Origin of the sequence: Pseudoalteromonas luteoviolacea, from assembly GCF_001750165.1 — a bacterium.
Classification (GTDB): domain Bacteria; phylum Pseudomonadota; class Gammaproteobacteria; order Enterobacterales; family Alteromonadaceae; genus Pseudoalteromonas; species Pseudoalteromonas luteoviolacea_G.
In genome coordinates this window covers 173015-230685 of sequence record NZ_CP015411.1, presented here as the reverse complement: position 1 = coordinate 230685, position 57671 = coordinate 173015, and the positions used below count along the sequence as shown (strand labels likewise).

Sequence of the window (57671 nt, the reverse complement as noted above, 5' to 3'; positions counted from 1 at the left end):
AAGCCAATGATTTCACCACCAACACCAGCGGTACGCGCAGCGCGGTCTGTCATCAGGCCTTTAGAAGTTGATACGATAGCGATACCTAGACCACCCATTACCTTAGGTAATTCGTCACGTTTCTTATAGATACGTAGACCAGGGCGGCTAACACGCTGGATGCTTTCGATAACAGCTTTGCCTTCGAAGTACTTAAGTTCGATAGTCAATTCTGCTTTTACGTCGCCTGATACTGAATAACCAGTGATGAAACCTTCGTTTTTCAGTACGTCAGCAACAGCTACTTTCAGCTTTGAAGTTGGCATTGTTACTTCTACCTTCTTCGCAGACTGACCGTTACGGATGCGTGTAAACAAATCCGCGATTGGATCTTGCAAGCTCATGTCTTACTCCCGTGATTCTATTACCAAGAAGCCTTTTTAAGGCCAGGAATTTCACCGCGCATAGCTGCTTCGCGAACTTTGATACGGCTTAAGCCGAACTTGCGAAGGTAACCATGTGGGCGGCCCGTAATGTTACAACGATTACGTTGACGTGAAGGGCTAGAATCACGCGGTAAAGACTGAAGCTTTAATACCGCGTCCCAACGCTCATCATCAGATGTTTTAACATCGCTGATGATAGCTTTAAGTGCAGCACGCTTTTCTGCGTACTGTGCAACTAATTTAGCACGTTTTACGTCACGCGCTTTCATTGAATTCTTTGCCATAACCCTACCCTTACTTTTTGAATGGGAAGTTGAACGCTTCTAATAACGCACGGCCTTCATCATCTGTTTTCGCAGAAGTAGTGATTGTGATATCCATACCGCGAACACGGTCTACTTTATCATAATCAATTTCTGGGAAGATGATTTGCTCACGTACGCCCATAGAGTAGTTACCGCGACCGTCAAAAGACTTTGCGCTAACACCGCGGAAGTCACGAATACGTGGCATCGCGATTGAGACTAAACGCTCAAGGAAATCCCACATACGCTCGCCGCGTAGGGTTACTTTACAGCCAATTGGGTAACCTTCACGGATCTTAAAGCCAGCAACTGATTTGCGTGCTTTAGTCACTAGAGGTTTCTGACCAGAAATTGCTTCTAGGTCTGCAACAGCATTTTCTAGAATTTTCTTGTCAGCTAGGGCTTCGCCCACACCCATGTTAAGTGTGATCTTCTCGATCTGAGGGACTTGCATGACAGAGCTGTAACCGAACTTTTCAAAAAGTTCTTTTACTACTTTGTCTTTGTACACTTCATGCAGTTTCGCCATCGTCTACTCCAACTATTAAATAGTTTTGCCAGTAGACTTGAAGAAACGGACTTTTTTACCGTCTTCAAATCTAAAACCAACACGATCTGCTTTGCCAGTTTCGGCATTGAAAATCGCTACATTTGATACGTCGACAGACGCTTCTTTCTCAACAATACCGCCAGCTTGCTGTAGTTGTGGTACAGGCTTCTGGTGTTTCTTGATGATATTTACGCCTTCAACAAATACACGACCAGTCTCAGTTACAACTGAAAGCACTTTACCGCGCTTACCTTTGTCTTTACCGGCTAGTACGATTACTTCGTCATCACGACGGATTTTTGCTGCCATGATCGACTCCTTATAGTACTTCTGGTGCTAGTGAAACGATTTTCATGAACTTTTCGTTACGTAGTTCACGCGTCACAGGGCCGAAGATACGAGTACCAATTGGCTGATGGCTATCATTTAAGATAACAGCCGCATTGCTATCGAAACGGATTAAAGAGCCGTCTGGACGACGAACGCCTTTCTTAGTACGCACTACTACAGCGTTTTTAACATCACCTTTCTTCACTTTGCCGCGAGGAATTGCTTCTTTAACAGAAACTTTAATGATGTCACCAACACGCGCGTAGCGACGGTGCGAACCACCAAGGACTTTAATACACTGCACTTTGCGAGCGCCGCTGTTATCAGCAACGTCCAGCTGAGTTTGCATTTGGATCATTGTCTATGCTCCGGTGTAGTTAACATTTACTTAGATTTTGTATAAAAGCTAAGCATTTAGATTAATTTCCACTCAAAAAACGAAGCTTTCGTCTTTCAAGGGCGGGGAATTGTAACAGCAAAGTTCAGCCAAAGATAGTTCAATTTTTAATTAATTTATCAAATTGCTGCATCTGCTTTCACCACCTTCTCTCATATGAGGTCGATGCCGCAAAAAACAAGTCTACTGCACGAATTTTAAACCTTTGTTGCAGTTCAAAAAACAGTCAAAGATTATCTTGTCTGTGTTTTTCAATGTAGGTTGCAACCTCATCTACTGTCGCAAGCCAATACCCATTTGTAGGGTCTTTTAAATACACAATAAGTGCTTCTAACGCATCTTTATCGGTGGTATACATACTTTTTTCACCGACATCATGCCCAGCTAAAATAACCCATTTATTATTTTCTTTGAGCAAATCAAGTTGCGTTTTTATTTCTTCAAAACTCATACCGTCCATGCGATTACCCGCCAGTTGCGCAAAGTCTGTATAAGTAGGGTTATTCGCGGTTTCATCTAACCAAGTACGCCCCGTTTTAAATAGCTCGGCAATCAATGGTACATAACTTCTCACTGCCTTACCTCTACCCACAAACGTGTTACCGCACGGATAAGCAAATGATCGGGGGTCAACATTCAGGTTTTTTTTCATATATTCTGTGGTTGCTTCAATATCCTCTCTCAGCCACTGCAAATCGACTTGCTCTAACCCTAAATTATCTTTACGTAACCAGGCAAAATTGCCGGTGCAGAGATGTGAACTTGTATGATTACCCAATTCATGTCCATTCTTCACTGCTTGCTGCCATCCAGATAGTCTTTGCTGCACAAATTGTGGGTTGACATAAAACGTCCCCTTGACACCATGCTTATCGAGTATTGGTATACCTACATCTACTTGACTGTTTCGCGCATCGTCGAAACTTAAAGATATGGCGTATTTCGCTCCATTCGGATAAGTGAACTCCACTTTATCTGACCCAACGTCTTTAGTCCCAGCACAACTACTTACCGACATTGTGATTAAAGTTGCCGCCATTAGTTTACTAATCGTATTTGTTGAGTACATATTCTCTCCATTTCTCTTGATTCGATTCACTCGGTGGATAGTGTGCTTAGTACGCACACTATCCACCATGAAGAAACAATGAAGGTATTCTTATTTTCTATTTAACAAGCATAAACTACTGATAAAAATACTATTATAGAACCCCTTCCTAAGCAGCTGAGCACATAAACGTTCAAGTATCTGCTTTTTATACACACTTAGCTGATTTGCAATTAAATGACATCGTGATTGCAGCTTAAATAATTTACGGATGCACACACAATCAACCTCAAAGCTGTCTAAAATCGTGCGTTCCCCGTTAAATCAGCCAGTTCAATTCGGCCCGGCCGACGCCTATCAGGGGATAATGCTCGCAGTTCAATATCTCCTCCTGGTGATAATCGCACTGGTTCAACGTATTCTTGCCACTCACCAAGATTGATTCGGTATTGGATCGGCAGCCCCGGAATAATCGTCGATGCATGTAGTTTGTTATCAATGACTTTACTCACCACATTAGGGATCCGATAAAATACCCCGAGGCGGTCAAACTTTTCGAGCTCTTTGTATCCCACTGCATGAATAAAATCTTGCCATTGTTGATCGCGGTGTTGGCGCATCTGCGCGGTAAAGAAACCAGTGGTATGATCATACTTTTCACCTGCGTAATTGTAAGGTACTTCCCACTGTGCGCGGTGCCACGCTTTTTCCGCCAATGCCAACAAACGAGGAAATAGCATGTACTCAGCTAAATGGTCTTTGCGCACTACCTCAGACCAAAGATGACCTTGGATCCCTGTTACACGAAACCCCTCTGGAAGTGGTTGATGTGTGAACTTACCATTTTCATCCACTTGAGTGCGATCATCTGCAATATAGTTTCTACCTATGGTGTCTTTTTTAATCTCTGCGTTGGCTGGTAAGTTGTCAGGCATGAACTCAAAAATAGTTTTACTATTTGTTCTTCTCGCGCCCCATTTATAACCACTCTCTTTCGGATCTAACTCGTAGGGAAAGTCTAAATAAGTCACATCTGGGGTAGACAAGATAATATCCCACCCTTTTCTAGCATGCGCACTCACAACCTTATGCGCATTTTGAGGTAAAGTTGCCCATACATAAGACGCAACTTTACGGGGCATTTTGTCCTGCCTCGTTTCTGAAAGGCCATCATTCCAACCAGCAACTTCAATGCCTTTTGCAGCAATCATAGTTGCAACACGCTCGATAAAATAGCCTGTTAACTCCTCAACTTCATGTACGTCATTCGATTTATCGGCAATAAACTGTTTACAGGCCGGAGATTCAACCCATGCACCCGCGGTTTCATCTGCACCGATATGATAAATATTCAGCGGTGAACCCGCTTTTTTATGCTGCGCAGCTACCTCGGAAATCACCTTATCAACAAACGCGTACGTTGACTCCATGCACACATTTAATGTGTTGTCATTATAATGCTGAATTGAGCGATATTCTGTGGCGTCTAACGGATCACTAACAAGGTACTGTCGCGCTGCATCATGCTTGCCCTGCTGAGTCAGTGTATAAAAACGTTTTTCCATGGCTTTTACCGCAGCACGGGAGTGACCAGGCATATCTAATGAAGGAATAATTTCGATATGATGTTGCTTTGCAAAATTCAAGATCTCTTGATAGTCCTCAATGGAGTAATAACCGTCTCTGTCTGCATTAATTGCCGAGCCCAATTGAGGCTGTAAACAATGTTTATCATCCAAATCTATGCATCGATGCGATGATAATGTTGTCAATTCAGGCAAGCCAGGAATCTCAATACGCCACCCTTCGTCATCCGCTAAATGAAAGTGCAATTTGTTGAGCTTATAAGCAGACATTTTACTGAGTAACCGTAATACAAACTCTTTAGAACGGAAGTTACGTGCCACATCCAAATGCAAGCCTCGATAATCATACCGTGGTTTATCAACTACAGATACCGCTGGTACTTGCATTGTATCTAACGATAAAAGACTCGCCACAGACTGCAACCCATAGTACGCACCTGCATTATCTTGCGCATGAATTTGAATTTTACCTTGGCGGGTGCTCAGTTGGTAAGCGCCAGCATGGCTCTCTCGCTTACCATTTACCGTAATATGCACTGCAACCCCATTATGTGTTTGCTTAACACCTAATGCATCTAAACGCTGTAATGCAGCAGCAACATCGCCATACTCAAGCCCAGAAAGCTGCAACTTAATTCCTTGACGTAAGCCCAGCGGGCTATCTTGACTAAATACTTCCATCGAATCCGGCGTTGGTACAATGGCATGTGTCACTGAATCTAGTTCATAATTTGGTACGGCATATTTATCAAACAAAGCCGCTGAGGTATATTTGGCATAGTGGTCGTCAGGGTGAGATTGCATCACACTGTTTTTCCCGCTCACTGCTGCATAGGGTTTTATTTCTAGTCGTGTGTCTGGTTCAATATAAGACTGAGTACTTTTAATGACCTTTGGTTCTAGCCCTTGTGCGGTAAGTATATAATTTGGCATTAACTCACCTTCATTGAGCAATGAGCTCGCGACCCAGAATTCAATCACTTGGCTCTTCCCAGCTTCAAAACCTGTGAATGAGCTACTTGGCGCAATATGATTCAGGTCACCATTAAAATGACGAAGTGTCAGTTGTTCACTTTTACTTTCCGTTGCTGGGTACACTTGGCTATATAAGATCTTCCAGCCATCGACATTGGCAGTAAATGGGCTCGTGATTTCAATCTGTGCGTGATAGCAAAACTCAGCCGTTGAACCAGGGCACTGTTCTGGCATATTACTTAGTAATCGATATTTTACATCTAGCGTATCGGCGAGCTGATTAAGTTGTTGCTGATTAATTGTATCTAGTGCCCAAACAGGGCTTGTCATGGCCATCGTCGGCAATAGCAAAGCCAAAATACGTTCCGTTAATGCTTTTTTATTTACATGCATATATCCATTCCTGCTTTTTCATTTTTAATTAAAACATTAAATTGGTTAAAAATTAGCTAAAACATCTCAATCTAGAGCTTTTATACACTCGTTTCAATTTCGAAACATTCATAATGCATGGATTAATTTAGTAAATAACAATAGCGAAATTAGTGAGCGTTTTAGGTAATTAATGATCAACGTAGTGACTCAGTAATGATATACATAGCCTGTGACATGGGGTTCGATAGTTATTTAACGCTTCAAATCTATGTAGGCGGCATCGCCTACTCACCTAATTGATGACTAAGATGTAAATCAGAGAGCAGATTGGACATCATTAATGAAAAATTAAAAACACTGTGGCTGTTTGTACACAATCTTAGTTTCAATGATAATTTGATTGCAGAACCACGCTATTAGGGGGGGTGAGGGTAAATTTCAGTAGCTTTATAGAAAAGTCAGAAACAGATACTACGAGTACATCAATGTATAAAGCCCGACTATGAACATGACTTTTTTTCATGATTCATCCTAATACTACGTCGCTTAATTCATTTATATCGCTGCTGCAAGCTCTCCTAAAGCTTGTCTTGCCAATTCAATGTCGTCATCACATATCAAACGCCCGCTTTTGATCACTAACACTCTCTCACATAACGTTGCAATATCATCCACAGTATCACTTGATACTAAAACCGTCAGTTGGTCATCTTTGGCTAATGATTTTAAGCATCGCATCACCGCTCGCTGTGATAAAAAATCCAGCCCCAGAGTCGGCTCATCTAAAAAAAGTAACTCTGGATCATGCAATAAAGCCGCGATTAGCTCCATTTTAATGCGCTCGACACCTGACAAGCGCCGTACTTGGATGTCCAATAAATGTGATACATGCAAAAGCTCTGACAAATAACTCAACCTTTGACGATATATGGGCAATGGGATTTCGTATATACATTGGCATAGATTGAAACTGTCAATTGCAGGAAGATCTGGCCAAAGTTGATTATCCTCACCGGTCAAAAAAGCACACCGCTTTTTAAATGCAGTAGCCTGCGCACAAGGTGTATCACCGAATACCTTGATGGCGCCTTGAGTAGGTAGTTCAGTACCAGATAACATCTTCATTGTCGTCGTCTTCCCAGCTCCTGCTTCACCAACTACGGCAACAACTTGACCACGCTCGATATCGAAAGAAATGTCTTTAATGGCTTCTGTATACAATATTTCCCGCTGAAAGAGGTTTTTTAAAGAGGCTGAAAACCCTTGCGGCTTTTTATAGTACTGATAAGTTTTGCTAACACACTCAACTTGTATAACTTTCACAGCTCGCTCTCCACAATCGTATTCTGGGCTTCACTTCGTATGGCTTTGTGCTTAGCTTGCAGATCAAAAATGTCAAAAAAGTCATGAGCTATGAGCATGGCTAAAAATTATCTATATTGGGAATATAGCTAATAGAATTAAACGACCTGTGTACATTTTTCAATCAAAAATATCGCATGTACACGACTCTATTTACAATAACGAAATGCTTTTTGATTTTTAATATTTAAAAACCGGTACTTAATCCCATTATCGAACAAAACATATGCAAAATAAGAAATAATAAATTTATACTAAAGGAGGGTTTACAATCTAACGCCTAAGGTACTCACAGAAGACAAGGACTGAGCGCACGACAAGTTCGTTCTCTAAAACACATATAATTAGCAACTTCCTATTTAACAAAGAACAGCGGAAAAAGGGTACATATTATGCTGGTTCGTTAACATGCACCCTATACAGTCTATCCGCCAAATAAGCCTTTAAACTTGTCTTTAAGTTTATCTTTAATTGCGTCTTTGGCTTTGTCTTTAGCCGCACTGCTTAAATCTAAGTGCGTTTCCACTTTATGAAATGGACCCTTGATCCTCACCGGTACTTTAAAACCCGTACTGTTATCACGACTACTTTGCCCTTCAATGGTATCAACGATGCCGGTTACCAAACGATAATCGACAAACGTCTTAGGCAAATCAACATCCCCAGAGCCGGTCACACGAATAAGTGGGCTTGCCAGTAATAAATCAGTATTCGTCCCAACGCCTTTATTAAACTTAAAGCTCCCCGTGAGTGCTGAAAAATCTGTTTTCTGTTGAGGGTCAAAATCTGCATTAATACCTTCAGACAGCCCAGAGAAATTACCCTTGAGCATTTCTTGGCCTTTTCTTACCATCTCAGCCAAATTAGCCCCTTTTACGCCCCCATCCTTAAACTCAAATGCCAATTGTCCACCAAGCAGCGAGACAAACTGCTTTTGGCTCACCCCTTGAGTAGTTAACTGCCAATTAATACTGCCTTTGCCAAGTACCTTGTCAAAGTCGATAGCATCGGAGAGTAATGGCTCGGCATTAATGCTATTGAGCGCAAAATTAGTTTTGATCTGATACGGCTTTTTGGCCCCATTGATTTCTATCTTCCCTTTACCTGTTCCTTCATAGGCATTAAAGCTATCCAATGATACGACGGCTTTGCCTCCATTTAACTTCACTGACAATTGGTTTTTGCCTAGCGTAATTTTACGCGCTTGTAATCCAGTTGAGCGCACCACGATATTCGCATCTAATGTATTCAAAGCGGACAAGTCAATTTCAGTATCATCCCATACGATAGGCTGTACAGGCGTATCTTCTTTTGGCTCTGGCGTTTGCTCAGGCACAGCAGCAGACTCAGGTAAATAAGGGTTTAAATCAAGCATACCCAAATCAATATCTGCATTGACCGATAATCTCTGGACCAAGTTCACTTGTGCACGACCCTTTATGGCCAACTCATCTAGCGCAGCGGTAAACTGCTTGAGACGAAACACATTGTCCGAAAATGACATGTCTCCTGTGACTTCAAACTGATTAAAGGCTTTATCTTTGGCATTCAAGTCTACCTTTTGCCATGCTGCCAAAGATTTCACAGAACTGCCCGATAGCGAAAGCGCGCCTTCGAACAACTGACCTTGATTAAGTACACTGCCATTAAAATCAATATTCACCAACTCATTGCTAAGCTTTTTAGTGAATTTGAAATCTTCACTTTGAATCGCTTTTGCTGGCGTATCTACGCTTAATTCAAGGTCAAAGCGCTGTCCTTGAAAAGTAACTTGGCCTTGCACTGAAAGAGATTGATATAATGAAGGAAGCGCTACGCTCAATGATAAATCACTCAGTTCTTCTTTCGTGCCGCCCTGATTATCTACATAAGTGAGTGATCCGCCATAAATTGCTACTTCCCCCAAGGCAATATCAAATCCATCTGGTAAGGTGACTGGACCTGAACTTACTTCACTCGTTGATGTGCTTGATGATGTCGATGTTGCACCAAATAACTGCCAATTTGGCTTGCCTGTTGAATCTACTTCCAACAAAATTTGGGGATTTTGAATGACGAATCGCTCTAGCTTAAAGTCACCTGACAGCAAAGACCCCCATGGAATATGTATAGCTAACTGCTCCATTTCAAGCATATGTGGTGCATTGCCCGTTGGCATGTTATCAAAGGTCACTTGGTTAAGCTTAATATTCAGCTCTGGCAAAATCGATAATTCACTATCACCTGCGATCGTCAGCTTTCGGCCTGTGGTCTTCTCAACTTGAGTCGTGAGCTGTGACACTATCGTTTCAGTTGGGATCAACATAGGTGCCACAACTATCAACACCACTATGAATATCAGTAAACCTACTACACCTTTTAATATTGCCTTCATCATCCATCCTTCCAGAGAAATAATTATCTATGCATTATGATAGCGAGGCCGATAAAAAACCACAAAGCTGCACAGAGGCTAAATGATATTTAGACTAAATAAATATCAACTTAACGTTTTATAGAATCATTTCATAGCTTACCAGAAAAACCTTAAACATCTGTTTTATATAATTAAAAAAAACATTAAATGGCCAATTACCGTAAATTACATCCAAGCCTAGGGGCGACTATAAACAGGAAAGACCAAGGCACTAATCTCGCTTTTTCTCGTAAGATACGCACAAGAAAAAAAACATCTTAAACCAAAGAATAAAAAAGACGCAAAAACCACATTGCAACTGAGCTAGAACTCGGTATGATCCTCGCCCTTGCAAGTTTAACGATACGTTCGCTAAACTGAATAGTCTAGATTTCAACCTAACCTTGGAGTACTCACGCAGCATGAAAAAGTTGCTCATTTCACCGTCAAATATGGCTTTGGGCGAACAAGAAAGTCAGATTTACCAAAACATCTTAAAACAATCTACTGAGATCAGCCTGAACCTGATGGCAGTTAAAGTAGAGAATCACCCAGAGGACTTCCTGGGTTGGTGTTATGAGTTACTCGATGTGGCTAAAAACCGAATCAATTTTGACCTACTGGATGACCACCAGCTACCAACCGTTAAAAAACTCCAAGACATGCTAATTTCAGCTATCAGCTTTTTACAAGTTAAAACGCTCAGAATTGCACCTTGGCCTGTGGTCAGTGAGTTCATCGCTCAGCGCAGTGACGTGTTAGTGCTGGATGAGCAATTAAAACTATTGGATTACATTGCTACACTGCGTAATAGCAAACTGCAAGATATGATTGTAGAGGATCGCCTAGCCTTTGCTGGTAAACATACAGCAAAACATGATACCAGCGTTTATCAGTTTGATGTCGAATGGTTTGCTTCTACAAAAAGTGCAAAAGGGTTCCATCAACAATTTGCTGATCTGCCAAGTGCTTTTGATGATGCATTAGCCCATATTCCACTCGAAGGTCCAGTCACATTAGAGCACTATCAAGGGTTTACCATTGCATTTCTCAGCGCTTTCAATGGCAGCGAAGAAAAGCCGACGCTTGCACCCGCAACGCGCCTACTAGCTATGCGCCGCCCTGATGTGTTTACACCTATCAGCAACAATCGCCTAGATGCCCTTTGTCAAGCTTTGGGGATCACTCGCTTAAACAACCGTGATTTTGAACGCTACTGGCAAGACATAGTACAAACAATTGCTAAAATGTCATGGTTTGCAATGGCAAGTGGCAGCAATGAACTTGAGGCAAAGTTGGCTGGCATCAAAGCGCTCTTACCTGTGCTATTTTATTATGCCGATGAAGATATGGCCACGTCATCAAATTACTATAAACTGCTGCACAAGCCAAAACGTACATCTAGCGGCTCTGGTACTAAATCTGTGCGCCGAAGCAAAGAGTCTGCCGAAACGCTAGTTGATAGAGCGCTCAATGATGAATCTATGCCTGAACATATTCGCGCCAAACGTGACTCAATCATTGCTGAAGTCGAAAAAGGCAGAAGCGTTGATGAAACCATTCAGTTAATGCGTACCATATTTGGCTAATGGTATAACGCACAGCCTGCATACTATCGGTGCAGGCTGATATAATCCGCACCATAGATGTGCACACCTCGAAAATCCTCCCCTTAATAACTTTATTATCAATAAAATTTATTACATTTCATTTCAATCACCTAAACTAAATTCCAGTCAATGCGCCTAAATTGGCGCGCAGTTTGCGATTGCTTAAACACCTCTGAGACTTGGTCTATCGCTGACTGTGTCCAGCGGACATTCGTTTTAAAAATACGATTTATTCTGTGCCATATAGGAACCATTATGACAAACAAAGCAACTTTCTTATTGTGTACGTATGCAGCGCTCCTTTCTACCCACGCTATGTCAGCCAGTGAACACTCTGTCTCCGCCAATGCCGCTGCCAGTTCAAATTACTTTTGGCGTGGTATTACCCAATCTGATGATGCCGCAGCCGTATCAGGCGGTATTGACTATAGCCACGATTCTGGATTTTATATGGGCACTTGGGCCTCCAATGTCGATTTTGGTGACGCATCCAGCACCAGTTACGAATTAGATTTTTACCTCGGTTTTAGTGGCGAGGTAAAGGCACTGAGCTATGATATTGGCTATATTCACTACGCTTATCCAGATGCAGCAGGTGATATAGATTTTGGTGAAGTCTATGGCGCACTCGGGTGGCGCAATGTCAGTTTAAAAGTGAGTTATATGACACATGCGCAATCAGATAGCAGCACCGAAGAAGACATGCTATACGTCGAACTGAGTGCCGCTTTCCCTGTTTTCAAAGATGCTGAGCTGGGCTTGCATATTGGCAATTCCAGTGGTGATACCGTCATGGAATGGACAGGAGAAGATGACAGCTATATGGATTATGGCGTCAGCCTGAATAAAGATGCTTATACATTCGGCTTAGTAAAAACCGACCTTGATGCCGATGACGACCTCAAAGTCTATGTGAGCTACGCCATCGATTTTGAGTTATAGATTTAATTTGCTGCAAAACTTGGGGCCATAAGGCCCTATTTCACACCACTAAACGGTATATTCAACCGCACCGCTGACACGCTTTGCTTTTTCTACCGCTTCATCCACACTATTATCTCGTGCCAATGCCACCCCCATGCGTCTGACACCTTGAACCTGCGGTTTACCAAACAAGCGGATATCGGTATTGGCTTCTGCCAATGCTTGCCCTAAATTGCCAAATTGTACTTGATCAGACTCACCTTCAACAAGGATAACACTGGATGCAGAAGGACCATGAAAGTGAATCGTAGGAATTGGCAAACCAAGCACAGCACGCGCATGCAACGCAAACTCACTCAAATCTTGGGAAATCAAGGTCACCATGCCAGTATCATGTGGACGCGGAGAGACTTCACTAAAATAGACCTCGTCGCCTTTAATAAATAACTCAACCCCAAACAAACCGCGACCACCGAGTGCCTCAGTAATTTTGCTAGCAATGTCTTTACTGCGTGCCAATGCCAGTTCGCTCATTGCCTGCGGCTGCCAACTTTGCTGATAGTCTCCACCGGCTTGTACATGTCCAATTGGTGCACAAAAGCTAGTACCCTGACTGTGGCGTATGGTCAGTAAAGTGATTTCATAATCAAAATCCACAAACCCCTCTACAATGACACGCCCTTGCCCCGCTCGACCACCTTGCTGTGCGTATTCCCACGCAGATTCAATATCACCCAGTGTTTTTACCACACTTTGTCCTTTACCCGATGAGCTCATGATCGGCTTCACTACACAGGGCATACCAATGTGTTCAATGGCTGCACGAAAGTCGTCGATGCTATCAACAAATTGATAAGGAGAAGTCGCTATTTTTAATTCTTCAGCTGCTAATCGACGGATCCCCTCACGATTCATGGTGAGCTGTGTTGCTTTTGCTGTTGGTACAACCGTAAAGCCTTCAGCCTCTAATTCAACCAGTGTATCTGTGGCGATCGCCTCAATTTCTGGCACTATGTAATCAGGCTGTTCTGCGCGAATCACCTCTGCTAACCGCTCACCATCCAGCATAGAGAGCGTATAGCTTCTGTCTGCAACTTGCATGGCTGGCGCATTGTCATAGCGATCTAACACGATGACTTCTGCCCCTAATCGCTTAAATTCAATCACTGTTTCCTTACCTAGCTCACCGCCACCACAAAACAGGATTTTACATGCCGTTGGAGAAAAAGGGGTTCCCAAAGGAGTAATACGCATAAAGATTCCTTTTGATTAACATAATTTGATTATTTATCAAGTGAAAATACGTGTTTTTTTCAAAAAATGAGAAAGAAACACTTCAAAAAACACACATTAAAAACACAATTGCAACATAGTGTAGCGCTGGCGTTAATTAAATTGAAGGATTACCATGATGACAGCACGCATATCAATTCATAACAGCGATCACCCTCAAGCTATTTTAAAACATGCTTTCTCAGCATACGCAAATAATGTTGCCTTAATTTTTGGCGAAGACCAAGTAAGCTATCAAGAGCTTGAAATTCAAGTTGAAAGAGTTGCTGCTAATATTCAACAACATGCTCAAGAGAATCCATCCGAGTCACCTTATGTGGCACTATATCTTGAGCGTGGTATTGATATGGTAATCGGTATTTTAGCTGCTATCCAATCAGGGAAGGGCTATATCCCCATCTCGACTGAAGCCCCGACCTCTCGTTGTCAATTTATTATTGAAGACAGTCAACCCGCTTTAATTTTGACGCATAGTAAATTTCAAAATGCAGCGTTATTTAACGATTACCCAACCGTATCAATTGAGTCTCCAAGTACACAAGCGTTTACCCCTACACACTCAGCTATGTCTGATATCGCTTATGTCATTTATACCTCAGGTACAACTGGTAATCCGAAAGGGGTCGAAATCCCCTATCAGAATTTATTATATTTAGCGGAAGCACAGATCAACCGCTTTGGTATTGATAAAATCGAACGTGCACTCATGTTTGCATCCTATATCTTTGATGCCAGTGTATTTGAGTTGATCACCCAGCTGATGCTAGGTCAGACAGTTTACATTGCCAATGAAGAGCAACGTCATGACGCGACAGCTCTGGGAGAGCTTCTTGCCAACAACGCGATTCAATTTGCTAGTATCCCCCCCGCCTTATTGGCATTAATGGATTTAAAACATCTGCACACATTAAAAACATTAGTCGTTGCAGGTGAGACCCCTAACCTTGATATGCTAAAGCGACTATCAAAAGTCACACGCATTTTTAATGGCTACGGACCTACAGAATATACGGTAGGTACGTGCGCCAATGAATACTCAGACAGTCATTCTGAATTCAATATTGGTAAGCCATTTGTTCATACACGACTTTATTTACTCAATGATCAGCTCGATGCGGTCGATGATGGAGAAAGTGGTGAGTTATATATTAGTGGCGCAGGCATCGCCAAAGGCTATTTAAATCGACCTGATTTAACTCAAGCACGTTTTATCGACAATCCATTTTATCAAGCAGACATAGATCCTCCTCACTTTGCAAAACTCTACAAATCTGGTGATTTAGCCCGATTCGATGGCGAGGACTATCACTTTATCGGTCGCAATGACAGCCAGGTTAAACTTCGAGGATTTCGCATTGAGCTAGGGGAAATTGAGCAAGTAATTGCACAACATGACGCCGTTAAACTCGTAAGCTGTCAGGTTGTAAAGCATACTAATACAAAGTTTTTAGTTGCTTTTGTCGTTACTCATGAAGCACCTGATAACACCCTTGCTAAACGCATCAATGATATCGTCACCAGTACACTGCCCGACTATATGGTACCAGACCACTATCAGTATCTAAATGCTCTGCCCATGACAGAAAACGGCAAAGTTGATGCTCACGCTCTTTCAAACTCTGAGTTGACGACGATGCAACCTGTAAACCATGTCGACCTTGATTTATCTCAGCAAGCATTTTTGGCACAATTTCAGTCTTTCTGCTTGCCCGGATTAGAGTGGGAGCAAGACTTTTTTCAACAAGGCGGTGATTCGCTCTCTGTTATCAACTTAAGTAACCAACTCTTCCAACAATTAAATATCAGTGTACCCGCCGCGCTCATTTACCGTCACCGCAGTGCAGGGCAGGTATGGCAAGCTCTACAATCGCAAAAATTTGAAACCATAGCCTTGCCAAAGCGCCATGAAAAACTCGAACATGCGATCCCACTTTCCTTGCAGCAACGCGCTATTTGGTTCCTAGCAAAGGCAGATCCGAGTGATAAAGCATATCATGCAAAATGCACCACCACATTTACTGGGCAATTAGATGTGCCTGCAATGCAGGGCGCAATTCAAGATGTTGTGGACAATCACGCGGTTTTTCGCACCTACTATGATTTGCATGAACCAATCCAGTATATAGAGCCAAATTACAAACAAGATGTTCCCTACTTCGACTTTAGTGAATACTCCGAGTCCGTGGCTCTTGAGCATGTCGATAAGCTTGTAAATGGTGAAATGAATGATATTTTTGCGATAAACCAGCTTCCACTGGCACGTTTTGCCATTGTTAGAACACATCAAGAAAAATATGTCTTAATCCATATCGAGCATCATCTAGTGCATGACGGGTGGTCGTCTAATATCTTTATTAACCACCTATTCAGTTGCTACAAACAGCGCTTAAATGGTGCAGACAAAGCCACGTTGCCTGAAATTACACAGTATGCTGATTACGCAGCTTATCAACATGACTGGTTGAGCTCTGAACAAGCATCTCAACAACGTCAGTTTTGGAAAGAACAATTAAAAGATGCACCGGGGCGCATTAACCTGCCTGTTTCTCGTCTAGGAGATACTCCGACTGAACGAGGCAGAGCACATCGCGTCAAATTACCTCGAGCATTGTGGAATGACTTAAAATCTTACAGTCAACAAAATCAGGTGACGCCTTTTTCTATTGCATTGGCAGCACTTAATATCGTCTTGTCTCGCTTCAGTGGCGATCAAGATATTTGTGTCGGCTCAGGGGTAGCTAACCGCAGCTACACCAATGTCGAAAACACCATAGGGATGCTAGTGAGCACCGTAGTTGCACGCGTCAAGCAAAGCGCAGAAATGAGTATCAACTCACTCGTGCAACATTGCTTCGAAGTCAGTAATGATATGCTGGCAAATCAAACTCTGCCTTTCACAGAAGTCGTTGCCGATGTCAATCCTGAGCGTATTAAAGGGGTCAATCCGCTATTTCAAATCTGTTTCAGCTTCCATGACTCACCGCTACCTGATCTCACGTTACCCGGCCTGGAGAACATACAATATTACGAAGCCATCAGTAGTCAGTCATCAAAATTCGAGCTCAATATCGTTGTCATTACTCGAATGGGACAAGACCAAGATGACTCTGTTACCATGCTATGGGAGTTTGACTTAAACCGTTACGACCCTTGGTTTGTTGATGCGTTAAGTGAAAACTTTAATCATATCCTTGCTCAACTTATCAGTACTGATGGCGAGTTACCCATTGAGCAGCTAACGCTGACAAGCCCGCCTAAAACAGACAAACAGCCAGCGCAATACCGTAAAACTGATCTGCTATCGCAGCTCACAGCACAAGTTACAGCACAGCCAGACCAAACAGCACTGTTTACCACTGATAGCGAAATTAGCTATCAAGAGTTAAATGACCGTGCAGATAAGCTAGCTGGCAACTTATTGCAGCAATTTGGCCAACAAAGCTATATTGGACTCTATTTAAATCCTTCTATTGATACCGTTATCGCAATGCTCGCCGTGCTGAAGGCTGGTGCAGCCTATGTTCCGATCTCAACCAGAGCACCAGCAGCAAGAAACGAATTTGTGATATCTGATGCTAACTTACAAATAGTACTGAGTAATACCGAAAGCATTGCCACGCTGACAGATACACAACAACTCGATTGGCCGCTATTTAATATAGAAGGTGAGTTCCCCCAATGCAGCGCACCTGGCACTCAACCGATGCCAAAAGACAATGCATATATCATCTATACCTCAGGGACTACAGGTCAACCCAAAGGGGTGATACAAACCCATGAAAATGTCACACGGTTACTGTCTGCAACACAGCAGCAATATCAATTCGGTAACCAAGATACATGGGTGCTTTATCACGATACTATTTTTGATTTCAGTGTCTGGGAAATTTGGGGAGCGCTTTGCCATGGCGGGCAGTTATTTATTCCTAGCTATACTCAGGCACGCGACAGTTTTGAGTTTGTCAAACAATGTGAGCAGTTTGGTATTACGGTGCTTAACCAAACACCGAGCGCATTTTACAATTTTAGCGATATCGCAATCGAATCAAATGCCACACTTAGTAGCTTAAGGACGGTGATCTTCGGGGGAGAGCAGCTAAATTATTCACGCTTGGCACCATGGTGGAAGCACTTTGGTGAGCGCATTCAATTAGTCAATATGTACGGCATCACAGAAACCACTGTGCACGTAACCTCTCTACCGCTAGAACCAAAGATGAATTCGTATATCGCTGATATTGGTAAGCCATTAAATGATATGCAAGTATTTATTTTGGATAGCCAGCAGCGACCCGTGCCAGTGGGTGCGCAAGGTGAGCTATTTGTGAGTGGTGCAGGTCTAGCAAAAGGTTACCTCAATCAAAGAGAGTTGACCCATGCGCGATTCCTTGAGCTCTCATTCAATGGCCAGATCATAAGAGCCTACAAAACGGGTGATAAAGCCAGATTATTACCAAATGGCCACTTAGAATACTTAGGCCGACTCGATAATCAAATCAAAATACGAGGCCACCGTATTGAGCTCGGTGAGATCGAGTCACATTTGCTTAATATTGAAGGGGTAAAGGAAGCTGCGGTGATCACTTATACGCGCCAGCAACAAACAGCTCTCAGTGGATATGTTGTAATGCATCCTGATGCCCTTTTCGATGAAATTAATTTCTTAAATCAACTTAAGACCCATTTGCCAGCTTATATGGTCCCTAATGCGATCCGTCAACAAACCTCGATGCCTTTAACCGTGAACGGTAAATTGGATAGTAAAGCACTGCCATTACCGACACTAAACCAGACTAAACAATTTGTCGCACCAACCAACGAACGGGAAGCTTTGCTTTGCGAGATTTGGCAACAGACGTTAGGGTTAGAAAACGTGGGGATCCACGATAATTTCTATCGATTAGGGGGGAACTCTATCCTAGCCGTGCAACTTGTTCGCAACGCGCAAAAGTGGCATCAACTGGCCATTCCATTATCGGCGATTATCGCGAGCCCTTCAGTAGCGGCTTTGGCACAGCACTTAGACACATTGGATCTCATTGATATTTGTGACTCAAACAGTGACGAGCCAAGCTCAGCTTCTGCTCAAGTCATGGAGCTGTAGCAATGGATATGCATCAATTAATCAACCATCTTCACGCGCAACAATTGCGCGTGTGGGTGTCCGAGCAAGATACGTTGGCACTGGGATATGAGGATAACGTAGCGCCAACCTTGCTCACGACACTCAAAACGCATAAAGCAGATATATTGGCGCTGCTCAGCGCCCATAATATCCGCTCTGAGGCTGCATTTTTGAAATGGCCAGCCATCAAGCCTATGCAACTATCAAACACACAGGCGAGATTACTGTTTGTAGACAACCTAGACTCCCAGCGGTGTGCATACCATATACCGCTCCTCGTTAAGCTCAATGAGGGGATGAGTAAGGAAGAGATCACAAATAAAGTTGATAAGGCTGTCGCTAAACACCCACTATTGAATAGTCATATCATTGAGGATGCACAAGGCCTGAGTTGCCAAACTCAGCTGAACCCACTTAGCTACTCTTCACAGCGCGTTACGTCAACCGCAGAGCTCAAATCTCAGGTTTACAAAGCGATCCACACGTCATTCTCACTATCTCATGAAGCGCCTTTCAAAGTGAGTTTTTATCAGTTAAATAATGACACTTACTGCTTGTTTTTGTGGCATCACATTGTTTTCGATGCTTGGTCAATGCGCGTATTTTTTGACGAACTCAGTGAACAGTGCACCATGCAAACGACTCCAGCTACAACCAGTTATTTTGACTATGTGCGATGGCAATCAAAGCAAAATTTTGAAACTGCTCATCAGTACTGGCAGCAGCAGCTATCAGGCGCTCACCCAACACAAATCCAAGCAACGCAATACCAACAGATAGGCAGTGGTCAGGCACAAAATTACTACTTTTCTCTTAGTCGTACTCAGTCAAATGCCGTCAAACAACTTGCCAAGCAGTTTAATACAACCCCTTATGTGATTTTACTGAGTCAATTTGTATATCAAATCACCCAATATAGTGGTGAATCCGATATTGTCATTGGGGCACCGACAGACAATCGAGATCATCCTCAAACACAAGAAATTATTGGCTGCTTAGTCAACACATTGTTACTCAGGGTAAATACATCAAATCAGACTAATTTTAGCGAGTTAATCCAGCAAACAGCAAACACACTAAAGTCCGCTAAACAGCATCAACACCTGCCATTTGATGATCAATTACAATACCTTGATGGTGCTACAAACAGCGCATTGCCTAGTTTAATGTTCAGCGTACAGCGTTTTGGCAGTGATTTAGTTGACGAGTTTGAGTTGCCATTTAAACGCGCCGATGAATTCAATAATGACGAGCTTTATAATCCCGTCAAATGTGATTTACGCCTTGCATTTGACGATAGTCAAGAGGAATTACAAGGTCAACTCAACTATGATCCCAGTAAGTTTGATTTAGGCTTTATCGTTCACTTTGCCAACACATATCAAACCACATTGGCCAAAGCAATTGAAAACCCTGAGCGAAGCTTAAACTTAGGTCATGTAAACGCATTGCCTTCTTTTGAGTGTATGCACAATGAGATAGTGCAGCATCGTTCGCTATATCAAAATTTCAAACATGTCGCATTGACCCATAGCAGTGACGTCGCATTGCGTTACAAACAGCAAACTATCAGTTATTCATCGCTCCTAGGTCAAGTCGAACACCTTGCCAAGCACTTGAAACTTCACATGGAGCAGCAAGCATCCTCAACTGTGGCGTTAATGTATGAACGCAGTCCTGAGATGATCATTGCCATGCTCGCTGTGCTGGCTGCAGGCGGACATTATGTGCCACTTAATCCAACCCAAGGCAGTCACCGCAATGAATTTATCCTCAATGACTGTGGTGCCAAAATATTACTCTACAGCACCTCAGTTAAAACAAGTTTATCTGAGCTCAACTTTAACCATACCGCCATCACTATAGATAAATTGAGAGAAACACGGACACCAGCCACTGAGCTTGATGCGCGTCAGCATGATCAACTTGCCTACGCCATTTATACATCGGGCAGTACAGGCTCGCCCAAAGGCGTTTTGGTTGAAGACAGACAAGTCCTTGCATTAATTGAAAGCACAACCAGCTACTACCAATTTGACCACACTGAGCAAGTGTGTGCGCTGCCACCTTATTATTTTGATGCCTTTGTCGAACCATTATTTTTAGCCTTGTTAAATGGCGCCACCTTTATTGTGCCCACAGAGCAAGAAGTGAATTCACCAGAAAAAATTAGCGCTCTGTTGAGCGATGGTGTAACACATCTGGTCGCCTCACCGGCAATTTTAAACGCACTAACGCGACCGCAAAAATCACAACTAAAACGTGTTATTACGGGTGGAGAAGCGTGTAATCGACAACTAATAGAGACTTGGAAACCCATACTGTTCATTGAATACGGACCTACAGAAGCCACGGTGACGTCTTCAATATATGCCACCGAAACAAACGTTCAAACGCCTGCAAATATTGGTAAACCACTAGAACACTGCGCATTTATCATCGTCGATGAGCAGCTCAATGCCTTACCCGATTACTGCCCAGGTGAAATACTCATTAGTGGTCACGGTATTTCGCGGGGTTACTTGAACCTGGAATCACAAAATCGTTCACGCTTTATTGAGCTAAATGGCACTCGCTGTTATCGCACTGGCGACATTGCGAGGCGCTTAGCAAACGGAGACTATCAATACCTTGGTCGCAATGATAGACAGGTCAAGCTACGAGGCTTGCGCATTGAGTTGACTGAGATTGAGAATGCACTACTCATGCATCCTGACGTTAATCAAGCATGTGTCAAGGTACAAAATTCCTCTCAAGGCGATGCACTGGTCGCTTACCTCTGTGGAGAAGCCGTTTCTTTAGAAGAAATTAATTCAACACTCAAGGCATATTTACCAGAATATATGCACCCCAGTGCCACCTCTTGGCTGCCGACCTTGCCGCTAACCGCCAATGGTAAAGTCAACCTCGCAGCGCTTGAGCCGATTGAAATAGGCTCTGCTGAACAATACCGTCCACCGAGAAATCACTTGGAGCAAGCCTTGTGTAAACTCTGGCAAACCGAACTGAATGTAGCCCAAGTAGGCATTGATGACGACTATTTCATGCTTGGCGGTAACTCAGTTAGTGCGATGAGCTTAGTTGCAAAAATGCAACACCAACACGGCATAGACATCGAATTAAAACAATTTCTTGCAGCGCGTACCATCGCCAAAATAAGTCATCAAGACTTACCTAAAGACACCATATCTGTTGTGAACGCACCGCTTGTTGAGCAAGATTTAACCCATCAACAAACTGCTTTGCTCGTCAATGAACAGCTCAGCCCAACCGCCGCTGCGTACCATATCCCTCTTTTCTTAAAATGTGATACTGTGCACAAACAACAAGCATTGCTCAGTGCCATTCAAGACTTTATCGCGCATTACCCAATTTTGCGCACAACCTATAAACAAGATACAACAGGCCAATGGTGCTATCACCGTACCCTAGAAGATATTAGCGTTGAAAATCTATCGTTAGATGAGCTCAACCAATTCACTCAACGCCGTTTTGAATTAACTCATCAAGCACCTTTGCGAATCGCCTTAGTCAACTCACCAACAGCTTCAAACTATGCTATTTACATGGTTTTTCACCATATTGCATTTGATGGCTGGTCCACACGCGTCTTGTTACAGTCACTGGATACAATATTGAAAGGCCAATCGCATACGCCAGCCCCTGTTCAATTTACAGAATATGCTGCATGGCAAAGCCAACGTTCAGTGCAAGACCTCGCTTTTTGGCAAACACGATTTGCAGGATTATCTCTTACGCCATGGGAAACAGACACGCCCCGTCAAGCCGTTAACGATCACATAGGAAAGTCCATCGACTTTACCTTTCCTGATGATCTAACACGCAAGCTCAGAGCCTTGGCTAAAGCACAAAATACTTCTCTTTACACTGTTTTATTAACCGCTTATCAGCTGTCTCTTTGCCTCTGGAGCCAGAGAGAGCATATTGTAGTAGGCTCACCCAGTGACAACAGACCGAGTGAATGCACGCAGGCGGTCGGCTATTTTGTAAATACCCTCCCGCATATTTTACAAAAGCAAGAAAGCCACAACTTTTGCACTCATATCAAAAACAATCAACGCTATCTGATTGAAGCCAAAGCACATGAATCGGTCCCCTTAGATAAGCTCAGCAATGCTGTTGAGCCAACGCGCGCTGCTGGCGTGACACCATTGTTTCAGACTTTTTTTAGCCTAGATCAGTTCAATATATCAGAGCAGCAAAGTCCGCACTTTGAGGTTGCACAGCGAAGTACACAAATAGGCGGTGAATACACCCCTGCAAAATTCGATTGGAACCTGATTTGTAAAGACAATGGCACAACACTGCAGGCTCAATTTATCTTTATGGCGTCGCATTATAGTTCAGATAGATGCCAACAATTTATAGACTTTTTTACTGTATATCTTAACAACCTGTGTGATTATTCCGAGCAACCGATCTGCGATGTGCCGACAATCACACAGCGCGAATTTATGTCTTTAATGCCTGATACAGACATTAACCCACCAAGCTTTTTAGCGCAGTTTAGTGCAGCTGTTCAGAGCAATGCACATAAGGTAGCGTTAAGATATCAGGACAAAGAGATAACCTATGCTCAGTTAGACAAAGTCTCTAATCATATCGCTCACCAACTCAGCACCTGCACGCCATCAATCGTGTCCAATATTGCACTTTATTTTGAAAAAGGCGCAATTGCTCCTGTGATTATGTTATCTGCCCTCAAAGCGGGGATCCCTTTTGTCAGTCTATCTACAAACCACCCTGTGACACGTAACCTTGAAATCCTCACCTTGGCACAAACAGATCTAGTAGTATGTGAACATGCCGCACCTGATTGGTATAAAGGGCAGTCATTGGTCATCGACCTTGATAAACTTCTGCTACAGCACACACTTGATGATTTTGAACCGCAAATATACCCACAAGACAAGCTCGCTTATCTTATATTCACATCCGGCACCACAGGTAAGCCAAAAGGTGCGATGTTGCATCATGGAGGGTTGGCCAATTTATGTCAGCATATGCGACATAGCCACCAACTAGAAAACGCAGAACAAGTGATTGCCAGTCAATTTGCTGAATACGTTTTTGATGCCAGTATTTGCGAGATTTTCCCCGCTCTAGCAGCTGGTGCGCAATTAGAGATAGTGCCTGAAACTATGCGCAAAGACCCCACTGCTCTTTACCAATTTTTAGCTGAAAGGAAAGTTAAAGTCGCATTTTTGCCTACGGTTTTAATCAATCAATTTGCAGAAAAAATTGCGCAGATAAAATTACAACTCTTGTTTACCGGCGGCTCAAAACTGAACCCTGTAGATATAAAACTCGCGGAGACATTTTTGAATGAGTATGGACTAAGTGAAACCAGTGTTTGCGTTACACAGGCTCAAATCATGCGCAACCAGCCCGTTAAAATTGGACATGCGATCAGCAACACCCAAACCTTTATCCTTGACGCACACAAAAATATATTGCCTAAAGGTGCGGTTGGAGAGTTATATATTGGTGGCCAACCTGTTGGATTAGGCTATTGGCAAAACCCGCAACAAACAACAAAGCATTTTGCTCAGCATGCCTTTTCTCACGGCCATCAACAAATCACCTCATACCTTTACCGTACCGGCGATTTAGTGAGGCTTGATAGACACAATGCGTTAGAATTTATCGCACGTGCCGATCAACAATGGGATATTGACGGTCACCGTATAGAGCCTGCTGAAATTGAGTGCAAGTTACTTAAACATCCCGATGTGAAGCAAGCCGCAGCACACTTGATTAAAACGCAAGCGGGCGCCAATTCGCTCGTGGCCTATATTGTTACGGAGCAAGCAAACACCTCGTGCATCCAACAATGGTTTAATGCGCAAGTGCCACATTACATGCAACTAACTCATGTCACTGCGATGGCGACGCTACCTTTAACACTTAATGGCAAGCTAGATACCAGTAAACTGCCAACCGATATTATTGAGCACCATATCGATATACAAGCGCCTGAGACAGAAACTGAAAAAGCACTGGCACCACTTTGGTCAGAATATCTAGGCGTCGCGAATACCGACCTCAATCAGCACTTTTTTGCACTCGGCGGATCGTCCATAGTCGCAGCAAAACTCGTGAGTCAATACAGTACGCAACTGAATATGGATATACCCCTGTCTTTATTACTGACCCACCCGACCTTCAAAGCATTTGCACAGGCAATAGCAGAACAACAGCAACAGAGTCAGGTCTCTGAAGACGAATTTGAAATGGAGATTTAACAGATGATCATAGATATTATTTATAACCTGAAGCAACAAGGGATCTGTCTTTGGCTCAACGGCGATAAGTTAAAAATTACCAGTCAGAACGACATTTCAAAAAGTGATACTGTGGCTACTTTACGCATGCACAAAGCTGATATCGTAAGCTATTTAAAACAGCATCAAATTACTGACAAGCAACGTTTTGACGCGCTAACAATTTTACCCACTGACAGTCATAGTGCGCCACTCACAGCGGGACAAAAGCAACTCTACTTCACCCATACCTCGTCAGATTCTTCGAGCGCCTATCATATCCCCTGCTTATTGAAACTGACATCTAAATGTGAGGTCACACAGCTAAAAGAAGCATTCACAAAGCTCATACATCGACACAGTGCTCTCAATTGCAAATTTACATTCAATGAGCAGGGAGAGCCGCATCAAATACGCTGCACAGAGCCTGTGGGTTTTGAACACGCTCAATGCCAAGATCATAAACTGGACTCTCTTTGTGAAGACCTATTCTGCGCCTCGTTTGATCTCTCTCATCACAGGCCACTGCGTATCACATTTATACACACTGCAAGTAGCATCTATGTTTATTTAGTCTGGCATCACATCGCATTTGATGGATGGTCACTGGGCATTTTTCTCAATGACCTTGAACAGTTATATCTAGATCACACTCTGCCACCAGCACTACAGTTTAATGATTTCGCTCACTTTCATTACGCTGAACAACAACTCACTGCTCAGCGACATGCTCGTGAATATTGGACCCAACAACTGGAAGGGTTGTCCCCACTGACGTTGGCGCAGTGCAAGCCAAGACCGAGCGTATTTAAACATCAAGGCGCGACCTTTGAATTGCCTCTTGAAAATGGTTTTTCAGAGCAAATCCAAAGCACAGCACAACAACATCAAGTCTCTTTAAATACCATTGGGCTTGCTGCTTGGTATCACACCTTAGCGTTATTCAGTGCGCAAAATAACTTCGCAGTCGGCATGCCGAGCGAAAATCGTAATATCAAAGCTGAGCAAAGCATCATCGGCTATTTTGTCAATACCTTGCCAATTAAACCTGCCCTTGCCCATACACTCAGCGTGTCTGAGTGGATAAGTGAGGTGAATAGTCAGGTGACCCAAGCAAAGGCCCATCAAACATTACCCTTTGATGAGATAAAATCCTTACTTGATATCCAACTAGACACTAGTATGCATCCAGTGTTTCAAAGCATATTTACGCTCACTCAATTCTCACCGGAGCCAACCTATCAACACTGGTCTGTGGATGAACCCAGTCAGTCAACTCAACCACAAGCAAAATTTGATTTATCCGCTTTTCTCGATTTGGGTCCTAGCTCAAGTATTAAATTAAACTATGCAACAGCACTGTATAGCACTAGTTATATCAAGCGTATAGCCAGTCTATTCAAGCGTATTTTGCAGTGCTACATAGCAGACAATCAAGATAACAAACTGAACGCGCTTCCATTACTCACAGAGCAAGATATTTCCCATTTACACACACTGAGTTCGAGCGCCTGCGTCAGCGAACCGAGCACCAATATACTCACGCGGTTTAATGAAATTGTCACCACTTACCCTAAAAAAATAGCACTGCGTAATGCATGCGCCGCATTGAGCTACAAGCAACTCAATGATAAAGCAAATCAATTAGCCAATGTCATCAGGCAACAAACTCAACACCCTGAGGTTATTGCAATCTGTATGGAAAGTGACATGACGATGGTTGTTGCCATGCTTGCGACACTCAAGCTAGGCGCGGCCTATACTCCTTTGGCACTGAAAGACCCAGATGATAGGAAGTCTTATCAACTCAGTGACAGCCAAGCTGATTTCCTGCTTTACGATGAAAGCTCAGAGCAATCACTATCAAGTCTACTTGACACTCACACTATTTCGGCACTCAAAATCAATACCCGATTATCCTTTGAAGACATCAGCACAGAGCTAGATTCGCCAAGGCTCGACAGCACAGCCGTTGCAAACATAATCTATACTTCAGGTACAACGGGGAAACCAAAGGGCGTCACGGTTACACATGCTGGGTGCGTATCTTTGGCACACAGCAGTGAATATCTGACCTACAGTGCCGAGGATCGCTTCATTCAATTGGCAAATCCTGCTTTTGATGCTGCGACTTTTGAGATCTGGGGCGCACTATTAAACGGCGCAGAGCTCCATATCGGATATCAGCATATCTTAAACTCCGCAGCGCAGTTTAAAGACACCATTAACACACTTCAGATTTCAACACTGTGGTTAACAAGAACGCTATTTGATACCTTATTTAACCAAGATGAATCTATTTTTAGTCAGTTGACATATTTACTTGTCGGTGGAGAAGCGCTTACAGAACCCCTCGTACATAAGCTTCTGTCTTCTCATTTTAAGCCGCAATACTTTATTAATGGCTATGGGCCCACAGAGTGTGCAACATTCACCACCTTGCACCAAGTAAATACCGATGACTCTCCAATCCCAATTGGCAAGCCATTACCTGGCCGCTCTGTCGCTATCGTAGGGGAAGACAAGCAATTACTGCCCTTTGGTTGCCCTGGAGAGTTACTGGTATATGGTGAAGGTGTTGCTCAAGGGTATTTAAATAAGCCAGAGCTTACTCAAGCACAGTTTATCCACCAAGCGCTATTTGATGACGAACAAAAATGTTATTGCACCGGTGATATTGTGTACTGGAGTGATAAACACACATTATGTTATCTCGGACGCTCAGATGAGCAGGTCAAAATCCGTGGTTTCAGAGTCGAACTTCAAGAAATTGAGCGACATATCAATGCACTCGAAGAGGTTGATAACAGTGTAGTTACGACCCAAAAAACAAATGGCAGCACATTACTACACGCCTATATCGTATCAACCTCACAAGACTTTCAAAAATCGCAGACTAACGACAAGATACTCAGTGCACTACGCCATAAAGTCGCACACTATATGATACCGCACACCATCACGTTTTTAGAAACGCTGCCGGTGACGCTGAATGGCAAGTTAGATAAACGCAAACTTCCTCAGCCGACGTATGCACACAAAGAAGTTGAATTACCAGCAACGGAAACGGAGCGAAAAATACACACACTATGGCAACAGATCCTCAGTTGTCAGGAGATATCCGTGACAGAAGCCATCACAAATTATGGCGCTGACTCTCTTAGCCTTTTAAGCTTTTGTGGACAAGCTCGTAAGTTAGATTGGCAACTTACACCTCAGATACTGTTGGAAAACATCTCGATTAGAGCATTGGCTAAAGTCGTGCGTAACTTATCGATACAGCAATTTGCTCATTTAAATGATGAGCAGGCACTCGCACATGCCTTAATACACCCTCATTTCAACCCAAGCCTAATACTGAACTCTGATAGCGCACACATCCTCCATATGCTGCCTGCGGCAGCCGGTGCAGACAGCTTTACCCAACTCGGGAATGAGCTCAGCAATATTTGCTCTTTGCATGTCGTTGAAAATGTAAAGCTGTTCACCGGGAAGCACATTGCGATGCAACCTTTGGTGATTTATTATGCCGAGCGGATTCTTGCTCAGCAGTCCAGTGGGCCATTTTATCTCGGTGGATTCTGCGAAGGGGCTATGATGTCTTTAGAAGTCGCAAACTACCTTCGAGACATGGGACATCAAGTTGCTCATTGCTTCTTAATTGATCCAGTCTTGCCAATGCTAACGACAAAACAGCAAATGCAAGCGGAACAATTAATTGCGCTGAGCGATGACATTAAATCTTCCACAATCGCAAATGCCTTCTTAACATTGACGCGGCACTTCTCTACAGCACCACCCTACGAACATGACACCACCTTTTTCTCAGCCAATGATGTCAGTGAACAAGCCGTGCCCTTAACCGTGCTAGACATAATCCATCAAGTGACTGATATACCCACACTCTATCATGAGGCTTTTCAGCCTCCATGTAATGGTTTAGACCATATTTTACGTTCTGTAGAGATTATTTCGCTTGAAAGTCTGCATGATGAGATCATGACCAATGCACTTGATTTAGCCTTGATAGCGACAACTATCGATGAGAAGCTCAAAGAGCGTATACACATGCAAAAGGTATCAAACCTATGACCCAATCGCAGTTTGCAACTCAATACGGTATACACCTGGGGCTGACAATGTTCGCCTGTATGTTAGCAATGCCAATATTTACGCCTTATATGCTCAATTTAGGTTTTGCCTTACAAGATATTGCATTGGCTATGATGGTCATGGCTGTCACTATCATACTATTCGAAGTCCCAAGCGGTATGCTTGCCGATATGTTGGGAAGACGCAAAGTCTTTCTCTTTTCTCTACTATTTGGCGCACTGTGTAATAGTATCTTGCTGTTTAGCGAACATCATTGGCATATCTGTGCAGCCATGTTTTTTTGGGGTCTGAGTCAAGCAACTTTAAGCGGTACGCTCAATGCGTGGTTTGTTGAAAAGTACCAACGACTGCAAGGAAATGCGCCCATCAATAAAGGGTTTGCCAAGGTGTATGGTTTAAGTTATCTCATTGGTGCAAGTGCGGCCTTGTGTGCCGCGTTGTTCTTAGCGTTTGCTGATGCGCAGGTTTGGTCTTTAACAAGCTTATATCAAATCCTGTTTACAAGCTCCATATGCGTTTTTATCACGGTATTTGTTCGCACTTATGTTGTTGTAAAAGAAACAGCTAGGGCATCACCTGCCAAATCAACCAATACGCTTGCGTCTCAGTGCTTAGCAATATTTAGAACGTGTAAGCAAATCGAGATGAGAAGGTTATTAATCATCCTGATTTTTGCTATCCCTGTGGCAAGTAGTATTGAGAAATTTTGGCCAGCGCTCATTGAAAACTATAGTCATGCGCCTGTAGACACAATTGCATGGCTATTTCCTGCCATGCTTGCTGCCAGTTTTGCCTTAAACGGACTCGCAGCTGCGATAAGTACACAATTATGCCGACTATTAAAACAGCGCCTTGGACTAGTCATGGCGCTGGCTCATATAGCAAAACTTGTATGTGTTCTACTGCTCGCTTTGGCAAGCTCAATACATATGTTCATTGCCGCACTGATCTTTTTTTATTTTTGTATGGGCCTTGCACAACCTGCACAACAGCAATTTCAACATCAACTAAGCCATGATGATGTCAGAGCCAGTATTGAATCGGTCACGTCATTAAGTACACGTCTTGGTGGGTTGCTTGGCACAGCGTTAACAGCTTTAATGTTAAGCTACACAACACTCATATCAAGCTGGCTAGCACTGGCGGCATTATCCTTGGTCGCGATTATACTTTGCTGTACCAAACGACTTAATCGCGCAGACCCCCAGCAATTGCAAGCGATGCCTTCATAGGTATATTCACTTATATATCACTTTACGTAGATGGCATGATACGGCCATCTACTCCACAATTGCTTGCCATTGATGCGCTTCACCTAACTCCAGTTTTAATCTATCCCCTTTAGCAAGCTTACCAACACCCTGTGGCGTGCCTGTCATCACAATATCGCCTGGCTGCAAGGTAAAGTATCGAGATATCTCTTGAAGTAGGTGGTCTAGTTTAAAAATCATCTTATCGGTTTCACCATGCTGTTTAAGCTGATCATTTTGCCAAAACTTAAACTCTAAAGGCGGTGTCAACTCTAACCCTTCTACAGGCATAAATGCAGACAGACAAGCGCTGCCATCAAATGCTTTTGCGCGCTCCCAAGGGTGTCCTTGCGCTTTAAGCTGAGACTGTAAATGACGTAAAGTCAGATCGAGACCAAGGCCAATACCGCAAATATTTGACAGCGGCTCTTGTGTGTTAGCGGTTATCGTCTCGCCGACTAACAACACGAGCTCCGCCTCATAATGGTGCTCACCAAGTTGTTCATTAATCGTGAATGCTGGGCCAAAATCACAAAACGCACTAGCAGGTTTGATAAACAATAAAGGAGACTCGGGTATGGGGTTATTTAACTCTTGCGCATGAGCCACATAATTACGGCCAATACAGACGGCTTTACCGGCTGGAAGTGATATTGTCTCTCCTGATACCCATTTATGCTGATACATGACTTTCTCCATTATTATCCTGTGATCTGTCTAGAATTGTATCTAACTTCAAGACAAACATTGAGCAGATTATGCTTATACTCAATATACATAGATATTATTTTGCGCACCTCACTGCACGCGACAGTAAACTTATTTTGCCACTGTTATGGAAACTTTCTGTTAATCAAAATGCGCGATAAGTTGAAACCTTTATAATCACAAGTTATAAAAACCACACAGCAAGTAACTAGGAATCACATCCATGAAAGCCCATGACAATCTCCCACTCACCGACTTTATAGAATATTCGCCGCAAGAGATGCAGCAACGCGCCGATGATAACTTCTCGCTCATGCAACGTAGACATACCATTCGTAGCTTTAGTGACCGCCCTGTACCTAAAGAAGTTATCGAAACCTGTATCAAAACCGCGGGATTGGCGCCAAGTGGTGCAAACCACCAGCCATGGCACTTTGTGGCGATCCACAGCAGTGATGTGAAAAAGCAAATTAGAGACGCTGCCGAGCAACTTGAGCGTTCATTTTACAAAGGGCGTGCCGGTGACGAATGGCTGGATGCGTTAAAGCCTTTAGGTACAGATGCGCAAAAGCCGTATTTGGAGCATGCGCCTTGGCTCATTGCTATTTTTACCCAGAAGAAAGGCGGGATCCATGCAGAGGATAAAAATACCAACTATTACGTACATGAGTCAGTCGGCATCGCGACTGGGTTTTTGATCCAATCACTACACAACGCAGGCTTGGCAACATTGACACATACTCCAAAGCCGATGAGCTTTTTAACAGAGATTTGCCAACGAGATAAAGACAATGAGCGCCCATACATGCTGCTGATAGCAGGCTATCCAGCTGAGGATGCCACGGTACCAGAGCATGCATTAGTTAAAAAATCATTAGATGAGATTGCGTCATTTATTTAACTGATTAAGAGGAAGTACTGGCTATCGCCAGTACTTCTCCTGCTGCCAGCCCAGAAACCACCACCACATCCTCTCCCAATGCTTGGCCTAAGCGGACCAGTCTGCGCTGTTTTATTCCCTGCTCAACAACATACACCATGGTTAACTGTCCAGTGCGCTTTACATACTGCTGTGGGATCACCACCCTTTTGATCGGCGTCGACGGCAAGCTTATCTGCGCATACATGCCCGGCTTGCTGCCTTTTGGTGGCACAATATCTAGCTTGATTTCAAACTGTCGGGCTAAGCTATCTGCTACAGGCACAATCTCACTGATTGTGCCCATGACGGTTGTACTCAACGCCTTCAATGCCACTTGTAATGTATCACCCACTTTGAACTGCCCCGCTAAGCTCGATCGCACAGCACCACTAACCTGCAAACTCGCAGGATTAAAAATCTCAACAATCGGCACACCTGGGCTAAGCATACTGCCTGGCTCTTGCAGTCGTTCCACCACCACACCAGATAACGGCGCATGCAAACGCGTATAATTTAGCGCCGCTTGTGCGCCACTTAATTGCTCAGTCAATGCAGCGCGACGTGCCTTGAGCTCATCAACTTTACTTTGCCATTCATCCATTTGATTATTGGCCACGAGCCCTTTACTCAACAAAGCTTCGCTGCGCGACAGCTGTTTTTGTGCCTGAGATAATTGCGCTTCATTGGCCCGACTTTGCGCGCGAATTTCCTCCATAGAAGCACGTAACTGGGTGTCTTCTAAAGTCGCCAGTAATTGACCCTTTTTCACTAGTTGACCTGCGCGCACCTCAAGCGTGTGTAACTGTGCCAACACACGACTAGAAACCAGCGTATTCTCTTTGGCAACCAAGCTGGCGCTCACAAAGTCTTCAGGCGTCACCTCTGTCGTGGTAACAAGGTATTGCTCGCCACTGTAGTCAGCTGACTGAGTGCGAAGCTGCGGCTCAAGTTGTGTATTAAATAGCCCGGAAAAAGCGCCTAATAACCCCCCTAAAGCAATGGATGCGGCCATCACTCCCCAATGTCTAGTTGTTAAGCGCATTGTCCGCCTCCTCATATTGTGTGTCTTTAAACACCAAAAAATACACCACAGGCACCACAAACAGTGACAATATTGTGGATGCCAAAGTGCCAAAAATAATCGCCAGTGCAAGACCGCTAAATACAGGGTCTAAAATAATGACTAAATTACCTAACATGGTTGTTCCAGCCGCGAGCAATACTGGCCGCATGCGCACTTCCCCAGCCTGATACAGTGCCTCTTTTATTGCCACCCCACGTGCACGTTGCTGATTAACAAACTCGACTAGAATAAGACTATTTCGCACCACAATGCCTGCCAACGCTATCATGCCAATCATGGCAGTGGCGGTGAACAGCACTGGCTCAGGTGCGCCAGCTATGGTGCGCTCACCAAACTGATTTAATAACCAAAACCCCGGCATGATCCCTATCATGGTCAGCGGGATGGCCGACATAATGATACCAGCCAGTGCACTCGATGCTGTTTGCCAGCGTAAAATGATGAAAATCGCCGTCAGCGCAAAGGCAAAGCCAATTCCCATATCGCGAAATACATCCACAGTAATACGCCACTCACCTTCACCAGAAAAACGGTATTCTGTCCCCGCAGGCAACTGCCAACCAAGCCCTGCACCACTGGATAAAAATGTCCGCGATTGCCAAGGCCACTGAGTTTGCTGTGATGTTTTACCTTCATCACTGACAATATCTGCAATGACCGCAGCTGGCGTTCTTCCATTGAGCTCAGCCGTTACATAGATGACCTCTTTGAGATCTTTGCGATAGATAGGCTGCTCCACTGAACTTTGTTGCCACTGTCCAAGCTCCCCCAAAGGCACCAGAGGTGAAGTGGCACTTTCCAATGCATTCCCCGCCGTAGTTTTTGCCAATGTATGCGTACCTCTTAACTGCAGTGCATTGATCACAGGCCATTGGTTGCGCTCTGCAAATGGCAGTTGTAATTCAATATCCAGTGGGGTGACTTCATGGGGCACTTGTAATACACCTGCAACCAGACCACCACTGGCAATTTGCAAAGTCTGATTCACATCCTGAGTGACAATACCTGATAAGGCGGCTTTGCGTTTATCCAAAATGAAGCGTTGGCGCATCGCTTGAGGGACCAAAGACATATCGACCTCAGTCACATGTGCTTCTTGCTCAAGTCGTGCTTTGAGCACATGGGCGGCTGCCACATGCGTGGCTTTATCTGTAAATAAGTCACTGGCATACACTTCAGCGACTAATGTCGACATCACAGGAGGCCCGGGTGGCACCTCAACCACTTTGATGCGAATGCCATTTTTTATCAGTGGCGCCAATGCTTCACGCATTCTCAGTACCACAGCATGAGACTGATGAACGCGGTGCTGCTTATCAACTAATAAGACTCTTAACTCTGAAAAATGACTACTATGACGTTGATAATACCCACGCACCATGCCATTAAAATCGACACTGGATGGCCGACCAACATAGGCAGCCATTGCCGTCACTTCCTGTAATTGCCAAACAACTTCTTGTACTCGCTGCGTCATTGCTGCCGTAGCCTCTAAACTCGTACCTCGTGGCATATCAATGAGTACTTGCACTTCATTTTTGTTATCAAATGGTAGGAGTTTGAGTGGCACCGCACGCAGTAATGGTAGACTCGCACTGACAACGAATAAGCCAAGTACAGACCAAAGCAGCCATTTTGCTCTGATTGGGTTAGCAAGCAGTGAACTCAGCCATCCTCTATACCATTGATTATGTTGCGCAGTCTCTGTGGTTGTTGTGCTGCTCAGCAGTTTACTGCCCAACCAAGGGGTGACAAACAAAGCCACTAAGGTTGATGCAATCACCGCCACTGGAATATTAAACGCCATAGGTGCCATATAAGGGCCCATCATGCCGGTTATAAACGCTAATGGAATGAATGCCACGATGATGGTCAATGTGGATGTTAATAGCGGCATTTTCACTTCAAGCATCGCATCCACAATAGTATTAGCACGGTTTGATGGGCTCAACCTGCCGGTGTGGCGACGCAAAAAACGCGTCATGTTGTCGACCCCTGTAATGGGGTCATCAACCAATAACCCCAGTGCAAGGATCAATGCAAACAAGGTTACACGGTTAATGGTATAACCAAATAAATAGCCCAAACTGAGTGTGATCCCATAACACACGGGAATAGCCAAGCCAATTATCAGCGCCTGCCGCCAGCCCAAAAAGAGGCCAATAAAAACCACCACAGTCACAATCGCAAAAGCCAAACTCGCAGTGAGATTGTTTACCTTCTCATCCGCTGTTTGCCCATAATTGCGCAATACCTGATAGCGCACACCGACTGGAAATAATTCAGACTCCAGCCTCTCCATCAATGCCAGACTTTGCTCAGCGACCTGAACGGCATTGCTGCCGCGCTGCTTAGCAACACTCAAGGTCACCATAGGTAAATTGCGTCGCTGATCATCCAACGTGATCCACTGATAGTGATTTGGTTCACTGGGTCCATCATGCAAAGTGGCAATATCCGAGAGATAAATCTGCCTGCCATTAACGACATTCACAACCAATTGGTTTAATTGTTCGGTCGTACGCAGCACATCTCCAGCTTGCAACTGCCAAAGCTTATCGCCAACAACAAAGTCCCCCACCGTATCTAGTTGGTTGGCATATTCAATTGCCTTTAATACATCTAGTGGCGTGGTGTGATACGCAGCCAATGCGCTGGCGTTGAGTGCAACCTGAATTTGCCGTGTACGCCCTGATAGCACCGAGACTTCGCTGGTGTCATTAATGGTCTGAAATTGAGCCGAAACTTCTTGTGCAATGCGCGTTAACTCAAAATCGCTATAGCGTTCAGGGTCCTCACTGTACAAGCCCAACATCAGTATCGCCACATCATCCACTTCAACCGGTTTTATTTGCCAGTGCTTTACCACGCTCGGCATCGTATCTTCATTGGCATATAACTTAGTATAGGTATTGAGAATAGCACGCTCGCGGTCCTGTCCGACCTCAAAGCGCAGCGTCACCGACACACTGCCAGATGCACTGGTTGAATAGACATGCTCGACACCCGGGATTTGCCGGAGTATTTTTTCAAGGGGTTCAGTCACCAAACGCGCCACTTCAGAGGCCGCAATATTTGGCACCTCAACATGGATATCCAAAATAGGCACCACGATTTGCGGCTCTTCTTCACGTGCAGTCTGTTGCAGTGCCAGCATGCCGAATAAGACACTGATCAGTAAAATAAAGAGAGGAATGCGACTATGCAATAGTTGCCTCATCACGCTTGTAAACATTAACTGTCGCCCTCGTCGGTAGTTGGCTGACAAAATAGTTGATACAACTGAGCCAAAATCGCCGTGACCTTATCGTCAATGATCCGATAGTAAATTGTCTGCCCATCACGACGCGTCGCCACCACATTGGCTTTACGAAGCCCAGCCAAATGCTGCGACAATGCAGACTGTGCCAGTGGTACCTGCGCATTTAACTCACTGACACTCATTTCTTGCTGTAGCAAACTACATAAAATCATTAGACGGTTTTTATTTGCCATCAGTTTAAGTAGCGCCTCTGCATGCTCTGCACTTTGCGCCATATCTTGTGCTTTCAATGTTATGTCCATGTCATCTAACTTTGATGGCATTATAGATAAGTACATTAGAAAAATCTAATATTAGAGATCCCTAATATACTGGATTCACGATTATGCTCAAGTCAGTGTAAACCCTACTCACCCCCTTCAAAGACCAACAAAGATGTATTGAAGGTATACAAGCAAAACAATAAATACTGTTCGATCACAGCTTATTGATTGATGTGCGGGATGTTTCGGGGCACCAAGCCGGTGCTGCTCCCATGAGCGCAGTCAACACTCAGAGGGATGTACTCGAGTTAAAGCTGCCCACATGAGAGCCAGATCAAAACCGTGTCATCTATCTACATTGTGTGGCAAACGGTCGCCTTGATTTGCCAGCGAGCAGCTTAAAATTATTTTTTCAATGGGTTGGTGTCGTGACGTGCCGCGCAGACGAGTTATATACGATGTTCGCTAATTCATTGTCTCTTCACGGCCATGAACCTCATGATAGAGCCACACCATGCGATCGAGGAACCATGTTTTTGCCAAGATTAAGCCAACTGTACCAGTGCACGTACTGATCGGCTCATGAAAAAACAGCCCCGCGACAGACATCGCGGTAAATACACATAATAATGCTGAAATCACATCGAGTGTTTTAAAGTGGTGCGAGGGTATTTGCGCACGCTGGTAAATTAAGATGCGCTCCCCAAGCACACTTTGTGACGCCCAATTGTCTGTGTGGGCAGGCTTTTTAAAGCACCTGGGGTTTATCCAAATCCACACACTCAGTACGACTAATGCTGGCCAAAACCATACCCCAAATAGGTCACGCCACCAAATACACGCAATCAACAGAGGTAAACAGCTATAACGCGTCCAAACACTCCAAGGATTTGTGTGTCTTTGCCACACGTCCTCACTCATAGAAAAGTACTTCGCTGCCAAATTTTCAAACCGCATCTATTTATCCTTAAATACACCATACTCAACAGACTAACCGCAAACACAGCGATGAACTGTTTAAAAATGTAGCATCGAATACACATTTACTGACGTTTTTAGCTAACTAGCTTACAGCACATCCACTCACTGACTTGTAGACTCGATGTCACTTTATTTAGACACCAACATACAAAGGATTGCTGATTATGACACGGGCTTTGAAATACACCTCTTGTTTAATGGCCACTTGTTTAATACTCACTGGTTGTCAGGATAATCAAGATCATCGTACTGATTTGCAGCGCTCAGCGGGAAATTGGCAAAAGACAGGCTACGGACAGGCCCTTCATATCACCATGAATCGCGTACTCAGTTATCAATATAATAGCTATGGCTGCATTCAAGTATCGGCTCAATCACACCAAGAAGCAAACACCGCTTTGTCATCAATTGAAATGTTCAACCCTAAACGGTTACTCATACAGTATCAAGGAATGGTGTACCCAAGCCAATATACACACAGTGACGCGCTGCCAAGTCAGTGTGTAACCCCCATCACAATATCGGATACAGCTTCGCCAAGTGTGGTGTTTGATTACTTCTGGCATACTTTTAATGACTATTATGCGTTTTTCTCAGTCAAAAACCTTGATTGGCAGGCACAATATCAGCAATACCGTGCCCAAGTGACAGATACAATGACAGATGAAGCACTGTTTGCTCTTCTTTCAGACATGGTTGCGCCACTGCAAGATATGCATGTCACTCTCTCATCTGCGCAACAAGAGTACTTTTCCCATAAACCAGCCCCGCTCTTAAACGCCATACAACAAGACGCGGCATTACTCCATGTGCAAGGAAAGCCCAAAGACTTAAATTCAATCTTTGAAGATTACCAAATTAAATCACAGCATGTTAGCGAGCAATACCTGCTAACTGAAAGTGTTAAAACACTGCCAATACATAGTAATAATGCCACCGCAGTTTGGGGGAAAACATCAAGTAATGTTGGAGTATTGGTGCTGAATAACTTAGATGCCTATGCCTTACTAGATGACGCTACTGAAATACAGCACCTAAAGGCTGCGCGAACTATGATGGACGAAGTTATGGCTGATCTCCATGACACCGAAGCGATGATAATTGATATTCGACACAATACAGGAGGAGATGACGCCATCGCTTTGGCCATTGCTAATCACTTCGCTGACAGAGATGTGTTAGCTTTTAACAAACAAGCCATCGGCTCTGTGGGACGAGGCATTCCAGTACGCCAGCAATTGAAAGCGAACCCATCCGCCTATACACAACCAGTATACCTATTAACTAGTCAGCTAACTATCAGTGCAGCAGAAGTATTTACCATGTCTATGGCACAGCTTCCCCATGTCACACTCGTTGGCGAGCAGACCGCAGGTTCACTGTCAGATGCACTACACTTTACATTGCCAAATGGTTGGCAGATGAGTTTATCCAATGAAGTATACCGAAATGCCCAAGGAGATATGTTCGAACATATAGGTTTCACACCAGAACACCATGTACCCGCATTCAGTAAATATGATCTTGAAATGCAGCGCTTCGAAACCTATGACTTTGTGCTCACCAAGCTCAATAAGGCACCTTCGCCAAGAATGAACATCGACGACTTTGAACGTCAAATTTCAGCACTGCAAACACAAGGCAATATTCCGAGTATCGCAGTCAATGTCATTGCACAGGGTAAATCAATTTATAATCAAGGGTTTTCCAATCAAGCTGATAGGGAGGTCAACGCTGATAGCCTTTTTAATATCTCAGGATTAAATGACATGTTAATTGGTGATGCGATACACAGTGCCAATATGGAAGGCGCTCTAATAATCAATGAACCGTTCGCTTATTTATTACCTTTTGAAATCGCTAATCATAATAAGCAACTTACACTGGCACAGCTACTGACAAATAAAAGCGGTATTGTTGACAACCCCAAGATGCTTGCCTGCGCAACATCAACTCACGCCAAACAATGTACAATCTTGCATGAAACCCCAGATCTACTATTGGAAGCATATTTGAATGCAGACGGATTACTTTATCATAAAGGCAACTTTTCAAGTCATTACGGTGCAATTGCCCAGAACATCCCTATTTATTCCCAGCTAGGCGTCACACTTGCAAGTTATGTTTTCACACAGGCCACCCAGGCCCCCCTGTCTGAATTAACCCAGCAGTATATTTTCGACCCCCACAAAATGAAAAATACTTCCTGGCAAACGGAATACACGGGGCATAAACCAACGCACCAGCTCATTTCAACAGCTAACGATATCGGCCGTATGATAAATATGACGACAACAGCTACCGCTGGTGATGACCTTAGTTACCCAAAATACTTTTGGCATCAGGACAATCACAATGCGTACCATCGAAGCCACAGTAATAATGCCACCTCATTGTTATTTTCAGACACGTTTAATCAAACTGGATATATCTTACTGACTGACCACAACCCCCAAACAAAGGAAGCAAAAGCACGATACCGGAAAATTGAACAACTCGTGTTTAGGCTGACACAACAGCTACCAATACGATCGCAATAACCTAGTTAATGCGGCGATAATGAAGAAGCTGGATCAATCAACTGAGGAGGGATTTTTGGTAAATGATAAGGCGCTACCAATTTATCTAATGTCTTATTTTTTGCCATTGTATGCATTTGCTTTGAAATATGCCCACCTAAACCGGAATTCGCAAAAGATTCGCTCATGGCCATGTATCCATAGATTGGTTGTGTATGGCGGTACTGCATTTTTTTCAATCTATGCATAGGTTGATCGAGCACATCCATAGCAATATCAGCAGTATCTTCCACAGCAATGACAAGGTCAACGCGCCCTTTGAGCACAAGATCAACCGCAACTCGCTCTGAAGGTACCGCGACTTTATTTAAGCTTTTATCTTTATCAAATTGTGGAAAAAATGCACCACCTCTCATCACCGCTATACGCTTTCCTTGTAAATCCTCATAACGGTTTACTTCAATATCACTGTTTTGCTGGCCATAAAATACGAATGAAGATGACAACACCATATATGGCGGTTCAACAAAAGACATGATTTTTTCCCGCTCAGGCGTTCTTATAAGTCCCCCCATCACGTCCACTTTTCCTTTGCTTAACAAGCGCACACAACGAGAGAAAGGGCAAGGTACCGCTTTGATTTTGTATTTTTTACCACTGGTTAATTCGGCATATTTGAGAATATCTAAGATAAGACCTTGTGGGTGGTTATTTTCGCTCAAGCGACTGTATGGTGGGGCATGATCAACAGCGACATGAACAATTTGATCAACGGCAAGGCTACACGCACTAAAAGTCAAAGCCAGCAAACTCTGTATTAGCACGTTTATTAACTTCATTCGATCACCTACCTAATAACTCGTCTTTTAACATCAAGACACTAAGCATACTTGCCACTACCTCACAAACACTCCTTCCTTATAACATATCTGAATGTCACAAAAATACCACAATAAAATCGTGATTGTGTTTCCACCTTAGCATAGGAACTTTATTCGTCTCAGTGATTTTTTATCTTCTTCAGGCTTTAATGGGAAAAACAAAATTTCATACTGACATTAAGCAGGTCACTCACAGCTGACACATTAATCTATTTCAGGACTGTGATGACCACTCAGTACTTGATAGGGACGTAGCTCAAACTCTTTGAGCAACAACAACATTTGATCAAGAATATTGGCTTGGATATGCTCATAGTTCACCCAGCTTTTATCTTTGCTAAAGCAATAAAATTCCACTGGCAGCCCGTGCTGCGTCGGTGATAACTCACGCACCATGCAGGTGCACTCTGTATTTATCTCTGGTCTGTGTTTCAGTATGTACTCGGCATACATTCTATAAGCAGTCAGGTTACTGCAAGATTCTGGTAACTTCACCGCATTCAATTCAGGCAATTTAGACTTTAACCCAACTAGCTGAGGCTCAGTTAAAAAATAAACACTGTGCATATCTATAGGAATATGGCGTTTAATGCGTCGTCCAGGCGACTCTTGCATCGCGCGCCAATTTTTAAACGAATCAGAAATCAGCGCGTAGGTTGGAATGGTTGTCACCGTATTATCCCAATTGCGAACACGCACAGTATTGAGGCCGAGGTCAATTACCTCACCATCGGCGCCAAACGTATCAACTTGGATCCAGTCTCCGGTCGCGACGAGCTTATTTGCTGCAATTTGTATACTGGCAACCAACCCTAATATAGTGTCTTTAAACACCAATAAGGTGACTGCCGCAATAGCACCAAAGCCTGATAAAATGTAAGTGGGAGACTTATCAACAATCGTGCTTACCACCAGTACCGTTGTGACAATGAACACCATCAACTTGACCAACTGCACAATGCCTTTGATTGGCACATCCTTGGCGAATTTTTGCTGCTGATAAATAGCATGTGCAATATTCAGAAACGAACTAACCAAAAATCCAAAGGCGACGATCAAAATCACTTGTGCCAGTACCTGCAGCTGGCTCATAGCCCAATCAGGTGCCACAAACATATACTTATTGACCATGACAAATAGTATGCTGCTGATCAATAACGCAACACGGCCGCTTAACTTACTGAGCTGAGGCGCTAAAAAAGCAATTTTGGCCCGTAAAAATCGAGATAACATACTCTTCACCTTGGGAACCAAAGCCAATTTTATCAAAGCAAAAATGACCACTAGACCAAGTAATGACACGCTATTTGTCAATGAGGCCAAAATAAAGGGGTGCATACTTCCACCGCCCACAAACGGGGAAATAACATCTTGAACATGGGCCATACTCATAATGAGTTTACCTCTGAAGGATATTTATCAGTTTGATCATGAGAGTGTTGTTCTAGGTCTTTTATTTGTGCTGCTTTGTGCTGCCAAAGTGTGTTCATATACGCTTGAAATGCCACCCGATAGCTTTTATCTGCTTGATAATCTCCCAGCGGAAGCTCATTTATCGGGATATAATCGACTTGCATCGACACGGCTTCCAATCGGCCAAATATAAATGCGCGACAAATATGCGGATCTGCACTGTGATATACCAGCACCGTATTTAATAATCCATCTACTTGTTCACTCAGTACATCTAATGCAAATGCTGTCCCACCCGCTTTCGGTTTCAGTAACTTATCAAAAGGACTGGCTTGACGTTGATGTTTTTGCGCAGTAAACCGTGTACCTTCGGCAAAATTTATCACTGTGGTTGGATGGTGTTTGAAATTTTTACAACTTTGCTTTGTCCGCTCAACATCCATGCGCTTAAGCTTTGGATTTTTAGCAATCTGCGCTTTGCTGGCACGCTTCATAAACGGCATATCTAATGCCCAAGCACCAGTACCAATCAAAGGCACGTATTTAAGCTCATCTTTTAGAAAGAACTTAGGTGCAGGGAGCTGAGCCTGTGCACTCAGTACCACAATGTCTAACCAGCTAATATGATTGCATACCAATAAGTACCATCCATCCACAGACACCGTTTGCGGTATACTCACTTGCATTGAAACGCCACCGAGTTTCAATCCTATGCGATTGCTTATACACCATTTATGATAAGCCCAGTGTAAAAGCACAGATATGGACTTAATTCGTAGGCCCCCTTTGATCACCCCTAAGCAAAGAATTATTACCCCCCAAAAGGCAGTATTAAGTAACAAAAATAATGCACCCATTGCACCGTTAAACCACTTCGGTAATACATTTTTCATTATTTTGTTTTTCCTTTGCTCACTCACTGGCTAACCTTGGGGCGCTAATCTGCCGAGGTTGCCAGCTGTTCAATACAGTTATCTTTTTCAGTCCATAGGCGATTTAACTCACCCTGAAATTGAACTCTAAATTCATTGTCTCCAGTATAGTCACCAACTAGCTTGTCGTTAACAGGCATCAAATCCACTTGCACGTTGATCTGTCCCGCTTTGCCCGCAACAAAATCCATAAATGTTGGTACACCATTCGGATAATGAATGGTCACATTCACCACTTGGTTGATCTGGTCACCCATCGCTTGCATCACAAAAGCAATGCCACCGGCTTTAGGCTTTAGCAAATGCTTAAATGGACTGTTCTGCCTTTTATGTTTTTCATCAGTAAAGCGTGTGCCTTCAACAAAATTTACGATACTCACTGGCATAGTTTTAAATTTCTCACACGCTTTGCGTGTCGTTTCAATATCTTTGCCTTTTAATTTTGGGTTTTTCCTAATTTGGCTTTTACTGGTTCGCGTCATAAACGGAAAGTCTAATGCCCACCAAGCCAAACCTAAGAAAGGCACATACAGCAACTCTTTTTTCAAAAAGAAGTTCAAAAATGGAATTTTGCGATGTAACACCCTTTGTAGTACGAGAATATCAACCCAGCTTTGGTGGTTTGCAATCACCAAATACCAATCTTTTTGATTGAGCTTATCCTCGCCATTGACCTGTAATTCATAGGGTGAAATGCAGCGTTGATTGACATTATTCCCAGCTACCCACATGCTTGCACATGCCTTTGCCAACTTACTCAATGCACGTTGCAATGCAGGTATTGGGATCAGCTTGAGCACACCGCATATAAAAATAGGCACAAACCACAATAATGTATTTAGGACATATAAAATAAGCCCAATAATCTGACGGACTAGCGACATGCAAAGTTCCTTTACTACTTTATTTTACTCAATAATACCTCATCACAACCACATGTTGTGATGAGGGCATCATACGCATTTTCAAGGCAAGAAAAAATCAGAGCAGTTCGCATTAATCTACAAAATAGGTATAACCAGACAAACCCATCTTTAATTCTTGTAAAAATGTCTCTTTTGTTTTGGGTGCCAATTCAACCGAATCAACTTGACGAGTAAAGTTGTCAATGAGCTGCTGCTTATCATAATGAACGAAGCGCAAAACATCTTCGACCGAGTCACCTTTTAATGGGTTGGTGAGCTGATAACCTTGGTCATTGAGCTCCACATGCACCGAATCCGTGTCACCAAATAGATTGTGTAAATCACCTAGGATCTCCTGATATGCACCGACCATAAACATCGCTAAATGATACTGTTCTGAAGGCTGGTACTGTGGCATTGGCAAACTTGATTCTATCCCAGCCCCTTCCACATATTCACGAATTTGCCCATCAGAATCACACGTAATATCTTGAATAATTGATCGCTGCGTCAGCGGTTGATCTAAATTTGAAATCGGCATCACAGGGAATAACTGCTGGATCCCCCATACATCTGGCAAAGACTGGAAAAGAGAGAAGTTCACAAATAACTTATCAGCCAACTTTTCATTAAGGTCATCCAAGACTTCATGATGCGCTCTAGAGTGAACGTTCAAGCTGTCTCTCACTTTTCGTAAAATAGTAAAATACAAACGTTCAATTTGCGACCACTGTGCCATCGAGATCAAGCCATGCACATATTGATCATGTGCATCACCGAATAGATGTATCGCGTCATGGTAGGTCTCTAATGCCAATCTGGGGGTTAACCTTGATAAAGCCAATCGTAATTCATGTGCTAAATGATGCTCATCTTCAGCCACTTGCTCTGGCACTTCCTCACACGGTGCTGTCTCGATATCAATTACATCTGTGATCAGTACTGCATGGTGGGCCGTCAGTGCACGACCGGACTCAGTAATAATGTCTGGATGCGGTAAATCATGCTGCTCAGCCACTTCTGCAAACGCGTGTACAACATTACGTGCATACTCGCCCACAGTGTAGTTCATCGAGCAGGCACTGCGGGAGCCAGAACCTTCATAGTCGACCCCTAAACCGCCGCCCACATCTACAGTTTTTAACGGGACTCCGAGCTGCGTGAGTTCCGCATAATGGCGCGCACACTCTCTGAGTGCTCGCTGGATATCGCGAATATTCGCAATCTGTGAGCCAATGTGAAAATGAACCAGTTGCATCAGATGCAATTTATTGTGACGGCGTAGTGTCTCAACCGCATTGAGCACCTGACCGGCGGTCAGACCAAACTTGCCTTTTTCACCCCCAGTATTTTGCCATTTGCCTTTGCCAATTGAGTTTAGGCGAATACGAATACCAATCGCAGGCTCAACCTGTAAATCATCGATCTCGGCAATTAACGCATCTAGCTCTGACAGCTTTTCAACCACAATTTGCACCTTGTGACCCATCGCTTGACCAATCAAGGCAAGTCTAAGAAATTCACGGTCTTTGTAGCCGTTACACACGATTGTAATGGGTGTTGTTGCCAAGCCCAGAATTGCCATGAGTTCTGGTTTAGAGCCGGCTTCTAATCCCACTAAACCACTTGGGTGACTCAATAATTTACTTACCACAGAGCGCTGTTGGTTAACTTTAATTGGATAAACACAGGTGTACTGGCCTTGATAGTCATTCTGTGCCCGTGCTTGCGCAAACGCTTCTGTCAGTGTATCTACGCGATTTTGTAAAATATCGGTGAATCGCACCAACACAGGCAGCGTCAAACCCTGCTCTTTAAATCGTTCAGTAAGATCAGATAATACGATGGGGGCTTTACTGCTATCACGATCAGGATAAGCGACCAACTCACCAGCCTCATTTATATCGAAATAACCATCACTCCAATGCTGCACATTGTATGTGTTACGCGCGTTATCTACTCCCCACTCCATCATATTTCCTACTAAAAAATTCTCATATTTTGCTCATTTTAATACGCCTTATCATGATAAGCGATAACTAAAATGTGCTTTTCTCTGTACTTGGCACACTTTCTTCGCCACAGCGGACAAACAGACAAACTGCTGGCTATCGGCTAAAATAGATTGAGCAAATTCTTCGGCGCTGGCAAAATTGCGCCAATTTATAATTCAATGTGAAGGCAAAAATGTCTAATTTAGAAGCAAACCGCTGGTTTACAGAGATAAGTGACCGAGATGGCAGTGCTTTTTCTCTGCGTATCAATAAAAAACTTGATGAGGTTCAGTCTCCGTTTCAGAAAGTAGAGATGTATGAAACAACCGACTTCGGCAATCTAATGATCATTGATGGCTGTACCATGGTCAGTACAAGAGAAAACTTTTTCTATCACGAAATGATGAGCCACCCGGCACTGTTTGCGCACCCGGCACCAAAAAATGTGGTGATCATCGGCGGCGGTGACTGCGGTACCTTACGTGAAGTACTTAAGCACCCAGGCGTTGAGTCGGTAACGCAAATCGATATTGATGAAGTCGTGACGCAAATGTCACTGAAGTACTTTCCAGAGCTGTGCGCATCCAATGATGACCCACGTGCAACCGTGATGTTTGACGACGGCATAAAATATATGCGTGAAGCAACTGCCAATTCTATCGATATCATTATTGTAGACGGTACCGATCCGGTAGGGCCTGGTGAAGGATTATTCAACCATGCATTCTATACGAGCTGCCTAGCTGCGCTGCGTGAGGGCGGGATCCTAATACAGCAAAGTGAGTCTCCATTGATGCACATGCCGCTACTCAAAGAAATGCGTCAAGCAATGAAAGATGTTGGCTTTGCAGATTTGCAAACACTACCTTTCCCTCAACCGATTTACCCAAGCGGTTTATGGTCTGCAACCCTCGCGCGTAAAGGCGAAGCTTTTAACGGCTTTAGAGAGCAAGATGTGGATGCCGCAACCTTTGAGACTGAATATTACAACACAGGTATTCACAAAGGCGCTTTGGCCACTCCGAACTTTATGCGCCGCGCATTTGACGAATAAAACGCGGCCCTAAAAACACAAAAACCCAAGCATAGCTTGGGTTTTTTTAGTTTCAATCAGTATTATTTTTGATGATACTGACGACTAAATTCATGGACTGCATTGATGAAGACGCCAGCATTCTCAGGGTCCACATCAGGGGTGATACCATGACCTAAGTTAAAGACATGACCACTGCCTTCGCCGAAGCCAGCTAAAATAGACTGCACCTCTTCACGAATGCGTTCTGGTGTGCCATGCAGCATTGCCGGGTCCATATTACCTTGTAGCGCGACTTTATCGCCAACACGACGTTTTGCATCTGCAATATCAATGGTCCAGTCAAGGCCAATCGCATCACATCCAGTGGCAGCGATAGACTCAATCCACTGGCCACCATTTTTAGTAAACAGCGTCACAGGTACCTTACGGCCATCGTTTTCACGAATAAGCCCATCAACAATCTTGTGCATATATTGCAATGAAAACTCTTGATAATCACGCGGGCTCAATACTCCACCCCAAGAGTCAAAGATCATCAGCGACTGAGCACCTGCCTTGACTTGAGCATTTAAATAGTCAATTACAGAGTCAGCTACTTTATCTAACAGCAAGTGCAACGTTTTCGGTTCGGCAAATGCCATTTTTTTAATTTTACCGAAGGTTTTGCTACTACCACCTTCAATCATATAAGTTGCAAGCGTCCACGGTGAACCAGAGAAGCCAATTAAAGGCACTTCACCTTTAAGTTCTCTACGAATAGTGCTTACCGCATTCATCACATAGCCTAACTCATCGGTTGGGTCTAGTTTAGGTAACTTTTGTACGTCCGCAAGCGAAGTAATTGGGCGCTCAAACTTAGGACCTTCCCCAGTTTCAAAATATAAACCAAGGCCCATAGCATCTGGGATAGTTAAAATATCACTGAATAAAATCGCGGCATCCAGTGGGTAGCGACGTAGAGGTTGCAATGTCACTTCACAAGCAAGCTCCGCATTTTTGCATAAACTCATAAAGTCGCCAGCTTGTGCTCGCGTCGCTCTATATTCTGGCAAATATCGCCCAGCTTGGCGCATCATCCATACAGGGGTCACATCAACCGGCTGCTTCTGCAACGCGCGTAAATAACGATCATTTTTCAACTCGCTCATAGCGTGATTCAATTCCAGTGCTGTAAAAATTGTTCGAATTGTATCACTTTATCCCTAAGCACCCTAATTGTTCAATCGTTTAAATCACTTGTCCATGATCCAGATTAATATGCAACTCAGCCAAGCATGTTTAAGCTATCAAGGATCACGATAATCTCGCTTATTTTGGCTTCTCCTTGTCATCGTATTGAGATATTAAATTCACAAAAAAAGTAACGCAGAATGTTTGCACCACAAAAAAAACCTTGCTATAAAATGCTGCGCATAACAACAATAAAAAAACACCTTCTAATAAGAATAAGTTCAAACTGCTAAACTGATTTTAACCACCTTCGGGTGGTTTAGTTTTTTAAGTACCGACTGCAACTCCGCTTAGCTGAATACTAAATAAAAATGATTAGCACCAAGAGTAAAAACCCCAGCTAAGGTACAAATCAAAGAAATTATGTGCTTTTTGCAAAAAGTGGTTGATCTTTTCATCAGTTTTCATTTTTATAGGAGGCAAGATCAAGTATTCAGTATTACCAAATTGCTGTCTGATTTTGGGTCCACTCCATCCTAATTTTGATGTACCCATAACTATAAATACTTTTACATAAACACAATTTGGTCATTGCAGGGCCCAATAAAACGACCCGCTAAGGAGATAACTATGCTTTCACGGTTAGAACAAGCCCAACAAAAATGGGGAGGGAGTCATAGTGTTATCGACAACTGGCTCATGGAGCGTCAAGAATTGCTATTGTTGTATTACAAAGTAGCAGGCCTATCTCCCTATGAGAGCGCCGATAAAGCACTGCCGGAGCAAGTGCAGATCCAATCATTTTGCCAGATTTTAATGGATTACTTATCAGCGGGTCACTTTGAAATTTACGACAATATTGTGGCCGCTTGCAAAGAAAAAGGTCCTAGCAGCTTAAAGTTGGCGCAATCAATTTACCCAAAGATTACTGCATCAACTGATTTAGCACTCGATTTTAACGACAAATATGCGGAAGCAAGTAGTGACAATCCACTTGAAGAATTTGATAAAGACCTGTCTACACTTGGAGAAGCCTTAGAACAGCGCTTTGGGCTAGAAGACGAATTGATCGATAATCTCTTCGCTAATCATACCGAGTAATAAATAAAAAAGGGCCTAAAGGCCCTTTTTTATTTCGCTCAAGGCAAGTTATGCCGCTGGCTTTTCTTGGTCTTCTTGGATCTCAAGTAACTCTACTTCAAATACCAATGTAGAATTCGCAGGGATTTTACCAAGATTACGCTCACCGTAACCGAGCTCAGCTGGGATAGTAAACTTGTACTTTGAACCAACTGTCATCAACTGTAGACCTTCTGTCCAACCAGCGATAACCTGATTAAGTGGGAAAGTTGCAGGCTGGTTGCGTGAATATGAGCTATCAAACTCTGAACCATCTAGCAATGTACCTTTGTAGTGTACTTTAACAACATCAGTAGCAACTGGCTTTTTACCTTCACCTGTTGAAATGACTTCGTATTGAAGACCTGATTCAGTTACAGTCACACCTTCTTTTTTCGCATTTTCAGCTAGGTACTTTGCACCTTTTTCTTTGTTTTCTTTTGCATCAGCTTCTGCTTTAGCAGTTTGCTTCTCACGTACAGACGTATCAAGCGCAGTCAGTACTTCACGGATTTTTTCATCGTCAAGCTTTGAGTTGCCCGCTAGTGCATCTTTGAAGCCTCTCATTAGTAGCTCTTGATCAAGCTCAATACCTAAGCCTTGCTTGTCAGCTAGATCTTTCTGTAGGAAGTTACCTACTGATGCACCAATACCGTAGGCTTGTTGTTGTACTTCCGTCTCAAGTTTAACTTCTTCTACTTTTGCAGTTTCCTGTGCTTTTTGATTACACGCAGTTAGTGCAAGTACTGAGGCTGCGATTAAAGACAGCTTAATAGTTTGTTTCATTTTATTTTCTCCGACATCCGAGCAGCCAGCAACATTACGTTACTCTCCATCTTCATTGTCATGTTAAATAATTATTAATTTAAAAAGGTGATGTCACATTATCACTCATTGTCACCAAAGCCAAGATTCACACCCACAGAACCTCGCCTATGGGAAATATCCTTGCGACTGGCGACATACTTTAGCGAATACGCTAATATCAGTTATGTGGCCCAATCAATTTTACCACTAGTCTACTCGCTGCAAATCATAGAGTTAAGGGGAAATACCGAATTTATGGCCAAATTTTTTAAATTGTACACTCAACTCTTCGTTTGCTTGTCAGCGCTGATGCTCTCTGGTTGCTCTTCTGAAAGCTCCAAAGCGCTACTAACAGTGGAACATGCAGCACGTGGCGCGTTTGCAGCGGCTATTTCACACGATGGTCGTTACAGTTTAGTGTCATCGGTCGAGCATGGCGCGGTTTTATGGGATAACACCACCCACGGACTTAAATACCAGTGGTCTCATTCAGAGCAACCTGATGATCTCATTCACTCGCTGGCCATTTCACACGATAACTCTACCGCAGTCACTGCTGCCAGCGATCGGTTTGCCTTGTGGCAGATCTCCGATGGTAAAAACATTGGTTACTATCAAATAGATACAGGTACCATTCGTGATATCGCTGTCAGCAACAACGGCCGATATGTCCTGTATGGACGCAGTGACAATGTCGTTGTGCATCTCGACTTAGATAGTGGAAGGCGCATAGAGTTCCTTGGACATCAAGAAAAAATTAATAGTATCGCACTTTCACCCAATGGCCACTTTGCTTTAACCGGTGCAAACGACTATAGCGCCTACTTTTGGGATACCAGAACAGGCCAAGTGATACATCGTTTTAATCACCCCAGTCGGGTCACCAAAGTCGCCTTAGATCCTGAAGGGCGTTATGCCTTTACAGCGGATAGTATGAAAAAAGCCAGTATTTGGCAGCTTACTTCAGGTGACCTAGTGGCACAATTACAGTATATTGCAAGGCAGAAAATATTTAGTGCCGTGCGTTTCAACCAGCAAGGTAACCTGCTCGCAACAGGATCCCCCAATCGTCAACTTACCCTCTGGCAAGTGAGCGATGGTACTAAGCTAAAAACTTGGCGTGTCAAACCGCGTGAAGGAAGTCGACCAAAATCAGCTGTGGTTTTCGATGTTGCATTTGCAAAACGCGATGGCATTTTGGTCACTGAAAGCTCAAGTGGTTTGATGGAGCAGTTCGAAAGAGTAATAGAGTAATGACAGAGTTAGAAAGTCGCGTAATCGAACTTGAAGCAAAGGTCGCGTTTCAAGAAGACACCATCGAGACATTAAATGATGAAATGAGAGTTCATCAAGCAAGGCTGGCAACCATGCAGCACCAAATTAGATTATTGGCAGAAAAGATAAAAGAAGGCAAAGACGATGGCATGATGCCAATTGAGCAGGAGCCACCACCACCTCATTACTGATCACAAAAACCCTATGATGCGCTTTGGCGCATCGGTTTATTGCGGTTTAAATACACCAATCACTTGCTCAAACTGACGTGTTGACGCCTGCACCGCTTCTTCTGGTTGAGTCATTGAGTGGCCACATGCCACGCACTCTACCTTTTCAACATCATGTTCTTTATACAGCATCATGACATCCATTTTGTTACAAGCTGGGCAAGATGCGCCCGCAATAAAACGTTTTTTTGTTCTCACAATACAACCCCACCTACTCTGTGAAAGGCCATTTTAACTTAAGTTAGGATGCTTTTATACGCTTGTTCCTTAGATATAGATCCATGTTATCATTCACACAGTGATTTTGAATTGAGCTTATTATGATCCAACTTTCTGATATTGAACTGTTACGAGGCGGAAAAACGCTATTGAAAAATGCCAGCGCGACGTTGTTTGCGCAACATAAAGTCGGTTTAGTCGGTGCCAATGGCTGCGGCAAATCGTCATTGTTTGCATTGCTCAAGTCACAGCTACATGCCGACGCTGGTAACTTTTTAATGCCAAAAGATTGGTCTATTGCCTCAGTTAAACAAGAAACGCCCGCATTGGCCATTTCGGCGATGGAATATGTCCTGCAAGGGCATCCGCAATACTATGAACTGCGTTCAGCACTGCAACAAGCCGAAGCACAGGGTGACGGTGATAAGCAAGCTAAAATCCATCAGCAACTGGAACTAGTCGGCGGCTATAGTATCGAAGCGAAAGCAGGCGAACTACTCCACGGATTAGGGTTTAGTAATGAACAACTAGACTATGCCGTGAGTGAATTTTCAGGCGGATGGCGAATGCGCTTAAACTTAGCACAAGCTTTGATCAGGGATGCTGATTTATTGCTACTCGATGAACCGACCAACCACCTAGATTTGGATGCCGTTTACTGGTTAGAGCGCTTCTTAAAAGCTTACCAAGGTACGCTGGTATTAATTTCCCACGATAGAGAATTTTTAGATGCGGTGGTTGACCAAATCTGGCACATAGATCAACAGTGCATTAATGTTTATAAAGGCCACTACTCACAGTTCGAGCGCCAAAAAGCCGAACGCATGGCTCAGCAACAAGCCATGTATGAAAAACAGCAAGAAACCATTGCACACCTTGAGCAGTTTATAACTCGATTTAAAGCCAAAGCCAGTAAAGCCAAACAGGCTCAAAGTCGTGTTAAAGCACTTGAACGCATGGAGAAGCTAGCGCCTGCGCATGCCGACTCGCCATTCAGCTTTGAGTTTGCCAACCCTGAAAACATCCCTAACCCGTTAATGACACTAGATCAAGCTCAAGCTGGCTATGGTGACATTACGATACTACACCAAATTAAACTTAATCTTGTCCCAGGTAGCCGTATTGCATTACTGGGTAGAAATGGGGCAGGTAAATCTACTTTAATTAAACTGCTGGCCGGAGATATAAGCCCTCAAGCAGGCGAAGTTTTCCAGCACCAAGGCTTAAAAGTCGGCTACTTTGCTCAGCACCAATTAGAATCACTCGATTTAAATGCCAGTGCAGTCACTCACTTACAACGCCTAGATCCGCAAGCTACTGAGCAATCATTACGAGATTTCCTCGGTGGTTTTGCATTTCATGGAGATAAAGCACTTGACCCCGTCGCACCGTTTTCAGGGGGAGAAAAAGCGCGACTTGTGCTGGCCATGTTAGTATATCAATCCCCTAACCTATTACTGCTGGATGAGCCTACTAACCACTTGGATTTAGAAATGCGCCACGCTTTAGTGATGGCCCTGCAAGGCTTTGAAGGTGCCATGGTCACAGTATCGCACGACCGCCACATGCTAAAAAATACCGCCGATGAGTATTACTTGGTAGATAATGGGACTGTCTCGGCATTCGGCTACGATTTGGATGAATACTACCAATGGCTACTCAATGCCAATAAAGAGGCGAAGCAAAAACCTCAAGTAGAAGACAAAGCGCACTCTAGCGTTAATCGTAAAGAACAAAAGCGCCTTGAGGCTGAGTTCAGAAAATCAGTTCAACCACTGAAGAAATCCATAGACAAACTTGAAAAGCAATTGGATAAACTCACCACAGCATTGGCTGATATTGAGTCTCAACTTGCTGATAACAGCTTGTATGAGGCAGAAAACAAAGCCAAACTCAGTGAGCTACTGGCCAAGCAAGCCGCCCTGACACCTGAACTCAATGACACAGAAGAGGCGTTACTAATGACACTCGAGGAGCTTGAAGAAAAAGAAGCACACTTCGCGAGCACTGGCGAAATATGCTGAGTCGTGAACACTTTTGGCAATATGCCTGCGATGTATACCGCAGTGAGCAGGTCCAACAGGTACTCTTAGAGTGCCAGGACCTGCATGGCAAAAACGTCAATCTCTGTCTATTCCTAGACTATTTAAGCACACTCTCGATACAGCTAAATACCCAGCAACTCCAATCGTTAATGAGGTGTGTCGAACACGCTGACAAAACCATATTGCAGCCTTATCGTGCAACACGGCAACAAGTTAAGTCACAGCACCACACATACCCAGACTATCCATCGCTTAGAAAAAGTTTGCTCGCCACTGAGTTGGAGCTAGAAAAGCTGCAGCAATATTTGCTCATTGAAACCGCCAATCACTTGTGCCTCAAACATGATATGCAAAGCGCCAATAACCTCACTCTATACTTGCCAAAGCCTTTGGCTGATAGGTTTGCGTACGCAAAAACATGATCAAGATCAAGCGCTACTTGAAGTAGATATCGGCTAAATAATAAACTTGATCTCGATCATAACCTCTTTAGCATGGCTCATCTACTATGTACTCATCGACAAATTGAGGAGTCACAGCCATGAACGTATTCTTTAGAGATTTCTTTTCCGACCCAGTACTGTATCTATCATTCGGCATACTTGGGGTAGTTATCGCGCTGTGTATCTACTATGTCTACTACTTTGTGAAAAAAGTGAATGAAGCTGAAATACCAGAGTAAGACACTGTCACCAGACTAACGTTAAGCAAATTTAGTTCCCGTTTCAGAATTAAGCACGACGCACAAAGCACCTTATCAGCTTCGCTGATCGGGTGCTTTTTATATCTAACGCAGACATACATACTCATTTGGCAACAGCTTTGGTACACTGTGAGTGTTTACCGTCACAAGAGAATGTCACCTACCTATGTCAAAGCAGCTTGATTTAAACTTTAAGCCCGCTTGGTGGATGCGCAATAGGCATGTTCAAACCATACTTCCCCGCGCTTTTCGTCCAAGATTAAAAGCAGATGTCAACTTTGAGCATCTTACTACCCCTGATGATGATTTTTTGGAATTAGCATGGGCCAATAATGGCAATGCACACGCACCATTAGTGGTTGTCTTACATGGCTTAGAAGGCAATATAAATAGCTTTTATGCCAAAGGTATGTTGCGCGCACTCACACGTTCAGGTTTAGATGCAGTATTAATGCATTTTCGTAACTGCTCAAAAGACGTCAATAAGCAACCTCGTGCTTACCACAGTGGTGAAACACAGGATTTAAGCTTTCTAATTAAGACTTTGAGCGAACGTTTCCCCGGCAGAGCGCTCTTCGCAGTCGGTTTCTCTCTGGGCGGTAATGTTTTAGCTAAGTATTTAGGTGAAAAAGGACAAGCAAGTCGCTTAGCCGGTGCTGCGGTGATTTCAGCACCTTATCATTTGTCATCATCATGTCAGGTGATCAGAAAAAGTTGCTTCAAGCTCTATCAAAAGTATTTATTAGATAGAATGAAGCACTCATTTACACGCAAATTAGACCAAATAAAAAATACCATCGATATCAGTGCCAGTGAGCTGTCACAAATTAATGATTTATGGCAGTTCGACGATCGAGTCACTGCTCCTCTACATGGTTTTAAGGGCGCTGAAGACTATTATGCACAAGCTAGCTCTCAGCCATATTTAAGCTTGATAGAAACCCCGACTTTACTGATCCATGCTGAAGATGACCCCATGCTGTCAACGCAAGCAATCCCGCTTGCAAAACAAACCAGTCCCAAGGTTAAACTCGCAGTTTCATCTAAAGGGGGACACGTGGGCTTTATTGCGGGTAATAACCCATTAAAACCCATTTATTGGTTAGAAAAAGTCGTACCAGAATATATTCATTCACTTATTAAATAGCGGTATTAGTATGCTCATTCCTTATCAACAAATTGCGCCTGAAACACTAGAAAGCCTAATTGAACATTACGTATTACGTGAAGGCACTGACTATGGTGATAGTGAAATCACAACAGAGCAAAAAGTGGCACAAGTTAAGGCGCAATTGCAAAGTGGCGAAGCGCTCATTGTCTTCTCTGAGCTACATGAATCAGTCAACATCGTCAGCAAAGCTCAGTTTCACGCAATGCAAAGCCAAGATTATACTTCTGAGCCAACCTACGACTAATTAAGCGATTAAAAGACCGTCACATATTGAGCCTTTAGAATTAGTTGTTACAATCAAACTTCACAATCATAATAAAGGCGCAAACATGAAGTTCAGCTCAGCTCTTTGTGTTCTGGCACTGGCAACCTCCACTGTCTATGCAAAAGAATACACCGCATCCGAACGTGCCATTCGCTTGGCGCAAGAAAACCTGCTCATCGACACCCATATTGATGTTCCTTATCGAATTAACATGCAGTGGGACGATGTCTCCAAAGCAACGCAGGAGGGAGATTTTGACTACCCACGAGCGATGCAGGGCGGCCTCAACGCACCTTTTATGTCTATTTACATTCCAGCCAGTTTGGAGTTTGAAGGTAAGGGCAAAAGCTTTCAGTTGGCCAATCAGCTCATTGACGGCATGGAAGCATTGGCGCACCGTGCACCTCATAAATTTGCCATTGCCCACAACACCAAAGATATTGAAGCACAATTTGATAAGGGCTTAATGTCTATTGCTATGGGGATGGAAAACGGCTCACCCATTGAGGGAGACCTTAAAAACTTAAAGCACTTCTTTGACAGAGGCGTCCGCTATATCACCTTGGCGCACTCTCAAAGTAACCATATTTCTGACTCTTCTTATGACCTGCGCAGGAAATGGAAAGGCTTAAGTCCATTTGGCAAAGAGCTGGTTGTCGAAATGAATAAAATTGGCATGTTGATAGATGTATCACACATTTCTGACAAAGCCTTTTATCAAGTCATGGCACTCTCAAAAGTCCCTGTCATTGCATCGCATTCATCATTGAGAAAGTACACGCCAGGTTTTGAGCGTAACATGGATGATGACATGTTATTGGCTTTGAAAAAAAATGGAGGTGTCATTCAAATCAACTTTGGTTCGAGTTTTGTCACGTCAGCATCACGCACTTGGTATGACAAGCGCAGTGAAGCAGAGCAAGAAGCAACCAGTCGTGGTGCCATAAAGACAGACTTTCGTGCGGCTTACTTAGCACGTAATCCATTCCCATTTGCAACGCTCGAGCAGGTATTGGATCATATTGATCACGTGGTAAAGCTGATTGGTATTGAACACGTTGGTATTGGCTCCGATTACGATGGCGTTGGTGATTCTTTGCCGGTCGGCCTAAAAGATGTGTCAACCTATCCTAATCTGGTACAAGGATTATTAGATCGTGGCTATAGCGAAAAAGATATTAAACTAATTTTAGGTGGTAATACGCTTAGAGTATGGAAACAAGCTGAAGCTTTCTCTGCACAGTTTTAAGTTAAATCGGGCGGGCTTATGCGCCTGCCTGACGTTTTTGCTGAACTACCCCATCATTGCTACATGTCGGCCCATAATTTTTCAAGCACATAAATATTTATAAACTCACCACCATCCAAGTTGAAATATATAATCGGTGATGATCACTTTTCACAACATAGCCATTAATAC

41 protein-coding genes (1 of these 41 cut by a window edge) are annotated in these 57671 nt (G+C 43.5%); 18 read left to right on the top strand and 23 right to left on the bottom strand.

From position 1 onward, the window contains the following. The 9 genes from rpsH to S4054249_RS00900 all read right to left on the bottom strand — a co-directional run. A protein-coding gene (gene rpsH / locus S4054249_RS00940; RefSeq protein ID WP_046357859.1) for a 30S ribosomal protein S8 crosses the window boundary here: on the bottom strand, window positions 1-383 show its 5' portion. 10 nt of this gene lie to the left of the window's left edge; only the first 383 of its 393 coding nucleotides appear in the window; the start codon lies at window positions 381-383; the stop codon falls past the left edge of the window. A gap of 20 nt (window positions 384-403) precedes the next feature. Next, complete coding sequence (gene rpsN / locus S4054249_RS00935) at window positions 404-709, bottom strand: 30S ribosomal protein S14 (protein WP_023401268.1); 306 nt, start codon at window positions 707-709, stop codon at window positions 404-406. 10 nt (window positions 710-719) lie between these two features. Next, complete coding sequence (gene rplE, locus S4054249_RS00930; RefSeq protein WP_010386945.1) at window positions 720-1259, bottom strand: 50S ribosomal protein L5; 540 nt, start codon at window positions 1257-1259, stop codon at window positions 720-722. A gap of 15 nt (window positions 1260-1274) precedes the next feature. Further along, window positions 1275-1589 (bottom strand): 50S ribosomal protein L24, encoded by a 315-nt coding sequence (gene rplX / locus S4054249_RS00925; RefSeq protein ID WP_023401269.1) that lies wholly within the window; start codon window positions 1587-1589, stop codon window positions 1275-1277. A 10-nt stretch (window positions 1590-1599) separates the two neighbouring features. Then, entirely contained in the window at window positions 1600-1968 is a 369-nt protein-coding gene (gene rplN, locus S4054249_RS00920) for a 50S ribosomal protein L14 (RefSeq protein WP_039611414.1), read from the bottom strand. A gap of 265 nt (window positions 1969-2233) precedes the next feature. Continuing rightward, window positions 2234-3076, bottom strand: coding sequence for a polysaccharide deacetylase family protein (locus S4054249_RS00915; protein WP_046357858.1), 843 nt, complete (start codon window positions 3074-3076; stop codon window positions 2234-2236). Between the two features lie 278 nt (window positions 3077-3354). Continuing rightward, window positions 3355-6009 (bottom strand): family 20 glycosylhydrolase, encoded by a 2655-nt coding sequence (locus tag S4054249_RS00910; RefSeq protein WP_046357857.1) that lies wholly within the window; start codon window positions 6007-6009, stop codon window positions 3355-3357. Window positions 6010-6546: 537 nt separating this feature from the next. Further along, complete coding sequence (locus S4054249_RS00905) at window positions 6547-7314, bottom strand: ATP-binding cassette domain-containing protein (protein ID WP_052961116.1); 768 nt, start codon at window positions 7312-7314, stop codon at window positions 6547-6549. A 463-nt stretch (window positions 7315-7777) separates the two neighbouring features. Beyond that, entirely contained in the window at window positions 7778-9727 is a 1950-nt protein-coding gene (locus S4054249_RS00900; RefSeq protein WP_046357856.1) for an AsmA family protein, read from the bottom strand. A gap of 443 nt (window positions 9728-10170) precedes the next feature. On the opposite strand from S4054249_RS00900, the gene S4054249_RS00895 reads away from it, so the two are divergent. After that, window positions 10171-11337, top strand: a complete 1167-nt coding sequence (locus S4054249_RS00895; RefSeq protein WP_046357855.1) for a hypothetical protein — start codon at window positions 10171-10173, stop codon at window positions 11335-11337. Window positions 11338-11613: 276 nt separating this feature from the next. Next, window positions 11614-12300, top strand: a complete 687-nt coding sequence (locus tag S4054249_RS00890; RefSeq protein ID WP_046357854.1) for a TorF family putative porin — start codon at window positions 11614-11616, stop codon at window positions 12298-12300. Between the two features lie 48 nt (window positions 12301-12348). Here the strand turns inward: S4054249_RS00890 and purT are convergent, their stop codons facing one another. Continuing rightward, the gene (purT, locus tag S4054249_RS00885; RefSeq protein ID WP_046357853.1) at window positions 12349-13536 is read right to left on the bottom strand and encodes a formate-dependent phosphoribosylglycinamide formyltransferase; all 1188 of its coding nucleotides are present in this window, start codon (window positions 13534-13536) and stop codon (window positions 12349-12351) included. Between the two features lie 154 nt (window positions 13537-13690). Between purT and S4054249_RS00880 the strand changes: the two genes are divergently transcribed. The 4 genes from S4054249_RS00880 to S4054249_RS00865 are packed head-to-tail and all read left to right on the top strand — an operon-like array spanning window position 13691 to window position 30329. Further along, the gene (locus S4054249_RS00880; RefSeq protein WP_230851776.1) at window positions 13691-18679 is read left to right on the top strand and encodes a non-ribosomal peptide synthetase; all 4989 of its coding nucleotides are present in this window, start codon (window positions 13691-13693) and stop codon (window positions 18677-18679) included. Window positions 18680-18681: 2 nt separating this feature from the next. Beyond that, complete coding sequence (locus S4054249_RS00875) at window positions 18682-24966, top strand: non-ribosomal peptide synthetase (protein WP_046357851.1); 6285 nt, start codon at window positions 18682-18684, stop codon at window positions 24964-24966. Window positions 24967-24969: 3 nt separating this feature from the next. Continuing rightward, window positions 24970-29076 carry a non-ribosomal peptide synthetase gene (locus S4054249_RS00870; RefSeq protein WP_052961115.1) on the top strand — a complete coding sequence of 1369 codons (4107 nt, stop codon included), beginning with the start codon at window positions 24970-24972 and terminating at the stop codon, window positions 29074-29076. After that, window positions 29073-30329, top strand: coding sequence for an MFS transporter (locus S4054249_RS00865; protein WP_046357850.1), 1257 nt, complete (start codon window positions 29073-29075; stop codon window positions 30327-30329). Before S4054249_RS00870 ends, S4054249_RS00865 begins: the two co-directional genes overlap by 4 nt. A gap of 48 nt (window positions 30330-30377) precedes the next feature. Here the strand turns inward: S4054249_RS00865 and S4054249_RS00860 are convergent, their stop codons facing one another. Further along, complete coding sequence (locus S4054249_RS00860; protein ID WP_046357849.1) at window positions 30378-31034, bottom strand: fumarylacetoacetate hydrolase family protein; 657 nt, start codon at window positions 31032-31034, stop codon at window positions 30378-30380. A 244-nt stretch (window positions 31035-31278) separates the two neighbouring features. On the opposite strand from S4054249_RS00860, the gene S4054249_RS00855 reads away from it, so the two are divergent. Beyond that, window positions 31279-31956 (top strand): nitroreductase family protein, encoded by a 678-nt coding sequence (locus tag S4054249_RS00855; protein ID WP_046357848.1) that lies wholly within the window; start codon window positions 31279-31281, stop codon window positions 31954-31956. 4 nt (window positions 31957-31960) lie between these two features. Here the strand turns inward: S4054249_RS00855 and S4054249_RS00850 are convergent, their stop codons facing one another. From S4054249_RS00850 to S4054249_RS00835, 4 genes are all read right to left on the bottom strand, one after another. After that, entirely contained in the window at window positions 31961-33019 is a 1059-nt protein-coding gene (locus tag S4054249_RS00850; RefSeq protein WP_063881462.1) for an efflux RND transporter periplasmic adaptor subunit, read from the bottom strand. Continuing rightward, complete coding sequence (locus S4054249_RS00845) at window positions 33003-36296, bottom strand: efflux RND transporter permease subunit (RefSeq protein WP_046357847.1); 3294 nt, start codon at window positions 36294-36296, stop codon at window positions 33003-33005. The genes S4054249_RS00850 and S4054249_RS00845 overlap by 17 nt, the downstream gene beginning before the upstream one ends. Further along, window positions 36296-36598, bottom strand: coding sequence for an ArsR/SmtB family transcription factor (locus S4054249_RS00840; protein ID WP_419555208.1), 303 nt, complete (start codon window positions 36596-36598; stop codon window positions 36296-36298). Before S4054249_RS00840 ends, S4054249_RS00845 begins: the two co-directional genes overlap by 1 nt. A 453-nt stretch (window positions 36599-37051) precedes the next feature. Then, a complete protein-coding gene (locus S4054249_RS00835; RefSeq protein ID WP_046357846.1) occupies window positions 37052-37543 on the bottom strand; it encodes a DUF6653 family protein in 492 nt (163 codons plus the stop codon). A 188-nt stretch (window positions 37544-37731) separates the two neighbouring features. Between S4054249_RS00835 and S4054249_RS00830 the strand changes: the two genes are divergently transcribed. After that, complete coding sequence (locus S4054249_RS00830) at window positions 37732-40107, top strand: S41 family peptidase (protein ID WP_046357845.1); 2376 nt, start codon at window positions 37732-37734, stop codon at window positions 40105-40107. Between the two features lie 5 nt (window positions 40108-40112). Here S4054249_RS00830 and S4054249_RS00825 read toward each other — a convergent pair whose 3' ends face one another. The 5 genes from S4054249_RS00825 to speA all read right to left on the bottom strand — a co-directional run bounded on the left by S4054249_RS00825 (window position 40113) and on the right by speA (window position 46189). Further along, a complete protein-coding gene (locus S4054249_RS00825; RefSeq protein ID WP_046357844.1) occupies window positions 40113-40925 on the bottom strand; it encodes a substrate-binding periplasmic protein in 813 nt (270 codons plus the stop codon). Between the two features lie 246 nt (window positions 40926-41171). Then, complete coding sequence (locus S4054249_RS00820; RefSeq protein WP_046357843.1) at window positions 41172-42359, bottom strand: mechanosensitive ion channel family protein; 1188 nt, start codon at window positions 42357-42359, stop codon at window positions 41172-41174. Next, window positions 42356-43276 carry an acetyltransferase gene (locus S4054249_RS00815; RefSeq protein ID WP_046357861.1) on the bottom strand — a complete coding sequence of 307 codons (921 nt, stop codon included), beginning with the start codon at window positions 43274-43276 and terminating at the stop codon, window positions 42356-42358. Before S4054249_RS00815 ends, S4054249_RS00820 begins: the two co-directional genes overlap by 4 nt. A gap of 41 nt (window positions 43277-43317) precedes the next feature. Then, entirely contained in the window at window positions 43318-44196 is an 879-nt protein-coding gene (locus tag S4054249_RS00810) for an acyltransferase (protein ID WP_046357842.1), read from the bottom strand. Between the two features lie 112 nt (window positions 44197-44308). Beyond that, on the bottom strand, window positions 44309-46189 hold the full coding sequence (gene speA, locus S4054249_RS00805; protein WP_080928446.1) for a biosynthetic arginine decarboxylase: 1881 nt from the start codon (window positions 46187-46189) through the stop codon (window positions 44309-44311). 215 nt (window positions 46190-46404) lie between these two features. Here speA and speE point away from each other — a divergent pair, with 215 nt between their 5' ends. Further along, window positions 46405-47265, top strand: coding sequence for a polyamine aminopropyltransferase (gene speE / locus S4054249_RS00800; RefSeq protein ID WP_046357840.1), 861 nt, complete (start codon window positions 46405-46407; stop codon window positions 47263-47265). A gap of 62 nt (window positions 47266-47327) precedes the next feature. On the opposite strand, the gene hemE is transcribed toward speE, so the two are convergent. Beyond that, window positions 47328-48395 carry a uroporphyrinogen decarboxylase gene (hemE, locus tag S4054249_RS00795; RefSeq protein WP_046357839.1) on the bottom strand — a complete coding sequence of 356 codons (1068 nt, stop codon included), beginning with the start codon at window positions 48393-48395 and terminating at the stop codon, window positions 47328-47330. 652 nt (window positions 48396-49047) lie between these two features. Between hemE and S4054249_RS00785 the strand changes: the two genes are divergently transcribed. Continuing rightward, window positions 49048-49518: an Rsd/AlgQ family anti-sigma factor gene (locus tag S4054249_RS00785; RefSeq protein WP_046357837.1), complete on the top strand. Its 471-nt coding sequence runs from the start codon at window positions 49048-49050 to the stop codon at window positions 49516-49518. A 48-nt stretch (window positions 49519-49566) separates the two neighbouring features. On the opposite strand, the gene fkpA is transcribed toward S4054249_RS00785, so the two are convergent. After that, window positions 49567-50322: an FKBP-type peptidyl-prolyl cis-trans isomerase gene (gene fkpA / locus S4054249_RS00780; protein WP_046357836.1), complete on the bottom strand. Its 756-nt coding sequence runs from the start codon at window positions 50320-50322 to the stop codon at window positions 49567-49569. Between the two features lie 276 nt (window positions 50323-50598). Here fkpA and S4054249_RS00775 point away from each other — a divergent pair, with 276 nt between their 5' ends. Together S4054249_RS00775 and S4054249_RS00770 are read left to right on the top strand one after the other, a co-directional pair. Then, window positions 50599-51597, top strand: coding sequence for a WD40 repeat domain-containing protein (locus S4054249_RS00775; protein WP_046357835.1), 999 nt, complete (start codon window positions 50599-50601; stop codon window positions 51595-51597). Next, window positions 51597-51809: a SlyX family protein gene (locus S4054249_RS00770; protein ID WP_046357834.1), complete on the top strand. Its 213-nt coding sequence runs from the start codon at window positions 51597-51599 to the stop codon at window positions 51807-51809. Before S4054249_RS00775 ends, S4054249_RS00770 begins: the two co-directional genes overlap by 1 nt. 36 nt (window positions 51810-51845) lie before the next feature. Here S4054249_RS00770 and S4054249_RS00765 read toward each other — a convergent pair whose 3' ends face one another. After that, entirely contained in the window at window positions 51846-52046 is a 201-nt protein-coding gene (locus tag S4054249_RS00765; protein ID WP_023401300.1) for a YheV family putative zinc ribbon protein, read from the bottom strand. A 122-nt stretch (window positions 52047-52168) separates the two neighbouring features. Between S4054249_RS00765 and S4054249_RS00760 the strand changes: the two genes are divergently transcribed. The 6 genes from S4054249_RS00760 (at window position 52169) to S4054249_RS00740 (ending at window position 57500) form a co-directional block, all read left to right on the top strand. Next, window positions 52169-54091, top strand: a complete 1923-nt coding sequence (locus S4054249_RS00760; protein WP_046357833.1) for an ATP-binding cassette domain-containing protein — start codon at window positions 52169-52171, stop codon at window positions 54089-54091. After that, on the top strand, window positions 54085-54534 hold the full coding sequence (locus S4054249_RS00755) for a TIGR02444 family protein (protein WP_046357832.1): 450 nt from the start codon (window positions 54085-54087) through the stop codon (window positions 54532-54534). The genes S4054249_RS00760 and S4054249_RS00755 overlap by 7 nt, the downstream gene beginning before the upstream one ends. Window positions 54535-54653: 119 nt before the next feature. Next, window positions 54654-54794: a hypothetical protein gene (locus tag S4054249_RS26445; RefSeq protein ID WP_167354824.1), complete on the top strand. Its 141-nt coding sequence runs from the start codon at window positions 54654-54656 to the stop codon at window positions 54792-54794. A gap of 187 nt (window positions 54795-54981) precedes the next feature. Next, window positions 54982-55962 carry a hydrolase gene (locus tag S4054249_RS00750; protein ID WP_046357831.1) on the top strand — a complete coding sequence of 327 codons (981 nt, stop codon included), beginning with the start codon at window positions 54982-54984 and terminating at the stop codon, window positions 55960-55962. A gap of 10 nt (window positions 55963-55972) precedes the next feature. Continuing rightward, entirely contained in the window at window positions 55973-56230 is a 258-nt protein-coding gene (locus tag S4054249_RS00745) for a YheU family protein (RefSeq protein ID WP_046357830.1), read from the top strand. 85 nt (window positions 56231-56315) lie between these two features. Then, window positions 56316-57500: a dipeptidase gene (locus S4054249_RS00740; protein WP_046357829.1), complete on the top strand. Its 1185-nt coding sequence runs from the start codon at window positions 56316-56318 to the stop codon at window positions 57498-57500. The last annotated feature ends 171 nt before the right edge of the window (window positions 57501-57671 follow it).

Excerpts from the sequence above, each read along its gene's own strand:
- rpsN (WP_023401268.1), bottom strand. The coding sequence starts at position 709 with ATGGCAAAGAATTCAATGAAAGCGCGTGACGTAAAACGTGCTAAATTA.
- rplE (WP_010386945.1), bottom strand. The coding sequence starts at position 1,259 with ATGGCGAAACTGCATGAAGTGTACAAAGACAAAGTAGTAAAAGAACTT.
- rplX (WP_023401269.1), bottom strand. The coding sequence starts at position 1,589 with ATGGCAGCAAAAATCCGTCGTGATGACGAAGTAATCGTACTAGCCGGT.
- rplN (WP_039611414.1), bottom strand. The coding sequence starts at position 1,968 with ATGATCCAAATGCAAACTCAGCTGGACGTTGCTGATAACAGCGGCGCT.
- S4054249_RS00915 (WP_046357858.1), bottom strand. The coding sequence starts at position 3,076 with ATGTACTCAACAAATACGATTAGTAAACTAATGGCGGCAACTTTAATC.
- S4054249_RS00910 (WP_046357857.1), bottom strand. The coding sequence starts at position 6,009 with ATGCATGTAAATAAAAAAGCATTAACGGAACGTATTTTGGCTTTGCTA.
- S4054249_RS00900 (WP_046357856.1), bottom strand. The coding sequence starts at position 9,727 with ATGAAGGCAATATTAAAAGGTGTAGTAGGTTTACTGATATTCATAGTG.
- S4054249_RS00895 (WP_046357855.1), top strand. The coding sequence starts at position 10,171 with ATGAAAAAGTTGCTCATTTCACCGTCAAATATGGCTTTGGGCGAACAA.
- S4054249_RS00890 (WP_046357854.1), top strand. The coding sequence starts at position 11,614 with ATGACAAACAAAGCAACTTTCTTATTGTGTACGTATGCAGCGCTCCTT.
- purT (WP_046357853.1), bottom strand. The coding sequence starts at position 13,536 with ATGCGTATTACTCCTTTGGGAACCCCTTTTTCTCCAACGGCATGTAAA.
- S4054249_RS00880 (WP_230851776.1), top strand. The coding sequence starts at position 13,691 with ATGATGACAGCACGCATATCAATTCATAACAGCGATCACCCTCAAGCT.
- S4054249_RS00875 (WP_046357851.1), top strand. The coding sequence starts at position 18,682 with ATGGATATGCATCAATTAATCAACCATCTTCACGCGCAACAATTGCGC.
- S4054249_RS00870 (WP_052961115.1), top strand. The coding sequence starts at position 24,970 with ATGATCATAGATATTATTTATAACCTGAAGCAACAAGGGATCTGTCTT.
- S4054249_RS00865 (WP_046357850.1), top strand. The coding sequence starts at position 29,073 with ATGACCCAATCGCAGTTTGCAACTCAATACGGTATACACCTGGGGCTG.
- S4054249_RS00860 (WP_046357849.1), bottom strand. The coding sequence starts at position 31,034 with ATGTATCAGCATAAATGGGTATCAGGAGAGACAATATCACTTCCAGCC.
- S4054249_RS00855 (WP_046357848.1), top strand. The coding sequence starts at position 31,279 with ATGAAAGCCCATGACAATCTCCCACTCACCGACTTTATAGAATATTCG.
- S4054249_RS00850 (WP_063881462.1), bottom strand. The coding sequence starts at position 33,019 with ATGCGCTTAACAACTAGACATTGGGGAGTGATGGCCGCATCCATTGCT.
- S4054249_RS00845 (WP_046357847.1), bottom strand. The coding sequence starts at position 36,296 with ATGTTTACAAGCGTGATGAGGCAACTATTGCATAGTCGCATTCCTCTC.
- S4054249_RS00840 (WP_419555208.1), bottom strand. The coding sequence starts at position 36,598 with ATGGCGCAAAGTGCAGAGCATGCAGAGGCGCTACTTAAACTGATGGCA.
- S4054249_RS00835 (WP_046357846.1), bottom strand. The coding sequence starts at position 37,543 with ATGCGGTTTGAAAATTTGGCAGCGAAGTACTTTTCTATGAGTGAGGAC.
- S4054249_RS00830 (WP_046357845.1), top strand. The coding sequence starts at position 37,732 with ATGACACGGGCTTTGAAATACACCTCTTGTTTAATGGCCACTTGTTTA.
- S4054249_RS00825 (WP_046357844.1), bottom strand. The coding sequence starts at position 40,925 with ATGAAGTTAATAAACGTGCTAATACAGAGTTTGCTGGCTTTGACTTTT.
- S4054249_RS00820 (WP_046357843.1), bottom strand. The coding sequence starts at position 42,359 with ATGAGTATGGCCCATGTTCAAGATGTTATTTCCCCGTTTGTGGGCGGT.
- S4054249_RS00810 (WP_046357842.1), bottom strand. The coding sequence starts at position 44,196 with ATGTCGCTAGTCCGTCAGATTATTGGGCTTATTTTATATGTCCTAAAT.
- speA (WP_080928446.1), bottom strand. The coding sequence starts at position 46,189 with ATGGAGTGGGGAGTAGATAACGCGCGTAACACATACAATGTGCAGCAT.
- speE (WP_046357840.1), top strand. The coding sequence starts at position 46,405 with ATGTCTAATTTAGAAGCAAACCGCTGGTTTACAGAGATAAGTGACCGA.
- hemE (WP_046357839.1), bottom strand. The coding sequence starts at position 48,395 with ATGAGCGAGTTGAAAAATGATCGTTATTTACGCGCGTTGCAGAAGCAG.
- S4054249_RS00785 (WP_046357837.1), top strand. The coding sequence starts at position 49,048 with ATGCTTTCACGGTTAGAACAAGCCCAACAAAAATGGGGAGGGAGTCAT.
- fkpA (WP_046357836.1), bottom strand. The coding sequence starts at position 50,322 with ATGAAACAAACTATTAAGCTGTCTTTAATCGCAGCCTCAGTACTTGCA.
- S4054249_RS00775 (WP_046357835.1), top strand. The coding sequence starts at position 50,599 with ATGGCCAAATTTTTTAAATTGTACACTCAACTCTTCGTTTGCTTGTCA.
- S4054249_RS00770 (WP_046357834.1), top strand. The coding sequence starts at position 51,597 with ATGACAGAGTTAGAAAGTCGCGTAATCGAACTTGAAGCAAAGGTCGCG.
- S4054249_RS00760 (WP_046357833.1), top strand. The coding sequence starts at position 52,169 with ATGATCCAACTTTCTGATATTGAACTGTTACGAGGCGGAAAAACGCTA.
- S4054249_RS00755 (WP_046357832.1), top strand. The coding sequence starts at position 54,085 with ATGCTGAGTCGTGAACACTTTTGGCAATATGCCTGCGATGTATACCGC.
- S4054249_RS26445 (WP_167354824.1), top strand. The coding sequence starts at position 54,654 with ATGAACGTATTCTTTAGAGATTTCTTTTCCGACCCAGTACTGTATCTA.
- S4054249_RS00750 (WP_046357831.1), top strand. The coding sequence starts at position 54,982 with ATGTCAAAGCAGCTTGATTTAAACTTTAAGCCCGCTTGGTGGATGCGC.
- S4054249_RS00745 (WP_046357830.1), top strand. The coding sequence starts at position 55,973 with ATGCTCATTCCTTATCAACAAATTGCGCCTGAAACACTAGAAAGCCTA.
- S4054249_RS00740 (WP_046357829.1), top strand. The coding sequence starts at position 56,316 with ATGAAGTTCAGCTCAGCTCTTTGTGTTCTGGCACTGGCAACCTCCACT.